49 protein-coding genes and 1 tRNA gene (2 of these 50 running past the window's edge) are annotated in these 57,671 nt (G+C 68.1%); 14 read left to right on the forward strand and 36 right to left on the reverse strand.

The features are described 5' to 3' along the window. The 7 genes in view from RIA68_00725 to ccoN are tightly spaced (at most 21 nt apart) and all read right to left on the reverse strand, a layout consistent with a single transcriptional unit that may run on beyond the window. Nucleotides 1-402: the start of a heavy metal translocating P-type ATPase metal-binding domain-containing protein gene (locus RIA68_00725; GenBank protein ID MEQ8315954.1), read on the reverse strand. It extends 2,046 nt beyond the left edge of the window; only the first 402 of its 2,448 coding nucleotides appear in the window; the start codon lies at nucleotides 400-402; its stop codon lies off the left edge, out of view. A 3-nt stretch (nucleotides 403-405) separates the two neighbouring features. Further along, on the reverse strand, nucleotides 406-1,179 hold the full coding sequence (locus RIA68_00730; GenBank protein ID MEQ8315955.1) for a sulfite exporter TauE/SafE family protein: 774 nt from the start codon (nucleotides 1,177-1,179) through the stop codon (nucleotides 406-408). Further along, nucleotides 1,176-1,706, reverse strand: a complete 531-nt coding sequence (locus tag RIA68_00735; GenBank protein ID MEQ8315956.1) for a FixH family protein — start codon at nucleotides 1,704-1,706, stop codon at nucleotides 1,176-1,178. Before RIA68_00735 ends, RIA68_00730 begins: the two co-directional genes overlap by 4 nt. Nucleotides 1,707-1,708: 2 nt before the next feature. Continuing rightward, entirely contained in the window at nucleotides 1,709-3,145 is a 1,437-nt protein-coding gene (gene ccoG / locus RIA68_00740; protein ID MEQ8315957.1) for a cytochrome c oxidase accessory protein CcoG, read from the reverse strand. A 21-nt stretch (nucleotides 3,146-3,166) separates the two neighbouring features. After that, the gene (locus RIA68_00745; protein MEQ8315958.1) at nucleotides 3,167-3,760 is read right to left on the reverse strand and encodes a cbb3-type cytochrome c oxidase N-terminal domain-containing protein; all 594 of its coding nucleotides are present in this window, start codon (nucleotides 3,758-3,760) and stop codon (nucleotides 3,167-3,169) included. Further along, nucleotides 3,753-3,971 carry a hypothetical protein gene (locus tag RIA68_00750; GenBank protein MEQ8315959.1) on the reverse strand — a complete coding sequence of 73 codons (219 nt, stop codon included), beginning with the start codon at nucleotides 3,969-3,971 and terminating at the stop codon, nucleotides 3,753-3,755. The genes RIA68_00745 and RIA68_00750 overlap by 8 nt, the downstream gene beginning before the upstream one ends. Continuing rightward, complete coding sequence (gene ccoN, locus RIA68_00755; protein ID MEQ8315960.1) at nucleotides 3,971-6,376, reverse strand: cytochrome-c oxidase, cbb3-type subunit I; 2,406 nt, start codon at nucleotides 6,374-6,376, stop codon at nucleotides 3,971-3,973. The genes RIA68_00750 and ccoN overlap by 1 nt, the downstream gene beginning before the upstream one ends. Nucleotides 6,377-6,588: 212 nt before the next feature. Between ccoN and RIA68_00760 the strand changes: the two genes are divergently transcribed. Continuing rightward, nucleotides 6,589-7,026, forward strand: coding sequence for an Rrf2 family transcriptional regulator (locus RIA68_00760; protein MEQ8315961.1), 438 nt, complete (start codon nucleotides 6,589-6,591; stop codon nucleotides 7,024-7,026). A gap of 103 nt (nucleotides 7,027-7,129) precedes the next feature. Here the strand turns inward: RIA68_00760 and RIA68_00765 are convergent. Further along, nucleotides 7,130-7,216, reverse strand: a tRNA-Ser gene (locus RIA68_00765). Nucleotides 7,217-7,323: 107 nt separating this feature from the next. Between RIA68_00765 and truB the strand changes: the two genes are divergently transcribed. Next, complete coding sequence (gene truB / locus RIA68_00770; protein MEQ8315962.1) at nucleotides 7,324-8,082, forward strand: tRNA pseudouridine(55) synthase TruB; 759 nt, start codon at nucleotides 7,324-7,326, stop codon at nucleotides 8,080-8,082. A 9-nt stretch (nucleotides 8,083-8,091) separates the two neighbouring features. Here the strand turns inward: truB and RIA68_00775 are convergent, their stop codons facing one another. The 5 genes from RIA68_00775 to RIA68_00795 form a co-directional block, all read right to left on the reverse strand. Further along, entirely contained in the window at nucleotides 8,092-10,167 is a 2,076-nt protein-coding gene (locus RIA68_00775; protein ID MEQ8315963.1) for a hypothetical protein, read from the reverse strand. A gap of 75 nt (nucleotides 10,168-10,242) precedes the next feature. Then, entirely contained in the window at nucleotides 10,243-10,848 is a 606-nt protein-coding gene (rpsD, locus tag RIA68_00780) for a 30S ribosomal protein S4 (protein MEQ8315964.1), read from the reverse strand. A 178-nt stretch (nucleotides 10,849-11,026) separates the two neighbouring features. After that, a complete protein-coding gene (gene ilvE, locus RIA68_00785) occupies nucleotides 11,027-12,040 on the reverse strand; it encodes a branched-chain-amino-acid transaminase (GenBank protein MEQ8315965.1) in 1,014 nt (337 codons plus the stop codon). A gap of 155 nt (nucleotides 12,041-12,195) precedes the next feature. Then, nucleotides 12,196-12,948 (reverse strand): SDR family oxidoreductase, encoded by a 753-nt coding sequence (locus RIA68_00790; protein ID MEQ8315966.1) that lies wholly within the window; start codon nucleotides 12,946-12,948, stop codon nucleotides 12,196-12,198. Between the two features lie 14 nt (nucleotides 12,949-12,962). Then, nucleotides 12,963-14,429, reverse strand: a complete 1,467-nt coding sequence (locus RIA68_00795; protein ID MEQ8315967.1) for a TIGR01777 family oxidoreductase — start codon at nucleotides 14,427-14,429, stop codon at nucleotides 12,963-12,965. Between the two features lie 73 nt (nucleotides 14,430-14,502). Here RIA68_00795 and RIA68_00800 point away from each other — a divergent pair, with 73 nt between their 5' ends. Beyond that, entirely contained in the window at nucleotides 14,503-15,159 is a 657-nt protein-coding gene (locus tag RIA68_00800) for a cyclodeaminase/cyclohydrolase family protein (GenBank protein ID MEQ8315968.1), read from the forward strand. Between the two features lie 10 nt (nucleotides 15,160-15,169). On the opposite strand, the gene RIA68_00805 is transcribed toward RIA68_00800, so the two are convergent. Next, nucleotides 15,170-17,314, reverse strand: a complete 2,145-nt coding sequence (locus RIA68_00805; GenBank protein MEQ8315969.1) for a hypothetical protein — start codon at nucleotides 17,312-17,314, stop codon at nucleotides 15,170-15,172. 98 nt (nucleotides 17,315-17,412) lie between these two features. Here RIA68_00805 and RIA68_00810 point away from each other — a divergent pair, with 98 nt between their 5' ends. After that, nucleotides 17,413-17,676, forward strand: coding sequence for a hypothetical protein (locus RIA68_00810; GenBank protein MEQ8315970.1), 264 nt, complete (start codon nucleotides 17,413-17,415; stop codon nucleotides 17,674-17,676). Nucleotide 17,677: 1 nt separating this feature from the next. Here the strand turns inward: RIA68_00810 and RIA68_00815 are convergent, their stop codons facing one another. The 7 genes from RIA68_00815 to RIA68_00845 form a co-directional block, all read right to left on the reverse strand. Next, the gene (locus tag RIA68_00815; protein MEQ8315971.1) at nucleotides 17,678-19,288 is read right to left on the reverse strand and encodes an ATP-dependent DNA ligase; all 1,611 of its coding nucleotides are present in this window, start codon (nucleotides 19,286-19,288) and stop codon (nucleotides 17,678-17,680) included. Continuing rightward, entirely contained in the window at nucleotides 19,289-20,410 is a 1,122-nt protein-coding gene (locus RIA68_00820) for a ligase-associated DNA damage response exonuclease (protein ID MEQ8315972.1), read from the reverse strand. A gap of 35 nt (nucleotides 20,411-20,445) precedes the next feature. Next, complete coding sequence (locus RIA68_00825; GenBank protein ID MEQ8315973.1) at nucleotides 20,446-21,156, reverse strand: hypothetical protein; 711 nt, start codon at nucleotides 21,154-21,156, stop codon at nucleotides 20,446-20,448. Nucleotides 21,157-21,698: 542 nt separating this feature from the next. After that, on the reverse strand, nucleotides 21,699-24,119 hold the full coding sequence (locus tag RIA68_00830) for a GC-type dockerin domain-anchored protein (protein MEQ8315974.1): 2,421 nt from the start codon (nucleotides 24,117-24,119) through the stop codon (nucleotides 21,699-21,701). 135 nt (nucleotides 24,120-24,254) lie between these two features. After that, nucleotides 24,255-26,708, reverse strand: coding sequence for a GC-type dockerin domain-anchored protein (locus RIA68_00835; protein ID MEQ8315975.1), 2,454 nt, complete (start codon nucleotides 26,706-26,708; stop codon nucleotides 24,255-24,257). Nucleotides 26,709-26,736: 28 nt separating this feature from the next. Continuing rightward, on the reverse strand, nucleotides 26,737-29,274 hold the full coding sequence (locus RIA68_00840; protein MEQ8315976.1) for a GC-type dockerin domain-anchored protein: 2,538 nt from the start codon (nucleotides 29,272-29,274) through the stop codon (nucleotides 26,737-26,739). A 190-nt stretch (nucleotides 29,275-29,464) separates the two neighbouring features. Then, complete coding sequence (locus tag RIA68_00845; protein ID MEQ8315977.1) at nucleotides 29,465-31,102, reverse strand: MiaB/RimO family radical SAM methylthiotransferase; 1,638 nt, start codon at nucleotides 31,100-31,102, stop codon at nucleotides 29,465-29,467. A gap of 52 nt (nucleotides 31,103-31,154) precedes the next feature. Between RIA68_00845 and RIA68_00850 the strand changes: the two genes are divergently transcribed. Beyond that, nucleotides 31,155-32,879 carry an ATP-binding protein gene (locus RIA68_00850; GenBank protein MEQ8315978.1) on the forward strand — a complete coding sequence of 575 codons (1,725 nt, stop codon included), beginning with the start codon at nucleotides 31,155-31,157 and terminating at the stop codon, nucleotides 32,877-32,879. On the opposite strand, the gene RIA68_00855 is transcribed toward RIA68_00850, so the two are convergent. Together RIA68_00855 and RIA68_00860 are read right to left on the reverse strand one after the other, a co-directional pair. Continuing rightward, nucleotides 32,876-33,277 (reverse strand): YraN family protein, encoded by a 402-nt coding sequence (locus tag RIA68_00855; protein MEQ8315979.1) that lies wholly within the window; start codon nucleotides 33,275-33,277, stop codon nucleotides 32,876-32,878. The two genes, RIA68_00850 and RIA68_00855, sit on opposite strands and share 4 nt — an antisense overlap. A 12-nt stretch (nucleotides 33,278-33,289) precedes the next feature. Next, entirely contained in the window at nucleotides 33,290-34,363 is a 1,074-nt protein-coding gene (locus tag RIA68_00860) for a hypothetical protein (GenBank protein MEQ8315980.1), read from the reverse strand. A 343-nt stretch (nucleotides 34,364-34,706) separates the two neighbouring features. Here RIA68_00860 and RIA68_00865 point away from each other — a divergent pair, with 343 nt between their 5' ends. From RIA68_00865 to RIA68_00890, 6 genes are all read left to right on the forward strand, one after another. Next, nucleotides 34,707-35,177, forward strand: coding sequence for a DUF1844 domain-containing protein (locus tag RIA68_00865; protein MEQ8315981.1), 471 nt, complete (start codon nucleotides 34,707-34,709; stop codon nucleotides 35,175-35,177). Nucleotides 35,178-35,273: 96 nt separating this feature from the next. After that, complete coding sequence (locus RIA68_00870; protein ID MEQ8315982.1) at nucleotides 35,274-36,209, forward strand: hypothetical protein; 936 nt, start codon at nucleotides 35,274-35,276, stop codon at nucleotides 36,207-36,209. A gap of 115 nt (nucleotides 36,210-36,324) precedes the next feature. Further along, nucleotides 36,325-38,406 (forward strand): succinate dehydrogenase flavoprotein subunit, encoded by a 2,082-nt coding sequence (gene sdhA / locus RIA68_00875; GenBank protein ID MEQ8315983.1) that lies wholly within the window; start codon nucleotides 36,325-36,327, stop codon nucleotides 38,404-38,406. A gap of 30 nt (nucleotides 38,407-38,436) precedes the next feature. Continuing rightward, the gene (gene sdhB, locus RIA68_00880; GenBank protein ID MEQ8315984.1) at nucleotides 38,437-39,240 is read left to right on the forward strand and encodes a succinate dehydrogenase iron-sulfur subunit; all 804 of its coding nucleotides are present in this window, start codon (nucleotides 38,437-38,439) and stop codon (nucleotides 39,238-39,240) included. A 61-nt stretch (nucleotides 39,241-39,301) separates the two neighbouring features. Continuing rightward, nucleotides 39,302-40,135 (forward strand): peroxiredoxin-like family protein, encoded by an 834-nt coding sequence (locus RIA68_00885; protein ID MEQ8315985.1) that lies wholly within the window; start codon nucleotides 39,302-39,304, stop codon nucleotides 40,133-40,135. Nucleotides 40,136-40,243: 108 nt separating this feature from the next. Continuing rightward, entirely contained in the window at nucleotides 40,244-41,755 is a 1,512-nt protein-coding gene (locus tag RIA68_00890) for a hypothetical protein (GenBank protein ID MEQ8315986.1), read from the forward strand. 20 nt (nucleotides 41,756-41,775) lie between these two features. Here the strand turns inward: RIA68_00890 and RIA68_00895 are convergent, their stop codons facing one another. Together RIA68_00895 and RIA68_00900 are read right to left on the reverse strand one after the other, a co-directional pair. Continuing rightward, nucleotides 41,776-42,048 (reverse strand): hypothetical protein, encoded by a 273-nt coding sequence (locus tag RIA68_00895; GenBank protein ID MEQ8315987.1) that lies wholly within the window; start codon nucleotides 42,046-42,048, stop codon nucleotides 41,776-41,778. Between the two features lie 77 nt (nucleotides 42,049-42,125). Beyond that, nucleotides 42,126-42,917 carry an enoyl-ACP reductase gene (locus tag RIA68_00900; protein MEQ8315988.1) on the reverse strand — a complete coding sequence of 264 codons (792 nt, stop codon included), beginning with the start codon at nucleotides 42,915-42,917 and terminating at the stop codon, nucleotides 42,126-42,128. An 89-nt stretch (nucleotides 42,918-43,006) separates the two neighbouring features. On the opposite strand from RIA68_00900, the gene nadC reads away from it, so the two are divergent. The 3 genes from nadC to RIA68_00915 are packed head-to-tail and all read left to right on the forward strand — an operon-like array spanning nucleotide 43,007 to nucleotide 46,950. Then, nucleotides 43,007-43,936, forward strand: a complete 930-nt coding sequence (gene nadC, locus RIA68_00905) for a carboxylating nicotinate-nucleotide diphosphorylase (protein ID MEQ8315989.1) — start codon at nucleotides 43,007-43,009, stop codon at nucleotides 43,934-43,936. Next, nucleotides 43,933-44,703 carry a biotin--[acetyl-CoA-carboxylase] ligase gene (locus tag RIA68_00910; protein MEQ8315990.1) on the forward strand — a complete coding sequence of 257 codons (771 nt, stop codon included), beginning with the start codon at nucleotides 43,933-43,935 and terminating at the stop codon, nucleotides 44,701-44,703. Before nadC ends, RIA68_00910 begins: the two co-directional genes overlap by 4 nt. 9 nt (nucleotides 44,704-44,712) lie before the next feature. Continuing rightward, a complete protein-coding gene (locus RIA68_00915; GenBank protein ID MEQ8315991.1) occupies nucleotides 44,713-46,950 on the forward strand; it encodes a cation-translocating P-type ATPase in 2,238 nt (745 codons plus the stop codon). On the opposite strand, the gene rpoN is transcribed toward RIA68_00915, so the two are convergent. From rpoN to mqnB, 11 genes are all read right to left on the reverse strand, one after another. After that, complete coding sequence (rpoN, locus tag RIA68_00920) at nucleotides 46,947-48,500, reverse strand: RNA polymerase factor sigma-54 (GenBank protein ID MEQ8315992.1); 1,554 nt, start codon at nucleotides 48,498-48,500, stop codon at nucleotides 46,947-46,949. The genes RIA68_00915 and rpoN overlap by 4 nt on opposite strands. Before the next feature lie 50 nt (nucleotides 48,501-48,550). Beyond that, complete coding sequence (gene arsM, locus RIA68_00925; protein ID MEQ8315993.1) at nucleotides 48,551-49,423, reverse strand: arsenite methyltransferase; 873 nt, start codon at nucleotides 49,421-49,423, stop codon at nucleotides 48,551-48,553. After that, a complete protein-coding gene (arsB, locus tag RIA68_00930; GenBank protein MEQ8315994.1) occupies nucleotides 49,420-50,517 on the reverse strand; it encodes an ACR3 family arsenite efflux transporter in 1,098 nt (365 codons plus the stop codon). The genes arsM and arsB overlap by 4 nt, the downstream gene beginning before the upstream one ends. Continuing rightward, nucleotides 50,517-50,969, reverse strand: a complete 453-nt coding sequence (locus RIA68_00935) for an arsenate reductase ArsC (GenBank protein MEQ8315995.1) — start codon at nucleotides 50,967-50,969, stop codon at nucleotides 50,517-50,519. Before RIA68_00935 ends, arsB begins: the two co-directional genes overlap by 1 nt. 1 nt (nucleotide 50,970) lies before the next feature. Continuing rightward, a complete protein-coding gene (locus RIA68_00940; protein ID MEQ8315996.1) occupies nucleotides 50,971-51,366 on the reverse strand; it encodes a metalloregulator ArsR/SmtB family transcription factor in 396 nt (131 codons plus the stop codon). 62 nt (nucleotides 51,367-51,428) lie between these two features. Next, nucleotides 51,429-53,438: an ATPase, T2SS/T4P/T4SS family gene (locus RIA68_00945; GenBank protein MEQ8315997.1), complete on the reverse strand. Its 2,010-nt coding sequence runs from the start codon at nucleotides 53,436-53,438 to the stop codon at nucleotides 51,429-51,431. A gap of 25 nt (nucleotides 53,439-53,463) precedes the next feature. Next, on the reverse strand, nucleotides 53,464-54,069 hold the full coding sequence (locus tag RIA68_00950; GenBank protein ID MEQ8315998.1) for a hypothetical protein: 606 nt from the start codon (nucleotides 54,067-54,069) through the stop codon (nucleotides 53,464-53,466). Further along, a complete protein-coding gene (gene pilO, locus RIA68_00955) occupies nucleotides 54,069-54,605 on the reverse strand; it encodes a type 4a pilus biogenesis protein PilO (GenBank protein ID MEQ8315999.1) in 537 nt (178 codons plus the stop codon). Before pilO ends, RIA68_00950 begins: the two co-directional genes overlap by 1 nt. 1 nt (nucleotide 54,606) lies before the next feature. Continuing rightward, on the reverse strand, nucleotides 54,607-55,482 hold the full coding sequence (locus RIA68_00960; protein ID MEQ8316000.1) for a PilN domain-containing protein: 876 nt from the start codon (nucleotides 55,480-55,482) through the stop codon (nucleotides 54,607-54,609). Nucleotides 55,483-55,509: 27 nt separating this feature from the next. Beyond that, nucleotides 55,510-56,805: a hypothetical protein gene (locus RIA68_00965; protein ID MEQ8316001.1), complete on the reverse strand. Its 1,296-nt coding sequence runs from the start codon at nucleotides 56,803-56,805 to the stop codon at nucleotides 55,510-55,512. 182 nt (nucleotides 56,806-56,987) lie between these two features. After that, nucleotides 56,988-57,671 carry the 3' portion of a futalosine hydrolase gene (gene mqnB, locus RIA68_00970; GenBank protein MEQ8316002.1) on the reverse strand. Its footprint extends 36 nt past the window's final position, so the window shows 684 of its 720 coding nt (coding positions 37-720); its start codon lies off the right edge, out of view; the stop codon is at nucleotides 56,988-56,990.

Consider the following 57,671-nt stretch of genomic DNA (forward strand, 5'->3'; position numbering starts at 1 on the left):
AGCGGTGCGTCGTGCCAGGTCGAGCTCGACACTGCGCAGGCCGTCAACGACGGTAGGCAGCCGCTCGAGAAGCCACAGGCACGCGGCGCAGTGCACGCCCTGCACGTAGAGCTCGACGCGCATCAGACCTTCGGGCATGGCGGTCGCGTGGCGGGCGATGAACGTTGGGTCGTCGAGTTCCGCGAATGTACCCGCCTCGACGACCGCTGGAGCACGATCGTCATCGAGGCGGGCCTTCAGGGCGTAGAACTGGTCGAGCCCGCAGGCGCGGATGGCGTCGTACGCGGTGTGGCACCCGTTGCAGCAGAACCGCTCACCCCTGGGCGAGGGCAGGCCGCAGTGTGCGCATGGCTGCCGCGTGGTCGCGGCGGGCACGGTACTGGAAGCGGCGATGGCGGTCATAGATCACTCGTCCGTCGTACACAGCGGGCAGTGCGCCGACGTTGGCATCGTGGTCAGCGATGTGGGCTCGACCGACGGTCGGGCGGTCAGGCCCGTGAGGTCGGCGCCGTAGACGCGGACCACGGTGATGGTCGCGATGGCGATCATTGCCAACGCTGCAACGGTGCGTACTCGCGGGCCAAAGCGCGTGCGGATCGCCCCCGCGCCAAGGCCGACCGCGGCGAGGATGGGCACGGTACCGATCCAGAACGTCGCCATCACGGCAGCGCCCCAGAAAGGCGAGGCGGTACCGGCTGCGATCAGTGCAAAAGCCCAGAGCCAGCCACACGGCAGCAGCGTGGTGAGCAGGCCCATCGCCAGGGCACGGCCCGCCGGTCCGAAGCGGTCGGCACGGGCGACGCCTCCGCGAAAGGCCTTGCGAACGAGCGGCGGGGTACGCATGTGCGGCAGTCGCACGCCGGCCTCGCGGAGCAGCCAGATGCCACCGACGACCAACATGGTGGTAGCGGCGAGGATAGCCGCCGCGTGCTGCAGGCCGGCCGCGCTGGCACCAAGATCGATCGCGCTGCCGACTGCGCCGGCTACGACGCCCAGGGTTGTATAGCCCACGAGCCGGCCGCCGTGATACGCGAACTGCAGCCGGGCATGGGCCTTGGCACGGCCTTTCTCCATGCCGCAGGCCATGGCAACGAACACGCCGCACATTCCGGCGCAGTGCGGGCTGCCTGCCAAGCTGGCGATCAGTACCGCGGCTAGGGTGGCCAGCGAGGGCGTCACGCGGCGTCGCTCCGAGGGGTGCTCGAGGGAGTCGCAAATACGTCGCGTGTGTGAAGGAAGGTGTCTCCCGACCGCGTGGCGCGCAGCCTGATCTGCCATTGCCCCTCGCGCGGCCGGTCGAGGACGGCGACGTAGCGTCCCGGGCCATCGGCCGAGAAGGTGACATCCTGGGCCTCGCTGCGGCGGGCGTGGTGGAAGGTCATGGCCCGGACGATGGCGCCCTCGAGGGGAACGCCCTCGTCGTTCACCAGCGTGACGGCGATGGTCGATGCGTTCAGATCGAAGTCGACGATGGCTTCCCAGCCCAGCGCATCGCTCGCGGCTTCCAGCGCGCGCTGCCGGTCCCAGTCGACCGCCTTCTGGTAGTAATCGTCTTCGATGGCGTAGCTGGGATCACTCACGGCTGCCATGACGGTGATACCGCAAACGGTGAGAGACATAGCGAGCGCACCCACGACCCCGAGCGGCCAGAGCCAGGCACGGCCGGTCCGCGGGCGGGCTTCGATCGGATCGTTGATCGGGTCCACGTTCAGTTTCCTCCGCCGGTGGCGACCGGGCCTCGCATGATGTACTCCACGCTCTTGTCGAAGTCTTCGGACCGGATGCGGACGCGAACCGGAATCCGGCTCGTGGTGAAGGCCTCGGACGGGACGACGAGCGCGACCGACTCGGTGAGCATCTCGCCCGCCTGCAGTTCGACCGAACCGGCGCCGTCGATCTGGCCGCCGTCGACACCCTCGACGCTGAGGAAGTACGTTGCTCCGGTCTCGGAGCGGTCGTGGATCTTGACCTTGATTGGGTTGGCCACCATGCCGCTTTCGAGCACGGTGAACGGGCTCCCCGGGCCGCGCATGACGTTGATCAGTGCTGACTCGCGGGTGACCAGCAGGACGGTCATGATCGTGACCAGGACTGCGATGATGACCGGATACGCGACCAGGCGGGGGCGGAACCAGTGTCGACCTTCGCCCTCGAGCGAGCGTTGCGACGCGTAGCGGATGAGCCCGCGTGGCCGTCCGATCTTGTCCATGATGCTATCGCAGGCGTCGATGCACTGCGTGCAGTTCACGCACTCCATCTGGAGACCGTCGCGGATATCGATACCCGTGGGGCAGGTCTGTACGCACATCGTGCAGTCGATGCAGTCACCAGGTTCCGGTGCGATCTCTGCGTGCGTGGCATCGTGCACCACCTTGAGCGAGACATCGCCTGGCTGCTTGGCGTCCCGGCGCTTCTTGCCACGCGGCTCTCCGCGCCTCCGGTCGTAGCCGACGACCAGTGAGTCGCGATCAAGCATCACGCTTTGGAACCTGCCGTAAGGACACGCGACGATGCACGTCTGCTCGCGGAAGAAGCCAAAGTCGAACAGCATGGCCCCCGTGACGGCGATGATGACCACGAACGCGATGGGATGATCGAGCGGCGACCCGAGGATCCACTGCCGCAGGTTGTCGGTACCCACGAAGTAGCTGAGGAAGGTGTGTGCGAGCCCGAAGGCCAGCAAGACGAATACGACGAACTTCAGGAACCCGCCGGCGGCGCCGAAACGCTTCTTCCTGGCGCCCGGAGCGCCCTCAAAAAACCTTTCGATCGGACGGAACACCAGCTCGAGGTAGACCGTTTGCGGGCAACCCCAGCCACACCAGATGCGCCCGAAGAGCGCTGTGAAGAAGAACACCGAGAGCGCAATGGTGATGAGCAGGAGCGCAAGCAGCAGCGTGTCGGTCGGGTAGAGCGTCGTCCCGAAGAACGTGAACTCGCGCGTGAGGATATTGATGAGCAGTGGCGGACGGCCGTCGATGCGGAGGTGGGGAAGCGTCACGAACAGCGCAATGAGACCATATCCGACGGCACGGCGGCGGTTCAGCCAGCGTCCCGGCGACGGGCGTGGATTCAGCCAGCGACGCGTTCCGTCCACGTTGAGCGTCGATAGCACGCGTTCGGACTGTGGAGCAGTTGTGCTCATGGTCGTCGAAGCTCTCCAGGATCAGCCGTCGCCCTCGGCAGGCCACGGCGGAATGACCTCGCCCTCGGCTGCCTTGCGGTTCGAGTTGTTGCCGCGAAGTGAGGCCACGTACGAGCTCAGCAGCACCGCTTCCTTCGGATGCAGGCGGTTGCCCCATGCCGGCATCGCCCCGTTGTTGGCTCCATCGACGATAACGGCGTGGATGTCCTCGATGGTGCTGACGTTGAGGTAGTTGTCGTCGGTCAGGTTTGGGCCGATGCCGCCGCCCCCGTCCGCGGCGTGGCACGAAGCGCAGTGCATCTTGAAGACGGAGTCACCGTATTTCATCCATTGCGCATCGCCCATGAGCGAGACGAGCGTGGCCTCATCGGCTTGCAGGTCGCCGAGCTCACCAAACAGGCGCTCGGTCTCCGCGAGCTGCGCGGCCTCGAGACGATCGACCTGATGCACGAACCACGGACTTTCCAGCGATACGAAGAAGTACACCACGCTGAACACCATCGTGGACAGCCAGATCAGGTGCCACCACAGCGGCGTGGGGTTGTCGAACTCCTGGATGCCGTCGTACTCGTGGCCCTGGATCAGGAGCTTCTCGCTTTGGTTCTGCTTATCCATGAGCCTGCTCCCTCCCGCCGACGGCGAGCGTCTGCGAATCCATCAAGACGGGTGTGCCCTCGTCGAGCACGGCTGCGGCCATCTGCTTCTCCAGGCCCCGACCGTTTCGAAGCGTGCGGAGCGTGACGAGCACGAACACGCCAACAAAGATGACCAGGGCGGCCTCGGGCCAGACGGAGAGATCAATGTGTCGAACGGTGTCGGAGAGCATTACTGGCTGCCTCCTTCTGCGTCTTCGGATCCGGACGCGACTTCGCCCTCTGCTGCATCGGCATCGCTTCCTGCGGATGCTTCAGGAGCCGGTTGCTTGCTGATGTCCACGCCCAGGCGCTGCATGTATGCGATGAGCGCGACGATCTTCTTGTCGCTCACGTCTTCCGTTGTGCCGCTCGATTGTGAATAGATCTCATCAGAGACCGCGCGGGCCTGCTCCCGCGCCAACTCGGGCGCGTTGTTGACGGCTTCGCCATAGGGCACGCCAAGCATGGCCATCGAGCCGACACGAGCCTTGATGCCCTCGAAATCCAGCTCTTGCCTGAACAGGTGCTTGTAGCTGGGCATGATCGAGCCGGCGTTGTACTCCTGCGCGTTGTAGAAGTGCTCGTAGTGCCACCATGAACTCTGGCGGCCACCCTCGCGTGCGAGGTCGGGCCCGATGCGGCGGCTGCCCCACTGGAACGGGCGATCGTAGATGAATTCGCCGGCCTTGCTGTATTCGCCATACCGCTTCACTTCGGCGAAGATGGGCCGGATCATCTGAGAGTGGCAGTTGTAGCAACCCTCGGCGATGTAGATGTCGCGCCCAGCCAGCTCAAGCGGCGTGTATGGCTCGACCGTGGAAATAGTCGGCACGTTGCTCTTGATCAGGAAAGTGGGGATGATCTCGAAGAGCGACGCGACGGCGACCGCGATGAGGACCCAGATCGTGAACTTGATCGGTCGTGCCTCAAGGCGCCGGTGCCACAATCCCTGGAGCCAGCGGTCGGCGGCGTGGCCGGCCTCGACGTTGGCGCTGAGGCGGCTGACAGCCCGCTGATAGTCTTCGTTCAAGGGGGCGAGCGGCGCAGCCTCGTGCACGACGACCTCGTACTGGGGCGGACGCATACGCCAGGTCTGGAAGAGGTTGAGCACGCCGATGACCATGCCGGCGAAGTAGAGGACGCCGCCACCGGCGCGGATCCAGTACAGCCACTCGAGGCGAGTAACCGTCTCGAGGAAGTCGGGGAACATGAGCGTGCCCTGGCTGTCGAATGCCCGCCACATCAGTCCTTGGGTGACGCCGGCCGCGTACATCGAGAGGATGTAGAGCGCGATGCCGATCGTGCTGATCCAGAAGTGGGCGTTGGCCAGCTTGACGCTGAACAGGCCCTTGGTCTGGAAGATCCTGGGGGCAAGCCAATAGGCCATGCCAAAGATCATGAATCCGTTCCAGCCGAGCGTTCCGCTGTGCACGTGGGCGATGGTCCAGTCCGTGTAATGGCTCAGGCTGTTGACCGTCTTGACGCTCAGCATCGGACCTTCGAACGTGGCCATCATGTAGAAGGTGATGCCGACGACGAAGAACTTGAGCACCGGATCGGTGGTGACCTTGTGCCATGCGCCGCGCAGGGTGAGAAGACCGTTGATGCCGCCACCCCAGCTGGGCATCCACAGCATCACGCTGAAGAGCATGCCCAGGCTGCTGGCCCACTCGGGTAGCGAGGTGTAGTGCAGGTGGTGCGGACCCGCCCAGATGTAGATGAACACCAGCGACCAGAAGTGCACGATGCTCAGCTTGTAGCTGAAGACCGGCCTATTCGCGGCCTTGGGCATGAAGTAGTACATCAGCCCAAGGAAGGGCGTGGTTAAGAAGAAGGCTACTGCGTTGTGGCCGTACCACCACTGCATGAAGGCATCTTGCACGCCGGCATACAGCGGATAGCTCTTCAGGGCGACGTCGACGCTCGTGACCTTGCCGGTCGTGAAGAACTGGTAGACGCCCACTGGGATCCAGAGGTTGTTGAAGACGTGGAGCACGGCCACGGTGATGATCGTGGCGATGTAGAACCAGAGCGCCACGTAAAGGTGCCGCTGGCGTCGGTGGACCAGCGTCATGAAGAAGTTGACGCCAAAGAAGCCGACCCACACGACCGCGATGGCCAGATCGATGGGCCACTCGAGCTCGGCGTACTCCTTGCCCTGGGTGATGCCGAAGGGCAAAGTAAGGGCGGCCGAGACGATGATCGCCTGCCATCCCCAGAAGTGCAGCTTGCTGAGCTTGTCGCTCCACATGCGCGCCTTGCACAGACGTTGCGTGGAGTAGTAAACAGCAGCGAAGATGGCATTGCCGGCAAACGCGAAGATCGCCGCATTCGTGTGCAGCGGTCGCAGCCGGCCGAACGCAACCTGCGGCAGCACGTTCAGCTCGGGCATGGCCAATTGGAATGCGATGACCACACCCACGAGCAGGCCGACGAGCCCCCAGGCCAGCGTGGCCCAGAAGAACATGCGGACGATGGCATCGTCGTAGCTGAAGCGATCGAGGGCGCCTCCGTGGGCCGCACCCTTGGACGCGGTGGAAGCCGCCCCCGCGTCGTTGGGCAGGTCGGCTCCTGAGGCATGGCTTGCATCGGCCATCGGTGGATCCCCTGATTTCCCCGGCCGTGATCCGGGAACTCTCTTGTCAGATCAGAATTTTCACTGACCCACAGCATTTCACGACGTATCGGAGGAATCAAGCGATATGTCTATATTTTTATAGATTACTACTTTTAAGCTCGCCATCGGGATAGACTGCACCCAACTCCAAGGCCCGTGACGCCCGGGGAGTCCGGCAGGAGGCCCGCTCCATGTTCAGCATGACAACGGAGTACGCGCTGCGAGCCGCGGTCTACCTCAGCGAGCGCCACGGCGATGTCCAGACGGCCGGCCGAGTGGCCGAAGCGACCCAGACGCCGGTCCGCTACGCATCTCGAGTGCTGCAGTTGCTCGTCGAGGGTGGCCTCGCCATCAGCCAGCGGGGGCCCACCGGAGGCTTCGTTCTGGCACGCGAGCCATCGGAGATCACGCTCCTCGACGTGGTCCAGTGCATCGAGCCCATCCAGCGGATTCGAGAGTGCCCCCTCGGCCTGCGTGAGCACGAACGGGAACTCTGCCCCCTCCACAAGGCGATGGATGACGTCGCTGCAGATGCCGAGGCAACCCTCGGTCGACTGACACTCGCGAACGTCATGGCGCAGCCAATCGTGCCCTTGGGAATCTCGATCGGGGGACGTGAGCGCCCTTGATGAGGCTTGCTCGAAACTGCGGCAGAGCCAAGCAGACCGAGCAGCCCAATTGCACGCACCATGCCTTCGAAGTGTGCTGCTCCGGCGAACTCGGCTTCGTAAACGGAGAGGGGGGGATTCGAACCCCCGAGGGGCGTAAACCCCCACACGAATTCCAATCGTGCGCCTTAAACCGCTCAGCCACCTCTCCAGGGTCGCTGCCAGGCTCTCAGCCGGCCGCGAGCGGGCAACAGGATAGGGCCGATGTGGCCGCCGGGCGCTCCTCCTCGAAAGCTCGGGCCGGCCAATCATCACGGCATGCCAGAGGGTCCGGCCCGACAATCCGACGCACCGACGCCACCGCTGATCCGTGGTCTCCTGATCATCGACAAGCCGGTTGGTCCGAGCTCGATGGCAGCTTGTGCGCGCGTCCGTGCGGCGCTCCGACGCGGCGGTGCTCCCAAGCGAGTGAAGGTCGGTCACGGCGGCACCCTCGACCCGCTGGCAAGCGGGGTCCTGGTCATCCTCTGTGGCAAGGCGACGCCGATGTGCAACCGAGTCATGGCCGGCGCCAAGCGATACGAAGCCAGGGTCGACCTTTCGGCATTCTCCACGACCGATGATCGAGAGGGCGAGCGGACCGAGGTGGCCGTCCCGACGCCCCCGAGCCTGGACGCCGTCTGTACCGCGGCAGCGGGCTTCGTCGGAGAGACGCTCCAGCGTCCGCCCGCCTTCAGCGCCATGAAGGTCGGCGGCCAGCGCGCCTACGCACTGGCGCGCAAGGGCAAGGCCGTCGAGCTCGAGCCACGGCGTGTCGTCATCGAGTCGATCGATGTGCTGGCATACGAGTGGCCATACGTCCAGCTCGACGTATGCTGTGGGAAGGGCGTCTACATCCGCAGCCTGGCGCGCGATCTGGGAACGGCGCTCGGGACGGGAGGGACGCTCGACGCGCTGCGGCGAACGGCCGTCGGGAGCTTCTCGATTGATCGGGCCACCGAGCTCGACGCGCTGCCCGAGTCGCTCACGCAGGCCGACCTGCTTCCGGTCGATGTGTGGATCGACGAAGCCGGCTAGCCCGCGGGCTCAGCCCTGTTCGCCGGGCTCATCGCCGATGTCTTCGACCGCCTGGGCCGGTGTCTCGCTCTCGCGGCCGACGACCCGAAGGTTCAACCGCTGGGCCATCGCATCGAACGAGAAGGGATTGACCGTGCGGACCGTATCGACGAGTTCGTCGCGGCGGATCATGAAGTCGAGGAAGTCGGCCTGCATGCGATACATTTCCGTCGTCAGCGGCGTGATGCTCTCGACCGTGCCGACGCCCAGCGTGAGCGTCGCCGCGATCGGCACGCTCACGGTTCTGGCTGCGCGGGGCGTTTGCTCGATGTCAACGAGCGGATCGAGCGAGTCGTACACGCCCATCACCGCGTCGCGGAACACCTCGGCGTTCAGCGACGGCACCGCCGGCGCCTGCCGGAAGCCCATGGGCGTGGTCACGTCCATGGGCGTGACGCGGACCGTCTGCAGGTCGGGCGCTTCGACGTCGCCCGCCAGCGTGCCCGCCAGCTCGATTGCCGCAGCAGTCAGTCCGCCCTCGGCGGCCGTCTGACCGATCGCTTCGGCCTGCGCCTGCAATCGTTCGAACAGCCGGAGCGCCTTCCAGTCCTCGATCACGCGGCCGCGGATCTCGTCGATGCTGTCCGGACGCGATTCGCTCCGGACGTCGAGCACGGTGTAGAAGTAGACATTGCCCGCGAAGTCGGTCGCCGGAATATCGGTGACCGGGAGTCCCTTCTGGATCGCCAGCCGTGCGCCGAGCTCGGGTCGGAGCTCGCGCACCGCGAACAAGACCTGGGCCACCGGAGCCCGCGTCGAGCCGATGTTGATCTGAGCCCGGCCGAAGCCCTCGAGCGCCATCATCTCCGCAGGCCACAGCCACGAGTCGGGCCGCACGACCTCGGGCATCGGCAGGACCACCGAGCCGTCCTCGGCCTCGGGGAAGCGCGACAGCCCGACCGAATCGACCATCTGCTGCGCGACGGCCTCGAAGCTCGGTCGCTGGCTATCGAAGTCGTCGGGCAACCGCTTGTACGGTCCGTCGGACTCGAGCGAACGCGTCGACTCGCCCATCGCGCCCACGAAGGCCTGCTGGGCGGCTCTGATGACCTCGTCGGCGATCTCGCGACGCACGGCATCCTCGATGTCGGTTCGCGCGTCGGCAAAGGCGTCGGGCTCCTGGCCGTCGGCTTCCATCTCGCGCACCATCGCCTGGTAACGCTTGCGAACCTCGAGCGGATCGGGCGTGATGTTTGCTTCGATGGCCTCACGGTCGAGTCGGAGGTACTCGATCTTCAGTCGTTCGGGGAGCGTGTAGCCGATGCCGAACTCACCACCCTGCTCGCCTCCTCCGAGCGGGGTCGAGGCAAAACGCTCGAAGTGCTCTTGGAGTTGGGCCTCGGTCGGCTCGCCGACGATGCCGGGGTAGTCGATCACGAGTTTCCGGCTGTCGAACCAGAACGCCTCGACGGAGGCCTGCCGTTGGCGGTTGGCCGCGTCGCGCAGGGCCCGGGCATCGCTTAAGGGAGCGCTCTCGAAATAGCCGGCCGTCAGGCGGTGGATGCCGCGGGCGACGCTGAGCGCCTCGTGGTACTCGCGCTCCGAGACGTTCGGCGGCGGACGGGTCAGGAACGCGGACGCAAGGTCGATGCGTTGTTGCCGCTCGTCGGCCGGCATGGAACCCCACACCTGGCTCAAGATCGACTGCGCGGACGGGCCGAAGGACTGAGAAAGCTCGCGCAAGAGCTGCTGCTGCGCAGCCTGGGCGGCAAAGTCCTCGACCCACAGCGCGCCGTCGCCCGCCACGCCGATGAGCCCGGCCTGCTCGGCTTCTCGCCGGAGCATGTACCAGTGAAGACCAACCTCGTCGCGTTCGATGGCGGGCATGTACTGGGGCGGCAGTCGATCTTGCACGAGCGCATGCTGCCGCTCGGCCTGCTGCACGTCGGTGACCTTCAGCGACGACCCGTCGAGGGTGGCGACTTCGCGGTTCACCATGCGGTTGCCGAGCTGTTGGATGGCCTGGGGCGCAGTGAACGCCACCAGCAACAACGCGCCGAAGACGATCATCATCCACTTGCTGTACTTGCGCAGGAACTTGAGCATGCCGCCCGTCCGAGGCCCGTGGACCCTGCCGCTACCGGGCGCCGGCGGACCGACCCGCCCCGGCTCGCACCGGCCTTAGAAGCGATAGAACTCGATAACCAGGTTCGTGTTCACGCGGAACGGAACCTCGTCGGCCTTCGGAGCCGCCACGACCTTTGCCTTGAGCTCGCTGGGGTTGAAGCTGATCCACCCCGGAACCTCGTGGCCCGGCATGCTCTCCATGTTCTCGCGGCAGAGCTTGTGGGTCTTCTCCTTGATGGAGATCTCCATGCCCGGCTTCACGTGGAAGCTGGGGCGGTCAGTCTTGCGTCCGTTCACCATCACGTGGCCGTGCGCGACGATCTGACGCGCCGCCCAGATGGTGCGGGCGATGCCCATGCGGCGGATCACGTTGTCCAGCCGCGTCTCGAGCAGCACCAGGAGCATGTCGCCCGAGTTACCGGGGAGGCGCTTGGCCTCCTTCACGAAGCGGCGGAACTGCTTCTCGCCCACGTTGTAGTGGAACCGAAGCTTCTGCTTCTCGGTCAGGCGGATGCCGTAGTCGCGCGGGCGGCGGCCACGGAAGCCGTGGATGCCGGGCGGCTGGCGGACGCGCTCGTTGCTGGTGTGCTTCTCGACCGCCTCGATCGGAACACCGACGCGGCGGCTCAGGCGGACCTTCGGTCCGGTGTAGTTGGCCATCTGCTGTTCTCCGTCCCGCTGGGAATCCCAACGGGTGCCGGGCCAAACGCCCGGCGATCAGGCCGGCGACCGCGACTGCGGGCCGGCTATTGAACTGATCCGGCCCACGCTGGGCCCGGTTTTCGAGGCCTATTCAAGGCCGAACGATGATCGGAATCAACAGGCCGAGCAGCCGGCGTCAGTCCTCGGGCACGTCGTCGCTAATCACGATCTGGCGGAAGGTCGTGCGGAGGGTGTTCGTGATCGGCCCCTCGCCATCGCTGATGGCGTGGGTGGCCTTGATGCCGCCCTGGCCATCGTGCTCGAGCACCTCGCGAACGGCGATGATCTCGGCGGCCGACCCGGTCATGAAGACCTCGTCGGCGTCGAAGATGTCCTGCAGCGTGATGTGCTTGGTCTGGACCTTGAGATCGCACTGCGGGGCCAAGCGGTCGATCACGAACCGGCGGGTGATGCCGCTCAGGCACCCGTCCTCGACCGGCGGCGTGGTGATGGCACCGTCCTTGATCACGAAGATGTTGTCGCCCGAGCCCTCGGCCACCTTGCCCTCGGGGTTGAGCATGATGACCTCGAGCAGCTTGTCCTGCTCGTTGGTGATTTTCAGGTCCCTGGTGAGGTGGATGGCCTCGCACTTGGCCAGGATGTTGTTGAGGTAGTTGAGGCTCTTGATGCGTGGGTCGAGGCTCTTGACGCCGATGCGCGGCCGATGCGCGACGACCACCCGCATGCCAGACTCGTACATCGACTCGGGATAGAGCCGGATCTGATCGGCGATGCAGATGACGCCGGCTTGCGGGCACAGGTAGGGGTTCAGCCCCAGCGTGCCCTCGCCGCGCGTAACGAGCAGGCGGATGTAGCCGTTGACGATGCCGTTGGCCTCGATGCAACGACGCTGGACGTCGATCATCTCCTCGCGCGAGATGCCGATGTCGAGATAGATCATCTCCGCGCTGGCCCACAGGCGGTCCATGTGCTGGCCAAGCATGAAGATCTTGCCGTTGTAGACGCGGATGCCCTCGAACACGCCGTCGCCGTACAGCAGCCCATGGTCGAACACGCTGACCTTGGCCTGGCTCTTGGGGACCAGGTCCCCGTTGACGTAGACCATCGGCCGGTCCTGGTCGGACGGGCTTCCGTGAACGGCGCCGGGAGCCGTCGGATTCGGCTTCGGCGGGGTTCGCATCTGGGTCATGGTCTTATCTCCGTGATCGGCCAAGTGGGTCCGTCCTTGCGTTAGGCCCTCAGCGGGGCGATTGTGCCGGCGCAGTCTAGCGAGGGTCATCGACCCTGGGGTCACGACCCGGGCATAACCCTATCAACGTCGAGGGAGCGTGTGGTTGAACGACGCTAGACCTTGACTCGTCCACGCAGGTTCGCCAGCCCGCCGTCGATCTCGAGCACCGTGCCGCTCACCCATTCCTGCTCCGCGTCGAGCAGCCAAGCAATGCCGCTCGCAGCGTCCCCGGGCTGGCCCAGCCTGCCCAGCGGGTGCATCGCCGTCGACGCCTTCTCGGCCATCTCGTTCTCGAGGATCGGCTCGCTCAGCGGCGAGCGGACCATGCCCGGAGCGACCGCGTTGACGCGCACGCCGTTGGACGCGTACGTCGCCGCCGCCGACCGCGCAAGCCCGATGACCGCCGCCTTGGCTGAGGCGATTGCCTCGTGATTCGGAAGGCCGCTCGTGGCCGCCGCCGACGACATCAGCACGATGGAGCCTCCGCCCCTGCGCATCACCTGGCTCGCGCTGCGGACGAGGTTGAAGGCTGTGTAGAGGTTCACTTCGATCGCCTCGCGCAGCTCGTCGGGCGAGGTCAGGTGCGCGGGCTTGAGCATGATGGTGCCCGGCAGGTTCACGGCGCCGTCGAGCCGCCCGTGGTGCTCGGCCGCCGCCTTCACGGCCGTATCCACCGCGCCGGTGTCGCGCGCGTCGAGCGAGTCGAGAGCCTGTGCGCCGAGTTCATCGGCAAGTGCCTTGGCCTTGTCGGCGTCGCGACCGGCGATCGTCAGCTTCGCTCCAGCTTCGATCAGCCGCTTCGCTAGCGCGCTGCCGACACCGCCAGCTCCGCCGATCAACAGGTATGCTCGATCTTGGTGTCCCATGCGTGCCTCCTTGGTTAGGCAGGTTCCTGTAGCGCCCCGATGGGGCCATCTTCGCTCGGCGAGCGTTCCATGAGGCGGCGGACGCCGAGCTCCCAGCCCACCGCATCGAGAAGCGTCGGATGCATCCACCGGAAGCCGGCTTCTCCGAGCCTGGTCGGCTCGGCCCGCGTCGAGGCGAGCAGCATGTCGCCGGCCATCTCCTCGCCGAGGGCCATTCGAGCGGCTCCCGCCGGTAGGCCGAGTATGGCTGGACGGCGAGCCGCCTCGGCGATGGCACTGCTGACGTCGTTCGCCGTCGCTGCGTCGGGTGCGCAGACGTTGACGGCGCCCGCGAGTCCGTCGTTCTCGATGGCGTGGAGCACGGCGCCGATCGCGTCGTCGAGACCGATCCAAGGCCACCACTGGCGGCCGGTGCCGATGGGTCCGCCCAGGCCGAACTTCGTCGGCGTCATCAGGGCCTTCAGAGCGCCCCCGCCCGAGCCCAGCACCATGCCGAAGCGGGCGAAGACCACGCGGACGCCCGCGGACTCGGCCGGCCGGGCGGCGGCTTCCCAGGCTCGCACGAGATCGGCGAGGAAGCCGTCGCCCCATCCCGCGTCTTCGGTCAGCGGCTCGTCGCCTCGGTCTCCGTATGCGTGCACCCCCGAGGCATTGATCAACACCTTCGGTCGCTCCGACGCCGGCAGCGAGGCCATCGTCTTGGCGAGCAGCGACGTGGGCTGCACGCGGCTGCGGCAGAGCTGTTCCTTGCGCTTGTCCGTCCAGCGCCCGTCGGCGATGTTCTCGCCACAAAGGTTGATGACGACGTCGACGCCGGACAGCGTGAAGGGGGAAATCTCCGAGGCTGCCGGATCCCAGTGGCGTTGCGCGATGCCGTCGATCGGGTCGGGTTCGGCCCGTCCACGCACGAGGCGGATCACCTTGTGGCCGCCAGTCGACAGGAACGCGGCAAGCGCCGAGCCGATCATGCCGCTTGAGCCAGCGATCGCGATGGTCAGTCGTTCGGCCGATCGTACGTGCCGGGCAAGGTCCGCACGCGTTCGTTCGTGCCGGAACCAGAACAGCCGACCCAGATCGGCCGCCAGCTTGCCACCGAGTAGCACCGAGCCGAGAAACCCAGCCGGAGCCTCGTACTCGATCCGGTCATCGAGCCGGCTGCGGCCATTGCCTTCGTCGCTGAATTCGTGTCGGTGTGTCCAGCTCCCGAACGGACCGCTAAGCTGTCGGTCGCTGAAGCCGTGCGGCGGATCGTGGTCGAAGTGCTCGGCCACCCAGGGCATGCTCACGGGCCCGAGGCCGATCATCAGCCGGGCGATCGCATCGTTGCCGATGCGTGGGTGATCCTTCCCACGCTTCCGTTCGGCAATCGTCACGCGTTGCCAGGGCGGCGTCAGTCGCTCCAGCGCCCCGGCGTTGGCGTGCCACTCGTAGAGCGTCCGGGCGTCGCAGGGCATGGTCGAACTGGCATGGAAGGACTTCATCCGTCAGCATGATCCCCGCCCCGCTCGCCCAAGGCCAGCGAGTGGGTCCGTGTCAGGGTGAGTAGAGTGCTGCATGGCCAACTCACCTAGTACCGCTACGGAAACCGGCAACGCCCGAATCGGTTCGCAATCGGTCGGCGACCTGCTCTCGGCGATCGCTGAGAAGACGCCAGCCCCCGGCGGTGGGGCGGTCGTCGGGGCCGTGGGTGCCCTAAGCGCCGCTCTGGCTGGCATGGTCATTGCCTATAGCCGGGACAAGAAGAGCCTGACGCGCCACGCGCCGGCCCACGCCGTCGTCGGCGACCGCTGTGCCGCCGCGAGCTGCAAGCTGCTCGAGCTGGCCGATGCCGACGCGGCTGCCTACGCCGAACTCAACGCGCTGCAGCGACTCGACCCCGACGATCCAGAACGCATCGAGAAGCTCGGCGCCGCCGCCAAGCGGTGCATCGATATCCCCTTGGACGTGCAGCGCATCTGCCTGAGTCTGCTCGAAGGATTCGAGGAGCTCGCGCCCATCGCCAACGAGTACCTGCTGAGCGATCTCAAGATTGCTGCGATCTTGGCCGAAGCCGCCGTCCGCGCCAGCGACTGCAACATCGAGGTCAACGCGCCGACGCTCGGCAGCGCCGTCTCACCCGAGGCCGAGCGCGACGCACAGGCCACGAGCCTCCAGGCCATCGAACGAGCGAAGAACCTGCTGCGATCGGTCGAGGCCCTGATCGACGACTAGCGCAGGACGACTAGCGGCCGGCCTTCTTCCTCGCAGGAGCCTTCTTGGTAGCGGGCTTCTTGGTGGTTGCCTTCTTGGTGGTCGCCTTCTTCGAGGCCGGCTTCTTCGGCGCCGCCTTCTTGGTCACCGTCGCGGTTGCCGGGCTTGCCGTCGCCTTCTTGGAGACCTTCTTCGTCGACTTCTTCGTGATCGATGCTGCTGCGACTGCGTTCGTCGGCGCCGATGCCGCTTCCGGGGCGGCTGGCGTCGCCTTGGCGACCGCCGGCTTCTTGCCCGACGTCCGCTCGGCCAGGTCCTGCATCAAGTTGGCGAGCTTGTTCAGTTGATCGACGCTGCTGGGTGCCGCCGGCTTGCTGATGGCCGCCCGCGTCTCCTTCTCGACCTGCCGCGCAGCCTCGATGTCTTCCCGCAGCCCGAGACGCGCTCGCTCGGCACGCTTGGCCTCGGCGCTCAGCGCCGTCAGGCTCTCCTTCAGCTCGCCCTTGAGCCTTGTCTCGAGCGTCTTCCAAGCCTGGTCGAGGGCCTGGCGCGCCTGCGTCGCCTTGGCGTCGAGCTTCTCGCTCTCGATCTTGGCCTTGTGGATCGCCTTGTCGGCCGCCTTGTCAGCCGCGGCGTTGGCCCTCTTCTCGGCCCGCTTCTCCGACTCTTCGATCAGATCGGCCAACGCCGCACGCTTGGCTTCGGCCTCCTCGGAAGCGGTCTTGAGCGTGTCCAGATGCCGCTTGACCTCGGTCGCCGGCGCGCGCATCGCCTCGTCGAGTTCTGCACGCCGCTGGCTGAGCTGCCCCTCGGCCTGCTCGCAGAGCTTGGTTGCCAGAGAGATCGACTGCTGCAGGCCGTCGCGCTGCTCGACGAGCCGATCAAGCCACAGCCCCGCGCTCTCGATCGACTCGCTCAGTGCCTTGCGGCTCTCCTCGGCCTGCCGACGCGCCCGCTCGCCGGCGGTCGCCACGTCGTCCATCTGCTCCATCGCCGCCATGGCCTGGGCCGCGACGGCCGCCAGCGTTCCATCCGCTGGCTTGGACGATCCGGCGCCGGTCGACTCGATCAGTGCTTCCGCGCGCTCGCATAGCGACTCGATGCCGTCCAGGTCGAGCTCGAACACGCCGCGGGCCTTGGTGTCGATCTGGTCGACGCGGTCCAGCACGGCGTCGGCGTTCGCCTCGGCCTCGGCCAGCTTGGGCGCGATCTCACGCTCGATCCGCTCGCCCACTTCGTCAACACGCTCGCCGGCCTGGGCATCGCTCGTGGCAATAACCTGGGCCAGCCGGCCCTCGGCGTCCTCGATGAGCGACGCCAGCCGCTGGCTCAGCCCCTCGATCCGCTCGGCCATCGCGGCCTCGGCCGCCTTGCGCTCGCTGCCAATCGCCTCGACCGAGTCGTTGCGGGCCTGCCCGATCTCATGGGCCGCGGTCGAGTGCTCTTGGGCGATCGCCCGCTGGGCCTCGTCGGCTCGATCCTGCACGGCCCGAAGCCCGGCGTCTGCCTCGCTCTTGGCGTTCTCGGCGACCCGCTGCAAGGCCTCGACCGCCTTGGCCCGCGCCTCGGCCAGGTCGGCCCGTCCGCGATCGACGAACGTCGTGAGCGTCTCGCCACGATCGTCCAGTTCGTTGGCCCGCTTCTCGGCGACCTCCTCGACCCGTGCGATCGCCTCGTCCACGGCCGCCGTCCCGGCCTCGAAGATCCGCTGGCGGGCCCGGTCGTCCATCTCCTTGATGCGGCGCTCGGCCGTCACGGCCCGCTCGGCCGCCGCCTCGGCCCGCTTGGCCGTCGACTCGGCGCTCTCCAGCCGCTGCGTGAGCGTGCTGAGCATCTCGCCGGCCTTGGCCAGCTTCTTGTCGACGGCGGGAAGCACCTCGCCGATGGCCCGCAGGCTCCGGCTGGCGTCCACGGCGGTCCGCCGCAGGTGCTCGCCCTCGGTCGTCGCGGCGGCAAGCAGCTTTCGGAGCGCCTGGGCGTAGTCCTCGAAGGCCACCCGATCGACCACGCGCGGCGAGACGAACACCTCCTCGGGCGTCCGGACACGCGGGTAGCGGGCGTGGCCGGGGGCTCCCGGCTCTCCCTCGGCCCCGCTGGCCTCGGTCTGCTGGCTACCGGCGGGCGAATCAGTCGGCGAATAGGGGGCCATGAGCGTCTCCTGGTGCCGCAGGGCCATCGGCAAGCCAACTGGGTGGCCTGCAAAGACGGGTCGCCATGCTATCCGGCTAGGAGGTCCCCGAAACGACCCGCAACCGACAGCCGTAACCTTCTGCGATGTTCCGGCCAATCCGCAGAGACACGCCGCGTGGCGAAGCGGTCTACCGCCTCGAGTTCGGCATCGAGCTCGTGCTCCTCTATACGCCGTTGTTCCTGGTGATGTACTACGGCGAGCACGTCCTGACGTTGCTGAACGAGAGCGGTGTCAGCGCGGCCGACCTCTTCATTCCGCCGCTGTGGTTGGTCGCGGCCGCAACCTTGCTCGGCGGCATCGGCATGGCCTACGACGGCTGGTGGCACTTGCGGAAGATCGACGGCTGACTTACTCCTGGCTCTCCGCGAGCCGTCGCAATGCCTGGAGTTGATCCGCTTCCTCCGCCTTCTTGTCCTCCCGCCACTTCAAGATCCTCGGAAACCGCACCGCCAGCCCGCTCTTGTGCCTGGTCGAGACCTGCACGCCCTCGAACCCGAGCTCGAAGACCTGCACCGGCTTCACCTCGCGCACGGGTCCGGCCCGACGGACCGTGTTGCGGCGGATCCAGTTGTCGACGCGTTCGATCTCCTCGTTCGTCAGACCGCTGTACGCCTTGGCGAAGTTCACCAGCTCGCCCTCGTGCCACAGCGCGAAGGTGTAGTCGGTGTACAGCCCCGCCCTTCGTCCGCTGCCGTGCTGGGCCATCACGAGCACGGCGTCGAGGGTCATGGGCCCGATCTTCCACTTCCACCAGCCGGTGCCGCCCTCGGGCTTGGTGCGGCCGATGCCGTACACGCCATCGAGGTGCTTGAGCATCAGCCCCTCGACCCGCCGCTCGCGGCTCTGCTCGCGGAGCGATGCCAGATCCTCCCACGTCGGCTCGTCCACCGACACGGTCGAGTCGATGGTGGGGGCGGGCAGGTCGAGATAGGCCAGGATGTTGCGCCGCTCGCGCAGCGTCGAGCCGCGCACGTCGTGCCCATCGAACCGCAGCACGTCGAAGGCCCGCAGCACGATGCGGCGCTCGTCGAACATCGGGAGCTGGCCCGCTGTCTTCGCCTTGCGATTCAGCCGCGTCTGCAGGAACGCGAACGGCGCGGGCCGGTCGCCCTCCCAGCCCAGCACCTCGCCGTCGAGCACCGTCCCTCCCGGCAGATGACGAGCCGCGACCAGGATCTCGGGAAACTGCTCGCCCACGTCCTCCTCGCCGCGCGACCAGAGCATGGGCGGGCCGTCGTGGGGCACGATGAGCTGGGCCCGGATGCCGTCGTACTTCCACTCGGCCAGCCACGCGCTGCGATCGCCCAGGGTGTCTTTTGGCTTGTCATCCAACTGGTGAGCCAAGTAAAACGGCAGCGGCCGGGCGATGTCCTCGCCCGCGTCCTCGCTCGTGACCGACTCGTACCACTGGGCCGTCGGGTCCATGCGCCCGCTCATGCGCGCCGCGACGATGGCCGGCTCAAGGTCGTGCGCCATGGCGATGGCGCGCACGACCATCTTCTTCTGCACGCCCACGCGCAGCCCGCCTCGGATCAGCTTCTGGTACACGTACCGCTGCCGGGCGTCCATCTCGCGCCACGCGTCGAGGATGATCGCCCTGCGTGCAGCATCGTCGCTGGTCGCCAGCGGCACGATGGAAGACTCGTAGATCTCCGTAAGCGACGCATCGCTGCCCCGTCCAGGATCGGGCAGGAGCAGCGCGATGGTCTCGCTGAAGTCGCCGACCGACGCGTAGCTCGCATCGACCAGCCAGCCCGGCAGCCCGGTGATCTCCAGCGTCATCTCGTACAGCAGCTTCGTCGGCACCGTCCGCAGCACCCGCTGGCCGCTCAGGAAATACGCCGCGATCGCCGCGTCGCTGGGGCTTGCGCTCTTGAAGTACGCCGCCATCGCCGCCAGCTTCTCGCTGGTCGCGGTCGTCGCGTCGATCGCGTCGTAAAACTCGGTGAAGGCGCGCATTCAGTCGCCCTCGCCTTCACTGTTGCTCGCGACCTCTTCCTCCGCCTCGCCCCGGTACCGCGTCGGCACGACGAACGTGTCCAGCCCCCGCGTCTCGGCGAGGTACCGCGCCAGCGGCTCGCTCGCCCCGTGCGTCACGCCGACCGACTTCGCACCGCTTGCCTCGACGATGCCCAAGAGCCCCGGCCAGTCCGCGTGGTCGCTGATCACGCAGCCATGATCGAACGACCGCCACCGCCGCCGCCCGCGCACCACCATGAAGCCGCTGGCCATGCTCGTGCGCGTCGAGCCAAAGCTCCGCAGCCATGGCGAACCGAGGATCCCCGGCGGCGCGATGATCATCGCCACGCCACGCAGGCCCTTGCGCGCCTTCTGCGTCGTATGCACCACCTCGGGCAGCTCGATCCCCTCGGCCTCGTAGTCCGGGATCAGCTTCTCGATCGCCCCATGCACGCCGATCGGCCCGATGCTCGGGTCCAGCCCGGCGAGCACCCGCTGGGCCTTCCCGAGCCCGTACGCCATCACGATGCTCGTGCGCCCGTTGGCGGCGTTGGACTTCCACCAGTCGTTGAGCTTCGCGAATTCCTCGCGCGGATCCGGCCACCGATAGATCGGCAGCCCGAACGTGCTCTCGATCAGCAGCACGTCGCTCGCGACCGGCTCGAATCGCGCGCACGTCGGGTTGGGATCTTCTGGCCGAGCCGTGAAGTTGCAATCGCCCGTCACGCCCCACGTGCGCTCGTCGGCCGGCTGATCGCTCTCGATCACCCGCAGCCGCACCTGCGCCGACCCCAGCACGTGCCCGGCCGGGAAGAACGTCACCTCGACCGCGCCACCCTCGCCCTCGACCCCGCCCTCGACCCGGAACGGCTCGCCGTACGCGTGCCCCTCGATCACCGCGTCCTTGCCCATGCGCGTCTGCAAGACGCCCACGCCCGGCTTCGAGCACAGGTACTTCTCGCTCCCTCGAAACGCGTGGTCCGCGTGCGCATGCGTGATGATCGCCAGCGGCGCGGGCCGCCAGGGGTCGATCATGGCCAGGGGTTCACGCCCGCCGACGTCGACCGCCAGCCCACCGGGGGCGGCGGTGACGAGCGGCGGCGGGGTGTTCCGATCGGCCATGCCTCAGGCTATCGCCCGAGCCGACCGCAGCGCGCTCATGCCGACTTGGCGACGACGCCCAACGGCCTGGCCTCGACGCTCGAACCGGTCTTGCCCATCGCATTCGTCCCGAACGGGAACGTCCGCTCGTCCGACCACTCGCCCGTCTTCCCGTTGGTCCGCAGCGCCCGCACCTGGTAGCTAATGCTGCGCAGACCGCTGGGCACGTTGTCGTCGACGATCTTGCGCTTGGGCGTGACCGCCACCGGCTCCCACGGCGATGCCTCGCCCTCGATCGGCTGGCAGCGGCGGCGGACTTCGTACACCAGGTTTCCGCGGCCGTCGTCATCGATGGCGAAGGTCAGCTCCAGCTCGCCGTAGGTCTTGGGCCTGATCTTGAGCCTCGTCGGGGCCGCGGGCCTGGGCAGGGGTCCCTTGCGGTCGGGCTTCTCGATGCCCGCCCGGAGGTACACCTCCGGATCGCGCGAGGCCCGCGCCAGCCCGTCGATCATCGAGCTCAGCCCGCCGAAGGTCCGCCGCAAGCCGCCGATGGCAGCCCGGTTGGCCCGAACGGCGCCGGCGAGCTCGAAGCGCAGCTGCTGCACGCGGGCGTGGGCCGCCATCGCCTCCTCGTACTCGCGGCCGAACCGCTGGACCTGGGCGTCGCTCAGGCCGAAGGAAGAGGGGTCGGCCTTGGCCCAGTGGTCGCGCACGCGTTGCATCTGGTTCAGGAACGACTTCTGGGCCTTGTCGGCTCGGCGCGGCATGTCGTGGCTCCCGGTCTGGCTTCTCGATTGGGGTTCTCGGTCGATGACCAGGAGCACCATCGGCCGGTTCTCGGCCTCACTCCAGCCCGGCTCGATTCGCCCACCGGGCACCGCGCCCCCGCCAGGGGCCACCGTGGGCCCACCGGCGGCCACCGGGCCCCGCGATCGGGCGACCGGGCCCCGAAATTAGGCCGCCGGGCCTCGGGCCGAAGCGACAGCGCCCCACCCCGAAAAGAACGTGCCCCACGCGATGGGGCGGCTTCTCCGGCCGCCGAGGCACGGTCGCCGCGCAGCGGGACGGCCAGGTCCGGGGCTCTTGCGGCCTTCGGAACGGCTCCGCAGGCCTCCAAAGCCCCGCCGCGTGCCGCCAAAGCGGCCCCGAAGGCCACGCGCGTCGCTCCTTGAGGCGTCGGAGGGATTCTGGAGGCCGTGCACACGGCTCAGCACGCGAGATGGACCGCTCCGGCGGGCTTCGGAGGGGTTCCGGGAGGCTGAGGAGCCGCTTCGCGAGCGAAGGAAACGCCTGTCCAAGCCTTCGACGCTTACGGGCACCCCGCGTCGAAGGCGTTCTGGAAGGCCAGGAAGTCGAACAGCGTCAGGCTTCCATCGCCATCGAAGTCGGCGGCCGGGTCGCCGGCGGCGAAGAGGTTTTGGTAGGCCAGGAAGTCGAAGAGCGTGAGTTCGCCGTCGGCGTCGAGGTCGGCGGGGCAGGGGGTGGTCGGGCAGCCCCAGCGTGCGAGGTAGCCAGAGCCCACGCCGCCGGCGGTGACGAACGCCCCGCCCGCGATCAGCGCAGGGCCCGCGCCATCATCGAAGACTACCAGGGCGTTGACGGTGTCGCTCGTCCCCGTCGCCAGTGGGGTCCAAGCGCCCCCGTCCCACCGCGCGATGTGGTTTGCTTCCACGCCGCCAGCGGTGGTAAAGTTTCCCGCGGCATACAGGGCCGGGCCCGAGCCATCGTCGAAGACCGAGAGGGCGAAGATCCTGTTGTCGACGCCCGGCCCCAGTGGCGTCCACTCCAGACCGTCCCACCGCGCGATGCGGTTGGCTTCCACGCCCCCGGCCGTCGTGAAGTTGCCCGCGGCGTAGAGCGCTGGCCCCGTACCATCGTCGAACACGGCGAGGTCGTAGACCGCGCCGTTCACCCCGGCGCCCAGGGGCGTCCAGTCCTGCCCATCCCACCGGGCCACGCGGCTGGCGCCCACGCCCCCAGCGGTGGTGAAACCTCCACCGGCGTACAGCGCAGGGCCCGTGCCGTCGTCGAAGATCGCCAGGCTGCCAACGCCGTCGTTCATCCCCGTGCCCAGCGGCGTCCACGCCGAACCATCCCATCGGGCGATGTAGTTGACACGCGTGTCGCCGGCGAACGTAAAGGACCCTGCCGCGTAGAGCGCCGACCCGGCGCCGTCGTCGTAGGCCAGCAGTTCACCCACCCCTGCGTTGGTCCCCGACCCAACCGGCGACCAGGCCGAGCCGTCCCACCGCGCAATATGGAAGACGCGCGGGCCGCCGGGGGCGGCGGTGAACGAGCCTCCGGCGTAGATAGCCGGGCCCGTGCCGTCGTCGAAGCCTGCCAGCGCCGAAACCGTGCTGCTCAATCCGCCCGCAAGCGGTTCCCACGCCGAGCCATCCCAGCGGGCGACCCGGCTCGCTTCCACGGCGCCGGCGGTGGTGAACCAGCCGCCCGCGTACAGGGCCCGGCCCGCGCCGTCGTCGAACGACGCCAGGGCGTACACCCGCAGGTCCATTCCCGAACCGACGGGCGACAATGCCGAGCCGTCCCAGCGGGTGATCCAGTTGGTCCGCACGCCGGCGGCGGTGGTAAAGGCGCCGCCGGCGTACAGTTGCAGACCGTCGCCATCGTCGTAGGCTTGCAAGGCCGCGATGCCCGGGTCGACGCCGCCGGCGACACCCCCGGGGATGCCGATCCACGTCGCTCCATTCCAACGGGCCAGCCCGTTGGCCTGACGGCCGCCCGCGGTGGTAAACACGCCACCGGCGTACAGGGCCGGCCCTTCGCCGTCGTCGAAGACCGACAGTGCGGCGACCGCGCCATCCATCTCGGTGTCCACCGACGACCACGCCGAGCCGTCCCATCGGGCGATCCGGGTGGCGTCGACGCCGCCGGCCCTCGTAAAAGTACCGCCGGCGTACAGGTCCGGGCCACCGCCATCGTCGAAGATCGCCAGCGCGGGGACCACGTGGTTCATGCCGCTGCCAAGCGTCGACCAGGTCGAGCCATCCCAGCGTGCGATGTGGTTGGCGTCGAGCCCGCCCGCGAAGTTGAAGTTGCCGCCCACGTAAAGTGCTGGATCGCTGCCATTGTCGAAGGCGAGCAGGCTCTGCACGTGCGCGTTTCCGAATCGTGCGCCGAGCCCCTCTCCGAGCGGCGACCACGCCGAGCCGTCCCAGCGAGCGATGCCGTTGGCCGACACGCCGCCGGCGGTGGTGAAGTTCCCGCCGGCATAGAGCGCCGGTCCGGTCCCATCGTCGAAGACGATCAGCGTCGAAACCGAACCATCCACGCCGGTGCCGACAGGTGCCCATGCCGAGCCATCCCATCGGGCGATGAAACTAACGCGGACCTCGCCGGCGTGGATGAAGCTGCCGCCCGCGTAAAGGGCCTCCCCCGTGCCGTCGTCGAAGACCGCAAGGGACCGGACCGTGCTGCTCATCCCCGTGCCCACAGGCGACCAACTCGAGCCGTCCCAGCGAGCGATCCGCCTTGCGTCTGGCTGGCCACCGGCGGTGGTAAACTGGCCCCCGACGTACAGAGCCTCACCACTCCCGTCGTTCCAGGTGGTCATGGCAAGGATGGGGTCGTTCACGCCGCGAACCCCGAACACCCCCTCGGCCCACTCCGGCTCGCACGGCTGCCCAACCGCCCGCTGCCCACCCAACACCACCGCCAGCAGCCCCAAGACCACCGGCACCACACCCCCACGCATCGATCCTGCTCGCATCACCAATCCTCCCGGCCGCGAACAACCGTGCCGGGACCAATCCCCAGCCGGCACGCCGTGCAACGAGTCAATGTACCCGATCGCGGGCAGATCCGGAAACGAATCCTCAGAATGTCCCGCCATAGGCACGCGGCTTCACGGACACCCCGCCGCGAACGCGTTCTGGAACGCCAGGAAGTCGAAGATCGTCAGCGAGCCGTCGCCATCAAAGTCGGCGGCGAGGTCACCATCCTGGAAGAGGTTCTGGAATGCGAGGAAGTCGAAGATGGTGAGCACGCCGTCGCCATCGAGGTCGGCACGGCAGTCCGCCGGGCAGAGCCGCTGGTAGGCCATGTTCGAGATCTGCAGCGAGGCGACCGAGTCGAGGGTGCCCCCGAAGTACAGGCCCGCGTGGGGCCCGGTCTGGATGCCCGCCATCGCGCCGACCGAGATGCGCGGGGCCTCGCCCGCGATCTCCCATGCGATACCGTCCCAGGCCAGTAGCCTGCCGTCGTTCGCGCTGGCGTAGAGCCGTCGGCCGTCGCCCCGGTCCAATTCTGCGAAGTCATACGGCACCACCGAACCATCGGGCACGCCCATATCGCTCCAGCCCGCGCCATCCCAGCTCGCGACGTACCGCGTCGCGACGCCGCCGGCTTCCTGGAAGAATCCGCTGGCGACGACGACCGGCTGGCCGCCGATATCGGTGGCAGCGAGCGCGAACAAGCGCTCGTCGACGCCCGTCTGCATCGTGTCCCAGCTCGTTCCGTCCCATCGTGCGATCCGCCGCGCGACGCGGCCGTCGACGCGGTCGAAGTCTCCGCCCACGAACAGTGCCGGGCCCCGGCCGTCTTCGGCGGCCAGGAGATCGAACACCCTTCGATTGATCGAGCCCTCGGTGCGTCGCCAGGCGGCTCCGTCCCAACGGGCCAACGGGCCGAGGAACTCGGCGCCCGAGCGATCGAACTCGCCCCCGGCAAACAGCGTCGGCCCGCTCCCGTCGTCGAACACTTCCAGGGCGTAGACGGTGTCATCGAATCCCTCGCCGACGGGGTGCCATTGATCACCGTCCCATCGTGCGACGCGAAGGGTCTCCCGGCCGCTTGCCGAGCCAAACTCGCCGGCGACGTGCAGTTGCGGCCCGTCGCCGGCATCGAACATGGTCATGTCGTACACCCGGGAGATGCGGACCGTGCCACCCGCATGCACGCCGCCGTCGAGCGAAACGAACCGCTGGCCATCCCACATGGCAACGCTCATCGAGGCGATCCCGCCAGCGGATTCGAAGCTGCCGCCGATGTAGACCACCGCGTCGGCACCCTCGCCGTGGACGACCATCGACACCACGGAGTCGTTGGGTCCACCCCCGAGCGCCGACCACTGCCCCTCTTTCCAACGGGCGATCGAGTATGCACCCACGGGTCGGTCCCCGGGCAGGTCGCCGTCCCATCGCCGACCCGCCTCGCGAAAGGAGCCGTAGGCGTACAGGGCTGGCCCTTGGCCATCGTCGTGGACGACGCCACCGACGACGGTGTGGGGGTAGGGCGTGGTTGATTGCACGCCGTGTTCGACGCCCAGCCACTGGGTGCCGTCCCAGCGAGCGATCTTGAAACTCCGGATGCCGTCGACAGAGGTGAAGTCACCGGTGACGTACATGTGCGGGCCGTTCCCGTCGTCGAAGGGCACGAAGCCGCGAACCAGGCTGTTTGGTCCAGCCGTGCCGCTGGGCGTCGACCATGCCGCACCGTCCCAGATGGCCACGTGGGAAGCCTGCTCGCCGCCCGCCTCGTAGATGAACCCGCCGGCCCAGAGCTTCGGCCCGCTGCCGTCATCGAAAATGGCGATGTCCAGGACGTTCGTTGTGTCCAGCCCGTCGCCCACCTGCGACCACGCCGCGCCGTCCCAGCTTGCGATGCCGGGGATGGGTCGCCCGTCGACCGTCCGGAACCAGCCGGCCGCGTAGAGCACAGGCCCTTCGCCGTGGTCGTAGACCTCGAAGTCGTATACGGCTCGGTCGAACTCGGCACCAACGTCCTGCCAGTTGCTGCCGTTCCAGGCGGCCGCGTTTCGGATCGGCTTGCCGCCGGCCGAGGTGAAGCTCCCGCCCGCGTACAGCACCGGGCCCTCGGGCCCATCGAGGCTCTTGAGCGTGTTCACCCAGCCGCGAACGCCCTCGCCAACGGCGGACCAGGTCTGGCCATCCCACCGCGCGATGTTCCCCGTGTCGATGCCCCCGGCCGTCGTGAAGGAGCCGCCAACGTAGAGCGCAGGCCCGGAGCCATCATCATGCACGACCGCACAGAACGGTCGGTTGTTCATCTCGTTGTCGACCGATTGCAGCGTGGCGCCGTCCCAGCGGGCGAAGTAACGACCGTCGCTGCACCCCACGGAAAGAAAGTCTCCCACGAGGTACAAGGCCGGCCCGGACCCGTCATCGAACGTGACCGCCTCGTAGACGAGTCCGCTCGCTCCCGGCGGACAGAACAAGCCATCGACGTAGCCCGGCTCGCAGTCCTGGGCCACCAGCGGCATAGCCACAAGCATGGCTACGAACGCCGCGATCCACCGGGCCGGCGTACGCCAACGATCTGCTTGAAGTGCGTGCTTCATGCCTGTCCTCCGTACATTGGTCCGTGCTTCAGTCGCACCCGGCGTCGAACGCGTCCTGGAACGCCAGGAAATCCATGACGGTCAGCTCGCCGTCGCCATCGAAGTCGGCTTGCGGATCGCCAACGCGGTAGAGGTTGATGAAGGCCAGGAAGTCGAAGACCGTCAGCCGGCCGTCGGCGTCCAGGTCGGTCCGGCACGGCTCGACGCAGCCCCAGCGGGCGATGTTGGACGACGCCAGGCCGCCCGCGGTGGTGAACTCGCCGCCGGCGAACAGGGCCGGGCCATGGCCGTCGTCGAAGGCCGCCAGCGCGCCGACCGCGGGCACCGGCCGGCCGCCCACGCCCGCGTCGCCCGCGGGGCCGACGAGCCCGGTCCAGCGCAGGCCGTCCCAGCGGGCGATGCCGCTGGCCGGCACCCCGCCCGCGGTGGCAAAGCCGCCACCGGCGAACAGGGCCTGGCCGCGGCCGTCGTCGGCGACCGCCAGCACGCGGGCCACCGAGAAGCTCAGCCCATCGCCCAGCGGCTCCCAGGTGCTCCCATCCCAGCGTGCCACGGAGCGGGCTGGCACGCCCGAGCCGGAGCCCCCACCTGGGCCCCGTTGGCCGCCGGCGGTGTCGAAGCTGCCGATGGCGTACAACGCCTCGCCCCGGCCGTCGTCGTAGACCGCCAGGCCGCGCACGCGGTTTTCCATGCCGCCGCCGACCTGCGTCCACGAAGTGCCGTCCCAGCGTGCCAGGTAGAACGCCTGCACACCGCCGGCGGCCGTGAAGCCGCCGCCCGCGTACAGCGCCGGGCCGGTCCCGTCGTCGTAGACCGCCAGGGCGAGCACTCCGCCGTTCAGCCCCGAGCCGAGTGGCGCCCAGGCGTCGCCATCCCACCGCGCGATGTTGTTGGCGGGGACGCCGCCTGCGTTGATGAACTCGCCGCCCACGTACAGGGCCGGTCCCGAGCCATCATCGAACACGGACAGCGCCTGGCCCGTGCCGCGCTGGCCGCGATCGCGCGTCAGGCCCTCGCCGAGCGGTGACCACGAGGCCCCGTCCCACCGCGCGATGGCGTTGGCGCGCTGCCCGCCGGCCTCGTCGAAGCGGCCCGTGGCGAACAGGGCCGGGCCGGCGCCGTCGTCGAAGCCGGCGATGGCGAAGACGCTGGAGTTCATGCCCATCCCCAGCGGCGACCATGCCGTTCCGTCCCATCGCGCGATGTGGTTGGCCGCCACGCCGCCGGCGTACTCGAACTCGCCGCCGGCGAACAGGGCGGCGCCGTCCGCGAGTTCGACGGCCGCCAGGGCCCAGACCTCGCGTTGCAGGCCCGCGCCGCGGTCGAGGCCCGGGGCCGGGCCCCACCCAACGCCGTCCCACTGCGCGACGCTCGCGGCCCGCACGCCGCCGGCCTCCTCGAAGAAGCCGCCCACCAGCAGCACGCGGCGCCCACCAAGGTCGAAGCTCGCCAGCGCATCGGCCCGCGTATACGAGCCGAAACCGGTCAGGCCCGTGCCCAGGGCCTCCCAGCTATCGCCTTCCCACCGGGCCACGCCGCGGGCGAGTTCGCCGCCGGCGGACGTGAGCTCACCGACGACGTAGAGCGCCGGGCCGCGGCCGTCGTCGTGGGCGTGCATGGCCACGACCGGCTCTTCGCGCCCGCCGCCCACGCCCTGGCCGCCCGGACCGGCCAGGGGCGACCACCGCCGTCCGTCCCACTTGGCCACGTTCGCGGCCTCGATGACCCCCGCCCGCCAGAACGAGCCACCCGCGTACAGCGCCGGACCGCGGCCGTCGTCGAAGACCGCCAGGGCGGCGCCGTCGCCATTGAGCCCGTTGCCGGGCCCCTGGAAGTCGACGCCGTCCCAGCGCACGATGCGGTTGGCCGCGCGGCCGCCCGCGCGCAGGAAGCGGCCGGTGGCGAAGAGCGCCGGCCCATCGCCATCGTCGAAGACCACGAGGTCGCGCACTTCGCCGTCGATACCCTGGCCGTCGGGGCCCGCGAGCGCTTCCCACGCCGAGCCGTCCCACCGCGCGATGTTGCTCGCGGCGTCGCCGCCCGCGGTGGTGAAGCGCCCGCCCACGTAGAGCGCCGGGCCCCGGCCGTCGTCGTAGACCGCCATGGCGTAGGCCAGGCCGCCCAGGCCGGCGCCCAGCGCTTCCCAGCGCTCGCCGTCCCAGCGCGCGATGAAGTTGACGCGCTCGCCGCCGATGCTCGAGAAGCCGCCGCAGGCATAGAGCGCTTCGCCTCGCCCGTCGTCGTAGACCGCCAGGTCGTACACCGCGGCGAAGTCGTCGTCGACCCCCGAGCCAAGCGACGACCATTGGCGGCCGTCGTATCGCGCGATGTTCCGCGCAGCGGCCCCGCCCAGCGCGGTGAACTGCCCGCCCACGTACACCGCGGGCCCGGTGCCATCATCGAAAGCCAGCATCGCACGCACGGGCCGGTCGGCCCCGGGCAGAAAGAACGCTTCGGACCATTTGGGCTCGCACGCCTGCGCGGCCGACCGATCGGTGGCCAGCAGCAGGGCTAACAGGCCCACCAGCGCCAGCGACGCACCCCCACGCATCGATCCTGCTCGCATCACCAGCCCTCCCGGCCGCAGATCGCCGTGCCGGGACCAATCCCCAGCCGGCACACCGCGCAAGTGGTCAATATACCCGATCGCGGTCGGATCGAGAATTGACTTCTTCGAACATGCGGCGTCGCAGACGAACGGCCATGGGCACCAGGCGTCGAACGTGTTCTGGAACGTCCGGGAGCGGAGTGTTCGGTCACCCGCCGACCATCCGCCCTCCCAGGCTCAACCCACTCGCCGACACCACCTCCACCGGCACGATCCGGCCGATCAGGCCCCTGGCTTCCGCCGCGTCGCGCGCGTCGAAGTGGATGATCAGGTCGCCGTCGCTGCGGCCGGTGACCTGCACGGGGCCCTCGCCATACTCGATCTCGTCGACGACCGGCGCCGTCGCGACGGCCGAGCCGCCGATGGTCACCTCGATTGTCCGCGGCTTGCGCGCCGCGTTGGTCAGGCCCGAACTCTTGAGCTGCTTCTGGCTCAGGCCCTCGACCAGCACGTCGAACGTCTGGCCGATCTGCTCGCGGCCGATGGCCTCGCCGATGCGCGCCTGCACCGCCAAGAGGTGGTTGTTCCGCTCGCGCTTCACCGCATCGGGCACGTCGTCGGGGATGCGGTCGTACGCGACCGTGCCCGGCCGGGGCGAGTACTTGAAGATGAAGCAGTTCTTGTAGCGCGATTGCTCCAAGAGCCGCACCGTGCCCTCGTAGTCCTCGTCGGTCTCGCCCGGGAAGCCCACGATGATGTCGCCGCTGAGCATGAGCGGGCGGCCGATCTCCGGCTGGTGCAGGAACTGCCGGGCCCGATCGAGGAACTCGAGGTACTCGCCCACGGTGTAGCCACGGTTCATGCGCTTGAGCACCGTGTCGCTGCCGCTCTGGGCGGGCACGTGCAGGTAGCGGCAGAGGCGCTCGCTGTCGCGCATGACCTCGAGCACGTCGTTGCCGAAGTCGCGCGGGTAGCTGGTCACGAACCGCAATCGCTGGATGCCCGGCACCTGCTCGTGGATCTGGTGCAAGAGGTCGGCGAAGGTCGTCACGCGCTCGCCCGCGAAGGCATCTCGATGGTGGCTGCCCTTGTACGTCCGGCCCTTCTGGGGCTGGGTCACCCCGCCAACGCTCACCGATGCCCCGTGCTCGAAGCGGTAGTGGTTCACCGTCTGGCCCAGCAGCGTGACCTCGACGACACCCGCGTCGGCCAGCCGCTTGCACTCGTCGATGATGTGCTCTGGCGGGCGGTGGATCTCGGCCCCGCGCGTGAACGGCACCACGCAGTACGTGCAGAACTTGTTGCAGCCGCGGGTGATGCGGACGTACGCGCTGCGGTGACTGCCGTCGGCATCCACCGGCGAGATCGCCCGAGACAGGTCGAGCAACTCGAGCTGGTCTTCCGCCGCCGCCAGCGTCGCGCTCCGGCGGCTCGTGTTGCCCTGCAGCGCTGCCTGGCAGGCCGATTGGTCGCCGTTCAGCGATGCCCGCGTCCGCACGGCGTTGTCCAGCAGCTCCGGCAGCTTGTCGAGCTCGCCCGGCCCGCACATCACGTCGACCACCGGCATCCGCTTCATCAGGTCGGCGCCGTCGCGCTCGGCCATGCAGCCCAGGACGCCCACGACGAGGCCGGGCCGCGTCTTCTTCGTCCGCTTGAGCTCGCCCAGCCGGCTCCACACCTTTTGCTCGGCCTGCTCGCGCACCGAGCACGTGTTGTAGAGCAACACGTCGGCCTGGTCGGCCTCGCGCGTCATGGCATAGCCGAGCTGGGCCAGTCGGCCGGCCACCAGCTCGCTGTCCAGTTCGTTCATCTGGCAGCCGAAGGTCTCGAGGTACACGCGGGGCATAGGCCGGCATCGTACGCGCCCCGCCCGCCGTCCGAACTACCATGGCACGCCCATGTTCAAGCTGGCCGGCGCCATCTTCGATCGCATCCGCCGCCTCGCGCTGGCCGATAAGGCGCTGGTCCTCTTCGGGGCCGCGCTGGTGCTCATCATTGTGATCGCCCTGGGCGTGGCGTGGCTGCGCATGAGCGCGCTCGTCACCAGCGGCGAGCTCCAGCTCAGCCGCCAGAAGGTCGACAGCTGGCGCGCCGCCGGCGGCGGAGACCTGCCCCCGCCCGGCGAGGCCACCGACCGCCTGGGCATCGTCGCCACGTGGCACACCGTCGAGTCCGCACGTCAGCATGCTGAGGACGATCCCTTCCTCCGCCGCGCCCTCGAACGCTTCCTCCGCGAGGGCCAGCCCAACCCCGAGCTGCGCGATCATCGCTGGCGGTACGAGTCGGGCATCCTCACCCGTACCGAGCGCACCGAGCGCTACGCCCGCGCCATCCGCGGCCCGTCCATTCCCTCGACCGACCCCGAGCAGCCCGCCACCCCCGGCCAGCTCGAGGGCATCATCACGCTCGAGCGCCCCGCCGAGGGCGCCGCCTGGCTGATGGCCGTCAACGCCATCTACCTGCTCAACGCCGGTGCCGCCGTGCTCGCCGTCGCCGTCACGCTGTTCTACCTGCTGCTGCACCGCATCATCCTGAAACCCGTCGAGGTGCTCCGCCGCGCCGCCGACCGCGTGCGCGAGGGCGACCTGGCCCACCGCGTGGACGTCGGCACACGCGACGAGTTCGAGGAGCTCGCCAATGCCTTCAACGCCATGCTCATCGCGCTCCAGGCCAACGAGCAGCGCCTCCGCGCCGCCGGCAGCGCCCTGGAAAGCCGCGTAAGCGAGCTGGCCGAGGCCAACAAGATCCTCTTCGACGCCAACCGCCTGAAGAGCGACTTCCTGGCCAACGTGAGCCACGAACTGCGCACGCCGCTGAATTCGATCAACGGCTTCGCCGAGTTGCTCCTCGAGATCGCCCAGTCGAGCGAGCAGGGCGTCGCCGAGACGCCCGAGCAGCGCGCCAAGCGCCTGCGTTACTTGCAGTACATCCACACCGCCGGGCGAGACCTCCTCGAGATGATCAACGGCCTTCTCGAGATGGCCAAGCTCGAGGCCGGCCGGTTCGAGCTGCACGTCCAGCCCGTCAGCGTGCCCGCGCTCTGCGAAACGCTCGTCGGTTTGGTGGACCCGCTGGCCCAACGCCGGCAGATCGAGCTCGTCCAGCACGTCGAGCGCGACCTGCCGCTCATCGAGACCGATCCCAAGAAGCTCCAGCAGGTGGTCTTCAACTTCCTGTCCAACGCCGTGAAGTTCACCGGGGCCCCGGGCTCCACCGGCCCGATGCGTGTCGAGCTGCGGGCCGAGCGGTTGTCCGACGTGAGCGGCGTCGACCGCGTCCGCATCAGCGTGATCGACAACGGCCCGGGCATCTCGCCGGAAGACCAGGAACGCGTCTTCGAAAAGTTCACGCAGGTCGACGCGAGCCGGACACGCGAGCACGCGGGAACCGGGCTGGGCCTGGCCATCGCGCGCGAGCTCGCCGGCGTGCTGCAGTGCGAGATCCAACTCGTCTCGGACGTCGGCCGGGGCTCGATGTTCAGCGTGATCGTGCCGCTGAGGCTCGACCTCCAGCTCGTCGAGGAACGCCGCGCCGAGGCGCAATTCCGCGATCGATTGGCCGGCCGGCGGGACTGGGCAAGCCCCGTCCCCGCATCGCAGGAAGACGCGAGCCGCGAGGCCTAGCGGGCCGCGCCGCCGCGGAGCACCGCGTTCTCGATGTGCCGCACTTCCGCGCGCGGACCCAGCAACCGCCGCGGCACGAACTCCACCGCGACGACGTCGATCCGCCGCGGCCGGCCCTCCCAGCCGTTGGCACGCACGAGGTGCTCCAGGATGCGAGCGAGCCGCTGCCGCTTGACCAAGGTGACCGACGCCTCGGGCGGTGGCGCGTTCACGCGGAAACGGCGGGCCTTCACCTCGACCACGACAACGCAGCCGTCGGGCGCTTCGCACAGCAGGTCGGCTTCGCCGTATCGAGTCTCTAGGTTCCGGCCCAAGACGCGAAAGCCCCGCCGGCGCAGGTGACGCGCGGCCGCTCGCTCGCCCTTCGGCCCCAGCTTATCGCGTCGCCCCACACGCACGCGGCTTGCTCGCTATCCGGGATAAAACCAGTCGGTCGCGACCGCCAGCAGCTCTCGCTGCATGCCCTCAAGGTCCTGCAGGCCGGCCTGCTCATACAGCCGTGCCATCTCCCGGGCGTACGCCTGCTGGAGCCTGCGGTCGTAGAGCTCGGCCCGCAGCTCGCTCTGCGCCTCGGCCCAGGTCTTGTAGCCGATCTCGATGCCCTCGAGATAGATCCAGCTCGTATACCGGTCGCCTTCGATGGGCCCGGCCCACTCTCCGGGCGTCAGGCTTCGTAGCGCCTCGTCCAGGTCCGCATCGCTCGGGAAGAACGTCGCCTCGCGGAACTCGCCCTTGAAGCTGATCGCCGGCCAGAGCCCGCCCTCGCTGCGGCGCGACGTGTTCGATTCGTCCGTCGCGACGTCGGCGAAGAACTCTCCCCTCGACAGGCGGCGCGCGATGCGCGCCTGGGCCTGCTCGTCGTCCGTGCGAACGCGGATCTCGCGGAACGTCATGTTCGAGTCGCGGCGGTCGCCGCCGTACTTCTGCAGGTAGGCGCGCTCGACGTCGCTCCGCGTGAGGACGACGCTGCGCCGCAGGTCATCGCCAAACTTGCTGATGAGCTGCCGGTTGCGGACTTCTTGCAGGTACTCGCTCAGCGTCTGCCCGGTGCCCAGGCTGCGCACGGCTCGGGTGATGCTGCCGCCCGAGCGGCGTTCGAGGTCGCCCCGCGCCAGCCCGAGAAAGTTCCGCAGGCTCGATCGCTGCGCGGGGGTAAAGCTCGCCAGACCCTCGGCGATGACCAGTTCGTTGGTAATGAAGATCTCGAGCTGCTCGGAGATGATCGCCGACGCCTGGGCCTGCCATGCCTGGAGCGGCACGATCTCTTGCCTCGTGCTGCCGTCGGGCAGGTCGATATCGCGGTATGCGAGGGCTTGCAGACGCTGGGCCAGCGGATCCAGGAACTCTGCGGCGAAGATCGCCTTGTTGTTGACCTCGCCGACCTTGACGTCCAGGAGCACCATCGCCGGCCGCTCGACCGGCGCGGGCAACTCGGGCGCGGGCCCGACATGCGACAGCTCGTCGGCCTCGACCGGTGGGGGCACAAGCACCACGTCCCTGGACGCGAATCGACTCGCATCGATCGGGGACGAACGAGGCTGGCTCTGACCCGGATCGAACGCGGCCTGGGGCGGTGCCTGTCGCGCTGCTTCGGGTTGGGCCGCGAAGTCGGCCGGCCCCAGGTCGGCAGGCCGAGGACCGGAGCCCGCACACCCCGCGATCAGGGCCACGAGGAACACCGCAGGAGTGCGCAAAGTCCCGCACATCGTGCGAATAACACCGGCATTCTCGGCTGTTCCGCCTACGCTCACGGTGGAGGGTACCCTCGCCCCGGCCACCAAGGCCGGAGCCCAAGCCGCGTCGAGCGGACAGAAAGAAGGAGGCATCGTGGCCGACCAGGAAAACGAGCCCAAGCTGATCATCGACTCCGATTGGAAGAGCCAGGCCGAAGCCGAGCGCCAGAAGCTCTCCGAGCAGGAGCAGCAACATGCCCAGCAATCGGCCGAGCGCGAGCTTCCGCCGGCCGACGTCCTCGGCATCGTCCAGATCCTCGCGACGCAGGCGCTGCTCTACATGGGGGCGTTCCCCGATCCGCAGACCGGGCGCGCTATGGTCGCGATGGACCTGGCCAAGTTCCACGTCGACCTGCTGAGCACCCTCGAGGAAAAGACCAAGGGCAACCTCACCGAGGAAGAAGCCGAGACCGTCAAGCAGACGGCCCACGAGCTCCGGCTCCAGTTCGTCGAGGTCAACAAGGCCGTCGACAAGGCCATCGCCGAGGGTCGGGCCAAGCAGGTCGACATCGGCCAGGGAGGCCAGGCCGGACAGCCTGGCGGGCCGGGCATGCCGGCGCCCTGACCCCGGCCTGAGGCTGTTCGGCTCATGAGGCCCGATCGCCGAGCCGATAACAGCACCGGGCCCACCCGAACCCAGATATCGACCAGGAGCCATCGCGTGGCAAGCGGATCCCAGACTCCCTCAAAGCCGACCCAGACCCAGACGCAGATCCACTTCCTGATGCGCCGGCTGCACTCGCTGACCGGTGTCGTGCCCATCGGCGTATTCCTCGTCGCCCACCTCGTGACGAACTCATCGCTCGCCTGGGGCCGCTTCGCGCTGCGTGGGAAGGGCGAGGGCCTGTCGGTCTCCGAGGGTGGCGTCCGCTACTTCCAGCACGAGGTCACCTGGATCAACGAGCAGGTGCCGCACCTGCTGCTCATCGAGATCACCCTCTGGGTCTCGATCGCCTTTCACAGCATCTTGGGCGTGTATTACGCTACGACGGGCAAGTCGAACCTGAAGCGGTACAGCTACCAGGACAACTGGCGGTACACGCTGCAACGCATCTCGGGGTACGTGGGCATCCTGTTCATCGTCTACCACGTCGCCACGCTTCGATGGGGATGGAACTGGCTCGTGCCCGAAGGCACCAAGTGGAGCCACAGCTTCTCGGCGTCGACGCTCGCCGCAGCGTTGCAGGGATCGACCGAAGGCTTCACGCTCGCAGGCGTCGCCGTCTCGGTGCTCTACATGGTGGGCGTGACCCTGCTCATCTTCCACTTCGCCAATGGCCTATGGACCGCCGCCATCACCTGGGGGCTGACGATCTCGGCCAAGGCCCAGCGCCGGTGGGGCGTGGCGTGCGCCGGGTTGGGTGCCATGCTGATGCTGGCCGGCTGGTCCTCGCTGTTCGCCACCTTGACCCTCGACTACGACGAGGCCCACGCCGTCGAGCGCGACATGTACATCGAGAAGAAGAGCACGGCCGAGTACGAGGCCTACATCGAGCAGAAGGGCATCGAGAAGCCCGAGGACACGGCCGAAGGCACGGAACGGGTGCCATCGGCCCGGGCCGATCAGCCCGGCCTTCGGGAACCCCGGACGGGCTGAGGGTTTCATGGATTTCAAGCGAAGTTGAAAATAAGCCGATGCTCGCGATACTTCAGTAAGTAGGACACGCAGGCCGGCAACGGATCGAGATACTCCCCGCATCGGAGGCCCCACAGTGCAGCAGCAGCAACGCGTTATCGTCGTCGGTGGGGGACTGGCCGGCTTGGCCGCGACCGTGCGGATCGCCGAGGCTGGCATCCCGGTCGACTTGTTCAGCATGGTGCCCGTGAAGCGCAGCCACAGCGTGTGCGCCCAGGGCGGCATCAACGCCTGCAACGAGATCGCTCGCCAGCAGGGCTACAGCGAGTACCAGCACTTCGACGAGACCATCTACGGCGGCGATTATCTGGCCGACCAGGGCCCCGTGCTCGAGATGGCCAACTTCGCGCCCAAGGTCATCGACCTGCTCGACCGCATGGGCGTTCCCTTCAACCGCACCAACGAGGGCCAGCGCGACCTGCGCCTGTTCGGCGGCTCGCTCTTCAAGCGCACGCACTTTGCCGGCGCGACGACGGGCCAGCAACTGCTCTACGCCCTCGACGAACAAACGCGGCGCCACGAGGCCGCGGGCCTGGTCAAGAAGTATGAGTTCTGGGAGTTCCTCTGGCCCGTGATCGAGGGCGAGGTCGACGGCCTCGACGGCGACGGTCGCTGCGTGGGCATCGTGGCCCAGGACATGCGCACCATGCAGATCCGCTCGTTCCGCGGCGCGGCCACCATCATGGCCACCGGCGGCTGCGGACTGGTGTTCGGCAAGAGCACCAACAGCATCATCTGCACCGGTGGCGCCGCCAGCCGCTGCTATCAGGCGGGTGCGTGGTACGGCAACGGCGAGATGATCCAGGTCCACCCGACCGCGATCCCCGGGGCCGACAAGTGCCGCTTGATGAGCGAGAGCGCCCGCGGCGAGGGCGGCCGCGTGTGGGTACCGAAGAAGAAGGGCGACGATCGCAAGCCCACCGACATCCCCGAGAGCGAGCGGTGGTACTTCCTCGAAGAGCGGTACCCCAAGTACGGCAACCTCGTCCCGCGCGACATCGCCACGCGCGAGATCTTCGACGTGTGCGTCAACGACGGCATGGGCATCGGCGGCCAGAACCAGGTCTATCTCGACCTGACCCACAAGGACCCCGACTACCTGACCAACAAGCTCGGCGGCATCATGGAGATCTACGAGAAGTTCGCCGGCGACGACCCGCGCTTCACGCCCATGCGCATCTTCCCGGCCGTCCACTACTCCATGGGCGGCATGTGGACCCAGTTCACCCCCGGTACGTACGAGCCGCAAGCGCCCCACGGCGAGCACAAGCCGGGCATGGTCGCGCCCATCGACACCAAGCCCGGCCGGGGCATGATGCTGGGCGCGCCCAACAACATGATGACCAACGTCGAGGGCCTCTACGCCTTCGGCGAAGTCAACTTCGCGTACCACGGCGCGACGCGCCTTGGTGCCAACGCGCTGCTGAGCTGCATCTTCGACGGGCTTTACTGCGGCCAGGGCGTGGCGAACTTCGTGAAGGAAGGCACGCCGAACGAGCGTCCCATCGACGCCGTCGACCAGGGCATCTTCGATCGCGCGGTCGATCAGGAACAGGCAAAGGTCGATCGGCTGCTCGACACCGTCGAGGGGGCCGAGGGCGACGATGACACGAACCCCTACCTCATCGGCAAGGAGATGGGCGAAGTGATGGAGGCCTCGTGCACGGTCGTGAAGACCGCCGAGCGATTGGGCAAGACGCTCGACACGCTCGCATCGCTGCGCGAGCGGTTCAGCCGGGCTCGCCTGCCCGACGCCGCCGCGTGGACGAACCAGTCCCTGAGCTACAGCCGTGCGGTGGGCGACATGCTCGTGATGGCCGAGATGATCGCCAAGTGCAGCCTGCTCCGCGAGGAGAGCCGCGGCTCGCACTACCGGACCGACTTCCCCGATCGCGATGACGAGCGATTCCTCAAGACTACCGTCGCCCAGTTCGACACGAGCGTGCGCGGGGCCGACCAGCACCGCGTGACCTATCGCGACGTGCACACGCTGCTCGTCCAGCCCCGGGCCCGCACCTACGGAAAGGTCGACAACGACTCTCCTGCGAAGAACGGCCCGTCGACCGCCGATGATCCCAAGGCCAACCCGCGCGTTGCGAATCCCGACGCCGAACCGGACATCAACGGCAAGAAGCCGGCGGCAACCAGTGGCGCCTGATCCCATCGAATCGAAGGAAGCGAGCACGCAATGATCGCCACAGCGCAGAGCACCAAGAACACCACCGTGCGGATCCGCATCAAGCGGAGCGACGGACCCGGCAAGCCGTCCTATTGGCAGGCCTTCGATGTGCCCCGTGAGCCGGGCGCCAACATCATCTCGTGCCTGCAGTGGATCGCCGCCCACCCGACGACCATCGAGGGCAAGAAGACCACGCCGGTCGTATGGGACTCGGGCTGCCTCGAGGAAGTGTGCGGCTCGTGCACGATGCTCATCAACGGCAGCGTCCGCCAGAGCTGCACGGCCCTGATCGAGAACATCGCGCCGAACGAGGGCGATGAGGTCACGCTCGAGCCGATGAGCAAGTTCCCGGTGATTCGTGATCTCTGGGTCGATCGCGAGCGAATGTTCAAGGCGCTCCAGCGTGTCAAGGCGTGGGTCCCCATCGATGGCACGTACGATCTTGGCTCGGGTCCCAAGGAGAGCCCGGACAAGCAGAACACGCGCTACAAGCTCTCGACGTGCATGTCCTGCGGCTGTTGCCTGGAGGCCTGCCCGCAGTACAACCTCGAAGAAGATCCCGAGGAGTGGCCCACGAGCTTCATTGGGGCCGCCGCGATCAGCCAGGCACGCCTGTTCAACGAGCACGAGACCGGCAAGCAGCTCAAGGCCGATCGGCTCGAGGCCCTCATGGGACCGGGCGGCGTGTCGGACTGCGGCAACGCCCAGAACTGCGTGAAGGTGTGCCCGAAGGAGATTCCGCTGACCGAGTCGATCGGCGCGATGGGCCGTGCTGTGACGATGCACGCCATTACCTCGTGGTTCCGCAAGTAGGCGGAGGGATTCGTCGTCGGGCGGGAATATTCGCCCGCGGGGCGGGCTCGTACCCTGCCCCATGAAGACACCCAAGACACCGTCTGTCGTGCTGGCCGCGCTCGCCCTGAGCGGGGCCGCTGTTCTTCTGAGTGCATGCGAGCCCACGGGCGATGCCGCCGAGGTGACAGACTCCACGGCTGCCGGTGGAACGGAGGAAGCCATGCCGTCCGACTTGAGCGCCCAGCAGGCCGGTTCGCTCAAGACCGAGCTCGACGCCCGCGCCGCCGGATTCGCCGAGCGTGCACCCGAGGCCACCCAGACGCTCTACGCCGACGGCATCCAGGCCGTCGTCGATGCGGGCGTCGTTGAGAATGCCAAGAACGTGGGCGACGAAGCTCCCGGATTCACGCTGCAGAACCAGAGCGGCGAATCGGTCTCGCTCTCGGCATTGCTCGAGCAAGGACCGGTGGTGCTCATCTGGTACCGCGGCGGGTGGTGCCCGTATTGCAACCTGACGCTGGCGGCCTACCAGCAGCGGCTCGGCGAGATCCGGGACCTCGGCGCGACGCTGGTGGCGCTCACGCCCGAGCTGCCCGATAAGTCGCTGTCGACGGCGCAGAAGGGCGAGCTCGAATTCCAGGTGCTGAGCGACGTCGGCAACGACGTAGCGCGCGAGTACGGCGTCGTGTTCGAGCTGACCGAGGGCGTGAAGGCCAACTACGAGCAAGCTTTCGGCATGAGCGACTACAACGGCGACGACTCGGGCGAGCTGCCGCTCGCGGCGACCTACGTCATCGATCGGGATGGACAGATCCGCTGGGCGTTCCTCGACGCCGATTACCGGAACCGGGCCGAGCCGGCCGATGTGATCGCCGCGCTCGAGTCGCTCCCAGATGCGGCCGACGGCGGATAACTACTCGGTCCGGTCTTCCAACAAGCGCGACCGGCACCACCCACCGCGTCCGATCGAGCCCTGCCGCCCGCGAACGCAGCAGGGCCGGCATGGCGCCGATGTGGGGGCATGATCACTCCCCTCCGGATGCAGCGGGGCTCGACCGCCACGGTCGGCCAGGACGTCGAAGCGGTCTCTGGCCTTGCGTGGGTGGTCGGCGTGTGCGCCGTCGTGCTCACGGCGTGGCTGCTGGGGGCGGCGTGGCTGACGCGCTCGCTGCTGGGCATTCCGGCGGGCCTGTGGATCATCGGGATGGTGCTCGGCGGGCGTTGGCTCGCCGGTCGTCTTCTTGCGATGCCGAGCATGAAGATGCCGCCGATACCCGCCCCGCCAGTGCGCGGCGAGTCGGACGCATCCGCAGCGCACGACACCACCGAAGAGCCGCTGGTCGAGCCCACGCAGGCCGCCGCGAGCCTCGCGCTCCCGAGCATGGTCTCGCTGCCGCGGCAGGTGCTCGCCGACACGACCGAGAATGCGTTGACCATCGCCCGTGCCTGCTCGGGCGGGCAGCTCCCTGGTTGGCTCGAGCGGCTGCGCGAGGCGGGCGGCACCCCCGGCGCGTCTCTCTCGACGCCGCTGCGTGTGGGCGTGAAGCTCGCCGAAGAGCACTTCCGCGATCTCGAGCTCGCACCCAGCGCTCTTGCCGTCTCGCTCGTGCCCTACGCAGGCGAGGGTGATGCCGCCGCGTGGCGGAAGCTCGGATTCGACGCGGTGATCGAGCAGCGCGACCCCGGTGGCCCGCTCACGATCCGAGTCGCCGAAGCGCCCGATGATCCCGCCGCCTGGCACGACTGGGCCCTCACGCTGCCGCTGAGCTACTCGTCGCTGTTCCCGCTTCGGATCGATCCGGCCCAGGTCACGCTGCGAGACTTCGACTGGTCCGACGCCGGCGCCGTGGCCGTCGTCCGCTCGCTGCTGGAGCTCGCGGCGCTGCTGGGCCGTTATCCCAGCCGCCTCGACTTTGCTGATCGCCTGCGCGGCCGGCCCGCGCTGGGCCTTATGCTGGGTTCGCCGGTCGTATCCGACCCGGCCCTGGACCGGGCCTTCGTCCATCTTTCGGGCGTCCTGGGTGAGCGACGTCCTGATCGCGTGGGCGAGGCGGAGCATGCTGCGATGCGCGTGCTCGCGTCGTACTTGTCGTGGAACGGCTGCGGCATGATGCCCGAGGAACGCGTGGCGGCGGCGCGCACGATTGGACGGCTCGGTCCGGCGGAGGGCGAGACCTGCCTGCGTGCGTGCGTTGCCGCTTTCGCGGGCGGCCAAGAGGTGCTGGGCTTCGATCTGATGCTGACCGGCCACGAGCGACTGTCGATCGAGCGTCCCGAGCCGCTCGTCGATCCGATGGACTACCTCATCTCCGACATCTCGTACAACCGTGGCGGGGCCGAGACGATGGGTAAGCTTGCCGCAGGGCTTGCCTATGCCACGGCGCTCATCGAGCGTCACCGCGTGGCCTACGTGCTCGACGACGTGCGCGACGAGGTGATGGGAGCCGAGTGGCTCGAGGTCATGCCCGAGACGCGTGAGCAGGTACTCGCCATGATCGAGGCGCTCTCGACCGTGCGCTCACTGGCGGCCTGACCTCGGTTCGCCCCGGCGGGCTAGCCCTCGACGTCGAGGTGCTTCACGGCCTCGCCTGCTCCCTCGTCTTCAGGGGCGTGCTCGCGTGGCTCTTCCTCGGAGCGATCGGTGGCGCTCTGCTTGGGCTGCACGGCCTCGGTGCTAAGCACGACTCGATCGCCGGTCTGCTCCCCGTGCTTCACTCGACGGTGCTTGTCGGCTTCCTTGGCGTTGGTCTGGACCTTGCTCGCCCGTTCGGTGGCGGCGGCTTGCGAGGCCAAGGCCGCGGTCGCGCTGGTTGGGGCCACGCTCATGCCAGAATCATCGACCGATTCGGTCCTGGCTCTCCACGGAAAACCTCACGAGACCCAAACAGAGTGACGATCTGCCGCTACACGCCGACGATGTTGGCCCCACAATCGACGTAAATGTTCTCACCGGTCACGCCCGCGCTGAGGTTGCTAGCCAGGTAGACGGCCGTGTTGCCAACGTCGCCGCCTTCGACGTTCCGACGGAGCGGCGCTCGCTCGAGGTTCTGCTCGCTGATCTTGTCAACGCCGCCCACGGCGCTCGACGCCAGCGTGCGCAGGTAGCCGCCAGAGATCGTGTTGACGCGGATGCCATCGACGCCCAGATCGCCGGCGAGATAGCGGGCCGTGGCTTCGAGCGTCGCCTTGGCAACGCCCATGACGTTGTAGCCCGGCACGACCTTCTCGGCCCCGTAGTAGCTCATCGCCATCACCGAGCCACCCTCCTTGGCCAGCAGCGAGCGACAGCGTCGGCTCAGGCCAAGGAGCGTGTACGCGGAGATGTCCACGGCGCTCAAGAACGCCTCACGGGGCGTCTCGGCGAACTTGCCGTGGGCCAGGTACTCGCGGTCGGCGAACGCGATCGAGTGTACGAGCACGTGCATGGCGTTGAAGCGTGCTTCGAAGGCCTTGATTGCGTTGTCGATGTCATCGTCGCTGCCTGCGTCCATGGGCACGATCAGCGGGTCGGCGCCGCCCTCGCCCGGCAGGGCCTTCACGGCACGCTCGGTACGGCGCTGGTTCTTCTCTCCGGGCAGACAGGTGAAGGCGCACGTCGCACCGTGGTCGATCAGGGCCTTGGCGATGTGCCAGGCGTACGAGCGCTCGTTCGCGATGCCCACGACCAGGGCCACCTTGCCGTCCAACAAACCCATGCTGCCTCCCGGGCGATGGCCCATACGTGTTTCTCTGAGGAGCCAGTGTAAGCCGGTGCCGACCCCATCGGTTCGTCATACGATCGGGCGTGACCGAGAATGCCACAACCCCTTCCGCAGCCGATCGATACAAGCAAATGGTCTCCCCGGGCCTGGTCCGCCGCCTGCTGGAGATCAGCCGCGACGAAGACCTGGGCCCCGACCACCAGGACCCGACCGCCGTGGTCATGGTCGAGCCTTCCGAGCGGTCCGAGGCCTGGGTCGTCGCTCGCGAGCCCGGGATCATCTGTGGCCTCGAAGCCGTCGGCGACGTTCTGGACGTATTGGCGCCAACGACGCTCTTTCGCGAGCTGGTGAGAGACGGAGACTCCATCGAGCCGGGCCAGCGGCTGGGCGCGCTGCTCGGTCCTCGGCGAGAGATCCTGGCCGCCGAACGCACGCTCCTGAATCTCCTGAGTCGTCTCAGCGGCGTTGCGACGCACACGTCCAGGTACGTCGCGGCGAAGGGCGACTCAGGGGCACACATCGTCGATACCCGCAAGACGACGCCCGGCCTGCGACAGCTCGAGAAGTACGCCGTCCGGTGTGGCGGCGGCCACAGCCACCGCATGGGGCTGTACGACGCCGTGCTCATCAAGGACAACCACTTGGTTGGCCTGACGCCAGAACAGGCAGCCAAGAAGGTCGCGAGCGCAGCGGCCGATGCACGCCAGAAATTCGAGATCGCATTCGTCGAGGTCGAGGTCGACACGCTGGAACAGCTCGCCGCGATGCTGCAGCTCGACGAAGGCGTTCTCGACATCATCTTGCTCGACAACATGGATCCCGGCCAGATCTCCAAGGCCGTCGAGATGCGCAACGAGTTCGGGGCGCAGCCGCTGCTCGAGGCCTCGGGCGGCGTCGAGCTGGCAAGCCTGGCGGAGATCGCGCAAACGGGCGTCGACCGCATCGCGGTCGGCGCGCTGACCCATCACGCCGTTTGGCTCGACATCGGGCTCGACGCCGGAGCACCAGCATGAAGCAGGAGTCCTGGGATTCGCTCTCGATGCCCATCGGCCGCTTCGACCGCGTCGTCGTGCTGGACGAGACGCCCTCGACCCAGGGCGACGCGCGGGTGCTGTCCGATGGCCGGCCAGGCCTCGTGGTGATCGGCAAGAAGCAGGTCGCCGGCCGGGGCCGGCAGGGGCGCACGTGGGACGATGGCGGCGGCGCCTCGCTCTCGACGAGCCTATGCGTCGACGCGACGCTGCCCGCCGCGGGCATGTCCCTGGCGGTTGGCCTTGGGGTGCTCGAGGCGTGCGAGGGCTTGGGTGCGACCGGGCTCGGATTGAAGTGGCCCAACGACGTGGTCGAGCGCAGCGATGGAATTCACGGCCGGAAGGTCGCCGGCGTGCTCATCGAGTCATCACGGCCGATCTCGGTCGTCGGCGTCGGCGTCAACGTCTATGAGCGCGAGCAGGGCTGGAGTGATGGTCTCGAGAATTCCGCCGTCAGCCTGGAAGAGCTCGGCGTGAAGGCCGGGCGTCCGGAGGTTGCTGCGGCGATGCTGGAGTCGGTGTCGAAGTGGCTCGACGCGCCGCCGGCTGCGATCGGCGACCGATGGCTCGGCGTGGGCACGCTGCGGCACAAGCGCTGCGTATTCCGCGTCGATGGCCGGCTCGTCGCGGGCACGGTGGTCGACCTCGACCGCCAGTGGCGGCTCGTGCTGCAAACCGACGGGGGCGAGCGCGTCCGCATCGACGCGGCCCACGCGCACCTCGAAGAACCGAGGGCGGTGGGGAGTTAGGCCAATGCGATGACCACGGCCGGCGATACCCTTGAAAACGAGAACGCAGTCGTTCGCCTGCGCGTCGACGGCATGAGCTGCGCCGGCTGCGTCGCCAGCGTCGAGCGGTCGCTCAAGAAGGCGCCCGGCGTGCGCAACGCGATGGTCAGCCTGGCCGGCGGTTCGGCTCTCGTCGAGGGTGAGTCGCTCGACGCCGAGGCGCTCGCCGGCAGCGTGCGCGACGCCGGGTTCGACGCGGCGTTGGCGAACTCGGGCGATGCTGCGGCCGACCTGGCCCAGCGGCTGGGGAGCGACGACGCCAGGCAAGCCGACGCATGGCGGTGGCGCGTGGTGCTCGGCGTCGTGCTCTGGCTGCCCCTGGAGCTCGCGCACTGGTTCGGCCACGGCCTGGGCCTGCACATGACGACCGGCACGGGGCTGGTCGTCGCGCTGGTGGTCGGCACGATCGCGCAGGTGTTCATCGGGTCGGCCTTCTACCGCTCGGCGATCGCCGCGGCCCGGCGCAAGACGACCAACATGGACACGCTCGTGTCGCTCGGCAGCGCGTCGGCGTACACCCTCTCGCTCTTCCACGCGATCCTGATCTTCACCGGCGGCGGCGAGCACCCGACCTACTTCATCGAGGCGACCGGCCTGCTCACGCTCATCTCGCTGGGTCATTGGCTCGAGCGGCGGGCCCGCCGCGGAACCACCAAGGCCCTCCGCGAGCTGGCGGCCATGCAACCGACGCAGGCCGTCGTGCTCGCGAGCGAGGACGACGCGACGGGCGCGGTGGTACCCACGCGCGACGTGCTGCCGGGCGACCTGGTGCTCGTGCGCGCGGGCGACCGCTGCCCGGTCGACGGCGAGCTGCTCGGACCGGCCTCGCTCGACGAGTCGGCCGTCACGGGCGAGTCGGTGCCGGTGGACAAGCAGGCCGGAGAGCTGGTCATGGCCGGCTCGGTTGCCGTCGGGACGCCCGCGATCGTGCGCGCGACGACGGATGGCGCGAGCGGGACGCTGGGTCGGATGGTCGCGCTCGTGGCCGATGCGCTGGCGAGCAAGGCCGACGTGCAGCGGCTGGCCGACCGCGTCTCGGCGGTGTTCGTGCCGCTCGCCATCGCCATCGCCTCCGTGAGCTTCGTCGCGTGGCTGCTCGTGCCGGGCGGGGGACTCAGCAAGGCCGTAGTGACTGCGGCGACGGTGCTCGTGATCTCGTGCCCGTGTGCCCTGGGCCTGGCGACGCCGCTAGCCGTCATGGTCGGCACGGGGGCTGCGGGGCGGCGCGGCATCCTCGTGCGATCGGCCAGTGCGCTCGAGCGGGCGGCTGTCGCGAAGATCGCGTTGCTCGACAAGACAGGGACGATCACCAGTGGGGAGCCCGTGGTGCGCGAAGAGACCGGCAACGAGTTGATTCGCGTCGCGGCGGCGCTGGCCTGTCGCTCGAGTCATCCGCTGTCCCGAGCCATCGTGCGGGCGGCGGATGCCCGTGATCTTGGATACGAGCCGGCCGACGACGCGACGGAGCGCGCGGGCGAGGGCATGGCCGGCAGCATCGATGGCACGAAAGCCAAGCTCGTGTCCGTCGACGTGGCGCGTCGTGAGGGGCACGCGCTCGATGATCCGACGCTCGACGAAGGACCGGCGTCCGTCGTGCTCCTCGACGGCCGCGTGCTGGGCGTCGTTCGCTTCCGCGAAGAACTGCGCACGGGGGCCGAGCGGTTCGTCCGAGAGCTGAACGCGCTGGGCATCGAGCCGCGCGTGCTCACCGGCGATCGGCCCGCGCCTGCACGCAGGCTGGCCGACCGCATCGGGCTCGATCAGGGTCGCGTGCAGGCGGGGCTGTCGCCCAGCGACAAGGTCGATCGCGTGCGAACCGCCGCGAGCGGCGCGACGGTGATGATGGTTGGCGACGGCATCAACGACGCTCCGGCAATGGCGGCCGCGACCTCGGCCGGCGGCATCGGCGTGGCGATCGATGCCGGCAGCAACGTCGCGCTCGAGGCGGCCGACGCGATCATTCCCGGCGATCGCCCGCTGGCGGTGGTCGACCTCGTGCGCATCGGCCGCGCGACGCGACGCGGCATCCGCCAGAACCTCTTCCTCGCGTTCGTCTACAACGCGGCGGCCATTCCCGCCGCCGCGTTCGGCCTGCTGGGAGAGCACGGCCCGGTCGTGGCCGCGGGCGCGATGGCTGTGAGCGACCTATTGGTCATCGGAAACGCCATCCGCATCAGGATCGTGATCGACAAGCAGACGGCGGGCTAGAACGTCTTGCGGATCCTCGCGGCGGGGATGCCGAGCTGGTCGCGGTACTTGGCGACGGTCCTGCGCGCGATCTCGACGCCGCGCTTCTTGAGCTCCCGCACGATCGCCTCGTCGCTGAGCGGCTTCGCCTTGTTTTCCTTGTCAACGACGTCTTGGAGCGCCGCCTTGATGGCCGCCCAGCTCACGTCGTCGCCCGCGTCGTTCTGCGTGCCGCCGGTGAAGAATCGGCGCAGCGGCACGACCCCGCGAGGCGTCTGCAGGTACTTGTCTGCCACGGCGCGCGAGACCGTCGCGACGTGGATGCCAAGCTGCTCGGCAACCTGCGTCATGGGCAGGGGGCGGAGGCTCTCGGGGCCGTAGTCGAAGAAGTCGCGCTGGGCGTCGATGACGGCGTGGATGACGCGGAGCAGCGTGTCGCGCCGCTGGCCGATGGCGTCGACGAGCCACTGGGCGTTGCTCAGGTTCTTGCGGACGAAGTCGCGGCCCTGCTTGTCGAGCTCGCGCGTGCGCACCATCTCGGAGTACTCGCGGTTGATCCGCAGGTTCATTAGGCTGCGATCATTCAGGTACGCGACGTAGCGGTCGTTGTCCTCGTCGTACTCGACGATGGCGTCGGGGATGATCGGCTCGCTGCGATCGGGCGCCAGCCGCTTGCCCGGCGCGAGGCTCAGGCGTCGCAGGAGCTGCACGCCCGTCTTGATCTCGTCCATCGTCAGGGTCGTGGCCTCGGCGATCTTGGGCAGACGGTTGTTCATCAGGTCGTCGAGGTGGTCCGACACGAGCCAGCGGGCGGCCTCGATGGCGTCGTCGGTCGCATCATCTTCGTTGAAGTCTGGGTCCTGCTGGACCGCGTCGAGCTGCAGCAGCAGGCACTCGCGTGCATCTCGGGCACCCACGCCCGTTGGCTCGAGCACCAGCTGGGTCTCCTCGAGCACCCATGGCAGTTGCTCCAGCAGCGCGTCGCGGCCGCCGGCGAGCTCGGCCAGCGGCTCGGGAGCCTGCGTCGCGATGTCCGCCAGCGGCGTGCGCAGGTACCCGTCCTCGTCGATGAACGAGATGACGTAGGCGCCCATGGCGCGCAGCTCGGCGTCCATCTCGGCCAGCGCCCACTGGTCGCGGAGTTGCTCGCTCACAGAGGCTTGCCGGGCCGGGGCGGCGGCCATGGCGTCCATCTTGCCATCGCGTTCGCCCGCCGAGACACGGCTGGACGAACCGGGCTCGAGGTTCTGGCGGCTCGGCCCATCGAACGCGTTGTCGGCCGCGTCGGGCTGGTCGGCCTGGAAGCTGTCGAGCCTTGCAAAGTCGTCCTGGGCATTGCCTTTGTCTTCGATCGTGAGTTCACGATCGGGGCGATCGGTCTCGTCCTTGCCCTTGGGCTTGTCGGCATGCGGCTCGATGATCTCGAGGGCCATGTTGCTCTCGAGCTCTTCCTCGATGCGCTGCTCGAGGTCGGCCAGCGGCATCTGCAGGATCTCCATCGACTGGATGACCCTGGGCGACAGCTTCATCTGCTGCCCGAGACGCATGTGCTGGCTGGTGTCGAACCTCACGCGGCGAGTCTAGCGCAGCAGCGGGCCAGCGGTGACGGCCCGGCCGGGGTTCACGGCTTGCGAGCGGCGATGTCCAGGCTCGTCACGTATTCGCTGACCCTCGTTCCCTGGGGAAGCGCGGCGATGATCTTCTTGTACAGTGGGTCTTGCCAGGTCGTCATCGCGTCGACGTACTCGGGCTTGCTAGTCAGTTCGATGTCGCCCAGGCCAGCGGCTTCCATGTCGGCGCGGATGGTGTCGATCAGGTCCGCACCGGCGATGCAGCCGACCAACGCCTCCAGATCGGCGACGACCGCTTCGGGTAGCGGCTTGATGAGCGCCAGGTCGCTGACGGCCACCCGACCGCCCGGCCTGAGCACGCGGGCGACCTCGCGCCAGACCTGCGCCTTGTCGACCGAGAGGTTGATCACGCAGTTGCTCAGCACGACGTCGACGCTCGAGTCGGCGATCGGCAGGTGCTCGATCTCGCCCAGGCGAAACTCGACGTTGCGTAGGCCACTCTGACGCTCGTAGCTCTCGACGTTCCGGCGGGCCTTGGCGAGCATGTCGGGCGTCATGTCGACGCCGATGACAAGGCCGGTCTCGCCGACGCGCGGGCCCGCGAGGATGCAGTCCATGCCGCCGCCGCTGCCGAGGTCTAGTACCGTCTCGCCCGGCTGGAGTGCGGCGATGGCGGTGGGGTTGCCGCAGGAGAGGCCCATGTTGGCGCCCTCGGGCAGTGAGGAGAGGTCGGCCTGCGCATACCCCACGGCGCCGGCGACCTGATCGACCGTCAGTGTCGTTGGACCGCAGCAGCCGCCGCCCCCGCAGCACGAGCCCTGGGCTTCGTTCGGCTGCACGCCCGACCACTGGCCGTCTTGGGCGATCTTGGTGTACCCCTCCAGCACGCGCTCGCGGGCGGCGTTGGGATCGGTCGTGGTCATGGCGTGTCTCCTTGCGGTTCGGTGTCGGAGTTTGAGTTGGGATACAGGCGTCGCCCGAGCCAGAGCGAGACCGAGACGAGGCCGATGAGGACCGGCACCTCGACCAGCGGGCCCACGACGGTGGCGAACGCCACGCCCGAACCCAGGCCGAAGACGGCGATCGCGACGGCGATGGCCAGCTCGAAGTTGTTGCCGCTGGCGGTGAACGCGAGCGTCGCGGCCCGCGGGTAGTCGGCCCCGACCTTCCGGGCCATCAGGAAGCTCACGAGGAACATCACTACGAAGTAGATCGCCAGCGGCACGGCGATGCGGACGATGTCCAGCGGCAGCTCGACCAGGCGCTGGCCCTGGAGCGAGAACATCAGCACGATGGTGGCCAGCAGCGCGACGAGCGTGACCGGCGCGATGCGGGGGATGAACACGCCGCTATACCACGCCTCGCCCTTGATCGGCCGCAGCACGAACCGCGTGAGCATGCCCGCGAAGAACGGGATGCCCAGGTAGATCAGCACGCTCTGGAACACCTCGGCCATCGAGACGTCGACGACGTTGCCCTCGAGCCCCAGCAATGGGGGCAGGAACGTGATGAACACCCACGCATAGACGCCGAAGAACAGCACCTGGAAGATGCTGTTGAAGGCCACCAGGCCCGCCGCGTAGTCGCTGCTGCCGCGGGCCAGGTCGTTCCACACGAGCACCATGGCGATGCAGCGCGCCAGCCCGACGAGGATCAGCCCGGTCATGTACTCAGGCTGGTCTCGCAGGAAGACGACCGCCAGCACGAACATCAGCAGCGGACCGACGACCCAGTTCTGGACGAGCGAGAGCGCGAGGATCTTCCAGTCCTTGAAGACCTCGGGCAGCTTCTCGTAGCGGACCTTGGCCAGCGGCGGGTACATCATCAGGATGAGCCCGATGGCGATGGGGATGTTGGTCGTGCCCACCGTCATGGCGTCGAGCGCCTCGGGCACGCCGCCGGCATAGCGACCGATGAGCACGCCCGCCGCCATGGCTAGGAAGATCCACAGCGTCAGGAAGCGGTCGAGCACGCCCAGACGCGTGCGGGGCGCGGCGGTACATGGGGCCTCGGCCACTACGGCTTGTCCTTCCGCGGGAAGAGGCCGGGGATGGTCTTGACGTACGCGCCGATCTCGTCGCGCACGCGGCGGTAGTGCCGCATGGCGTCTTCTTCGTCGGTCGCGTTGGCGGCCAGGCGTGGGGGATCGTCGAAGCCGTGGTGGACCACCCGCGTCTCGCCCGTAAAGGCAGGGCACTGCTCGTACGCAGCGCCGCACACGGTGATGATCAGGTCGAGCGTGTCGGGCTCGCACTGCGCGATCGACTTGCTCTGGTGGCCCGAGATGTCGACACCGACCTCCGACATTGCCTTCACCGCCAGCGGATTCAGGCCCTGCGGATCGGTGCCGGCGCTGCACGGCTCGATCGAGTCTCCCAGCAGGTGCTTGGCCCAGCCTTCGGCCATCTGGCTGCGGCAGGAGTTGCCCGTGCACAGGAACATCACGCGTGGGGGAACGTAGCGGGCCACGTCAGACCTCCTCGCAGCAATCGCTGCCGCAGCACGCGGCGGGGGTGGGGGCGCACTCATCGATGGCATCGGCCAGGGCCCGGAACGTCTCGCCCAGGTAGGCACACCGGGGCGTGTACCACACCGTGCGGCCCTCCTTGCGAGCCTCCAGCACGCCCGCGCGCGCGAGCAACGACAGGTGCCGGGCGACGACCGAGAAGTCCACGTCGCAGCACTCGGCCACCTCGCTTACCGAGCAGCCGCGGCGGCACTTGAGCAGGCAACGCAGCAGCAGGACACGCGTCGGGTCGGCCAGCGCCTTGAACAGTTCGGGATCGAGCAGGCCATCGACGGCCGCCCGGCGGCGGGCGGCCTGCCGCGGCGAGGCCGGACTTGGTTTGTGGGATAGTGACGCCATGATGCAAATATAGCGCCCTGGCGACGAGCGTCAAGCAGACGCAAGAACCCACGTGGATTGACCTAGTGGTTGCCGTCGGTCACGCGCAGCACTTCCTGGACGGTCGACAGGCCCTGGCGGACCTTGTTCATGCCGTCCATGCGGAGCGAGACCATGCCCCGCTCCAGGCACATGCGCCGGAACTCGCTGACGTTTGGATTGCCCGCGACGACGTCGCGAAGCCGGTCGTCGACGGACAACAGCTCGTAGATGCCGACGCGGCCCGAATAGCCCGTGCCTCGGCACTTGTCGCAGCCCTTGGCCGTCCAGATCTTGTCGGTGGCCATGCCCTGCATCTCGAGGTACTCGGCCATCTCTTCGCTCGGGCGTTCCTCGGCCTTGCAGTGCTTGCACAGGCGGCGAAGCAGTCGCTGGGCCAGCACGCCGTTGACGGCGGCGCCAACCAGGAACGGCTCGAGCCCGATGTTGACCAGTCGCGTGATGCTCGACGGCGCGTCGTTGGTGTGGAGCGTGCTCAGCACGAGGTGGCCCGTGAGAGCCGCCTGCACCGCCGTCATGGCGGTCTCCATGTCGCGGATCTCGCCCAGCATGATGACGTCGGGGTCCTGACGCAGCAAGGACTTGAGGGCCTTGGCGAACGTCATCCCGATCTTCTCGTGCGTCTGCGTCTGCGTGACGCCGTCGAGGTGGTACTCCACCGGGTCCTCGACGGTCGAGATGTTCATCTTGTTCTTGTCGAGCGTGCGGAGCGAGGCGTACAGCGTCGTCGTCTTACCCGACCCGGTGGGGCCGGTCACGAGCGTGATGCCGTGCGGCGCCGTGACCAGCCCACGCCAGACTTGGAGCGCATCCTCGCTGAAGCCCAGGTCCTCGAGCTGCACGTTGATGCTCTTGGTATCCAGGATACGCATGACGGTCTTCTCGCCATACGTGTTGGGCAGCGTCGACATACGCAGGTCGAGCTTGCGGCCCGCGACGACGCAGCGGATGCGGCCGTCTTGGGGGATGCGCCGCTCGGAGATGTCCAGGTTGGCCATGATCTTCAGGCGGCTCGTGATGGCCGCCGACATCGACGCCGGCGGGTTCATCGCCTCGAAGAGCACGCCGTCGATGCGGAAGCGCACCTTGAGCTTCTTGTCGGCCGGCTCGATGTGGATGTCGCTCGCGCCGTCCTTGATGGCCTGCTGGATGATGTAGTTCACGTAGCGGATGACCGGGCTTTCGCCGGCCTTCTGCTCGAGGTCGACCTCCTGGCTGTCGCTCTTCTCGACCTGAACATCTTGCTCGTCGACCTGATCGAGGATCTCGTTGAGGTCGACGTCTTCGGGCTCTTCCTGGTGCTCGCCCATGCCGGCGACCTCGAGGGCCCCGCGGATGTCGAAGCTCGTCACCACGATGATCTTGACGCCCACGACGCCCAGCATCTCGCGGAGCTCGTCGAAGAGGAAGACGTCGTCGGGCCGCACAACGCCGATGACGGCGCGCTGGCCCTCGCTCCGCAGCGGCAGCACCAGGTGGTCGCGGCAGTAGTCGCCGCTCAGCCGCTGGAGCATCGTGCCGTCGAAGCCACCGTCGAGCCCGGCGTCGAGGTCGATCCGCTCGAAGGGCAGGCCGGCATTCTCGGCGACGCATCGCTGCACGGCGATCTCATCGGCCCCGCGTTCCAGGAGCACCTCGACCAGCCGACGTCCGGGCGTCTGCTTGACGATCGCTTGGGCCTGGGACATGTCCTCGGCGGAGACGGCGCCCTTGTCGATGAGCCGCTGGGCGAGTTCGGTGGTGTCGTATTCGTCGCCCAGCGTCTCGTGCTCGGGCGCGTAGACGTCGCTGATGGCCTTCCCGACGCGAGCATCGGGCGCTCCGCGCGGCTTCTGCTTCACCGCCGGATCGTGCTCGACGGATGAACGGCCCTTCTCGCCCTGGTGCGCCGGCATCGACGGCAGCGGACTGAACGCCTGCTCCGAATCGTCGATGCGGTGCCGAGCGGCCTTGCCCTTCTTGCCGGCCTTTCCGTCGCTCCCGCCCGCGTCGGTCAGCTCGCTGAGGATGTCGTCGATGTTGTACTTGCTCATCGCAGTGGCATCCCCCGCACGCGGATCAGTTGTTGCCCTTCATCTCGACCGTGCGCATCAGCGTCTTGGCGCGGAAGGTCACCGAGCGGCCAGAGATCGACACGATCTCAAGCACGCCATCGATCTTCTCGCCGACCTGGTACACGCGGCCGTTGATCTTCGTCAGCGGCCTGGTGTCGCTGTTGAGCACCATCTCGATCTTCATCGAGCCCAGGATCTGCTCGGCCTGCACGAGCACTTGGTCGCGCTGTGGCGTTCGCTCGACGGGAAGGATCGGATCGTCAGCCTCGGGCGCTCGCTCGAGCCGGAAAGGGTTGTCGTCGATCTCTGCCAGCGGGATCTGCGGCGGCGGGCCGGACTGCGCCAGCGACTTGAGGATGCGGTCCTCGCCCTCGTAGTGCCGTGCCTGGGTTTGCTCGATCGTGTAGCGCATCTCCACGGGCTTGAGCAGCTTGGCTGGCGCGATGCCGCGGTGGTGCATCCAATAGATGACCCCGCCGGCCACCAGCAGCACGCCCGCGACGATGGCGACCTGCACGGGCAGACGCTTCTTGGCGTCCGGCGAGTACGACTCGGTGACCTTAGCGTCATCGTCCGAGTGTTCGGGCGTCATCGAGGGATCGGTATTCATCACGCCTCCTCGTCTTGGAAGTAGATGCTCAGCGTGAACTCGGCGACCATGTGTCCGTCGACCTTGTCGGATCGACGCACCGTCATCTCGGGCAGACGCGTGATTCGATCGAGCCGCTCGAGCTCGAGCAGGAACTTGTAGAACCCGCGAAAGTCACCGGTCATCTCGATCTTCAGCGGCTGCTCCATGTAGAGAGACGCCTTGACCGGCTTCTCGGCCACGATCGCCGGCTGCTCGAGCCCCGCTTCGCCAGCGAGCTCGGAGATCTGTCGGACCACGCCCGAGAGTTCCTTGTTCGTCGGCAGCCGGGCCTCGATGGACTCGATGCGCTCGGCGATCTGGGTCGTGGCCGCCTCGAGCGTGCCGCGACGCGCGCTCTCCTGCTGCAGCTTCTCGAGCTTGTCCCGCCGGAGCGCGATCTCCTCGCGGGCACGCTCGATCTGCGTGTTCTGCGGCTTGAAGACGAACCAATAACTCGCCAGAGGCACCGCAAAGAGTACCAGCAAGAGCACGAATTCTCGTACGCCAAACTTCATGTTACTGCCCCTCTCCGCCGTCGGGCTCGATCGCCAGGGCTTCTTCGCCGCCCTCGGCCTGGGCATCGTCAGACTCGCTGTCAGGCGTGGCATCCCCGCCTGCCATGGCCTCGGGCGAGGTCAGCGGCTCGATGCCCCGCGCGTCGGCCCGCGGATCGATCTCGGCGGTGATCTCGAACTTGCGGAGCTCGCGATCCTTCATCTTCTGGCTCTCGGCGTAGTGCAGCTCGACGCGTCGCAGCAGCGGCGACAGCTTGAGGCCATCGAGGTAGTCGGCGATCTCGCTGTTGTCGGCCGTCACGCCCGTCAGCGTCAGCGTGTACTCGTACCGCGGCGGCAGGATGCTCTTGGTCTCGGCCTCGTCGGCGCTGGCGCCCGTCTTCGTGCCGCCGAGCGAACCGGCCTTGCGGCCCCGCACGCTCGTGCGCCGCTTCTTCTTGTCGTCGTCCTTAGTCGGCGCGGCATCGGCCACCCGGCGTCCCTTGAGCTCGACGGTCAGGAGCGTCATCTCGTCGGGCATGCGCGTGACGAGCTCGGCCATCAGGATGCTGCGCGGCACGGGCTCGATGAGGGCCGTCACGATCTCAGCCTTCTGGAGCATCTGCTCCTTCTGTTCCTCGAGCTTGATGAGCAACTCGATCTCGGGCTCGGCCGCCGTGTACTGCAACGCGATCGCCTCGCGCTCCTGGTGCACCGACTTCCAGTTCCGGTTGGTCACGAAGAACGCCGCGACCACGGTGCCCATCACGGCACAGAACAAGGTGAGACCAATAATGTTGGCTCGGCCCTCGGCCTTGCGCTGGACGTAGTCCTCGGGCAGGAATCCCCCGCCCAGGGCTCCGCCCTGCTGGTTCTGATCGCTGGATGGTCCGAGCATGACGATCCTCCGTAGCTCCGTGCCTGTTCAAAGATCGGTTGGGCGAAGGCACAAGCCCAGCGCTACCGCCCAGCCGGGCTGGCTTCCGCTGAGGTCCGTGCCGACGCAGGGCTCATTGCCGGTCCGCGTAACTCGTGCGAGCGGGTCGGCTACCTGTGCGGGCAGGTTGAGCCGTCGGGCAATGTGGGTGCACAGCGCCATCTGGCGAGACTCTCCTCCGAGGAAAACCACACGCTCGATCTTGCGCTGCGGGCACAGGCCGTTGTAATACCGGACGCACATCTGGACTTCATCGGTGAGGATCTCGAGCGGCTCGGTCAGGTCGGTGCCGGTGCGAGACATCGTCTCGTCGAGGGTCTCCATGCCCGCGGCGCTCTCGTCCAGCGCGGCCATGACGGCGCTGCCGCCATTGTCTTCGCTGCTGGGCGTTGCGCGGGACCGCTTCAGAGCCGCCTCGAGCATCGCCAGACCCGAGCCCGCACGATCGACGCTCTCGTCCTGCGAGGCGCTCGTCGCCGAGGCCGCCGCCTTTGAGGCCTCGGGAACGAGCGTCTGCAGGTTCAGCCTCGTCGACCGCGCCATCTCCATGTCGATGTTCTGCTCGCGGGCGATGGCCTCATCCAGGTGCTTGCCACCGATCTCGACGAACTTGGCGAACGCCAGTCGCTCCCCGTCGCCCACGAGCACGCGCGAGCCGCCGGCTCCGAGTTCGAGGTACAGCGTGGGCTTGTCTTCGTGCCCTTCGAGGTGCCGCGTGCACGCGTGCATCGCGGTCAAGATGGCCTGGAAGTCGCTGTGCATCGCGACCGGTTCGAGCTTCGCGGCCTTGAGCGCCCGCATGAGCCTCTGGATCACGTCGCGACCGGCGCCCATGCAGATGACCTCGCCGCGGCTCCCGGCATTGCCGGTCTCGACGGGCACCCAGCGATAAACAAGTGCGTTGGGATCGCAGCCCATGGCACCCTGGATCTTGGCGCGCACGAGCGTGTTCATTGCCACGCCGTCGGCCTTGACGATCTTCAGATGCTTGCAGAAGGACATGGCGCTGGGCATCGAGCACACCGCCCGCTTGCCCTTGAACCCGCCCGCCTTGACGAGCTTGGGGAGTGCTTCGATCTGGAACGCCAGCCGTGCCTGGGCGTCGCGCCGCAGCCGCGAGGGCATCTCGAGCGCTGCCGCGGCCACCAGGTGCGGGCTCGGTCCGGCCGCGATCTGCAGGACCTTCAACTCGGCCGTGCCGAATTCGAAGGCGATCGGCGATACCGAACCGCCCATGAGGCGTGTCGATCCGATGGCCGAGAGTGTTTTCAGCGAGATGCCCACCAAGGCCCCCTGACCTGCCCGATTGCCCGAGCCCGGCACGCGCAGCACGACCGCGCCAATCCAAAACCGCAGCCATTGAAATCGACGGTTCCGGAGCTCGAATCCAGCAGTCGGCTGGTCAAGGGGGAGGTGGTACCGCCCTTCCGATCGGCGCATCCGTCAGGATCGGGAGCAAGAGGCGGTTATCGGGCAGCGGAGGCGTCGCGGATGGCTCGGGCCAGGTCACCAACTCGACGCAGCGCCGGGCCGATCGACCACGCTTGTTGATCGCGGTCGCCCGTGGTGTTGCTCACCACGCGGATCTCGATGAACGGCACGCCCAAGCGGCTCGCCACCTGGCCCACGGCGGCGCCCTCCATGCCCTCGGCGACCGCCCAGGTCCGGGCGACCACCGTGCGGGCCAGGGCATCGGTCCCAGAACACGTCGAGACCGTCGCGACCGGGGCGGTCACCGATGCCAGGCCGGCAAACGCATCCAGCAAATCCGCATCGGCCCGGACGCCCCAGTCGTCGAAGGGGCCGAGGGGAAACCCCATATCGGAGCAGCCCACGAACGAGCCGTCTGGCAACTGGAGACCCTCGTCGGCGTAGATCGACCGCGTCGCGGCGATCGAATCGCCCAGGCCCAGCGGGCTCACGATCGGCAGCGAGCCGCAGATGCCCAGGTTGATGACCGCTCCATACCGATGGCCCGAGAGCGTGGTGGCGGTGGCGGCCGCGGCGTTGGCCTTTCCGACGCCGGTGACGACGAGATGCAGGTCGTCGCCGATATCGGTCGTTTGCCATGCTGGGGGCATCGAAGCGCTGGTGCCGGCGCAATCGAGCACCGCGGTCGCCTCCGCCGGGGCAGCGACCGTAAGGAGCCA

It is taken from the genome of Phycisphaerales bacterium, assembly GCA_040217175.1.
Lineage (GTDB): Bacteria > Planctomycetota > Phycisphaerae > Phycisphaerales > UBA1924 > JAHCJI01.

Excerpts from the sequence above, each read along its gene's own strand:
- ccoG (MEQ8315957.1), bottom strand. The coding sequence starts at position 3,145 with ATGAGCACAACTGCTCCACAGTCCGAACGCGTGCTATCGACGCTCAAC.
- RIA68_00745 (MEQ8315958.1), bottom strand. The coding sequence starts at position 3,760 with ATGGATAAGCAGAACCAAAGCGAGAAGCTCCTGATCCAGGGCCACGAG.
- RIA68_00750 (MEQ8315959.1), bottom strand. The coding sequence starts at position 3,971 with ATGCTCTCCGACACCGTTCGACACATTGATCTCTCCGTCTGGCCCGAG.
- ccoN (MEQ8315960.1), bottom strand. The coding sequence starts at position 6,376 with ATGGCCGATGCAAGCCATGCCTCAGGAGCCGACCTGCCCAACGACGCG.
- RIA68_00760 (MEQ8315961.1), top strand. The coding sequence starts at position 6,589 with ATGTTCAGCATGACAACGGAGTACGCGCTGCGAGCCGCGGTCTACCTC.
- truB (MEQ8315962.1), top strand. The coding sequence starts at position 7,324 with ATGCCAGAGGGTCCGGCCCGACAATCCGACGCACCGACGCCACCGCTG.
- RIA68_00775 (MEQ8315963.1), bottom strand. The coding sequence starts at position 10,167 with ATGCTCAAGTTCCTGCGCAAGTACAGCAAGTGGATGATGATCGTCTTC.
- rpsD (MEQ8315964.1), bottom strand. The coding sequence starts at position 10,848 with ATGGCCAACTACACCGGACCGAAGGTCCGCCTGAGCCGCCGCGTCGGT.
- ilvE (MEQ8315965.1), bottom strand. The coding sequence starts at position 12,040 with ATGACCCAGATGCGAACCCCGCCGAAGCCGAATCCGACGGCTCCCGGC.
- RIA68_00790 (MEQ8315966.1), bottom strand. The coding sequence starts at position 12,948 with ATGGGACACCAAGATCGAGCATACCTGTTGATCGGCGGAGCTGGCGGT.
- RIA68_00795 (MEQ8315967.1), bottom strand. The coding sequence starts at position 14,429 with ATGAAGTCCTTCCATGCCAGTTCGACCATGCCCTGCGACGCCCGGACG.
- RIA68_00800 (MEQ8315968.1), top strand. The coding sequence starts at position 14,503 with ATGGCCAACTCACCTAGTACCGCTACGGAAACCGGCAACGCCCGAATC.
- RIA68_00805 (MEQ8315969.1), bottom strand. The coding sequence starts at position 17,314 with ATGGCCCTGCGGCACCAGGAGACGCTCATGGCCCCCTATTCGCCGACT.
- RIA68_00810 (MEQ8315970.1), top strand. The coding sequence starts at position 17,413 with ATGTTCCGGCCAATCCGCAGAGACACGCCGCGTGGCGAAGCGGTCTAC.
- RIA68_00815 (MEQ8315971.1), bottom strand. The coding sequence starts at position 19,288 with ATGCGCGCCTTCACCGAGTTTTACGACGCGATCGACGCGACGACCGCG.
- RIA68_00820 (MEQ8315972.1), bottom strand. The coding sequence starts at position 20,410 with ATGGCCGATCGGAACACCCCGCCGCCGCTCGTCACCGCCGCCCCCGGT.
- RIA68_00825 (MEQ8315973.1), bottom strand. The coding sequence starts at position 21,156 with ATGCCGCGCCGAGCCGACAAGGCCCAGAAGTCGTTCCTGAACCAGATG.
- RIA68_00830 (MEQ8315974.1), bottom strand. The coding sequence starts at position 24,119 with ATGCGAGCAGGATCGATGCGTGGGGGTGTGGTGCCGGTGGTCTTGGGG.
- RIA68_00835 (MEQ8315975.1), bottom strand. The coding sequence starts at position 26,708 with ATGAAGCACGCACTTCAAGCAGATCGTTGGCGTACGCCGGCCCGGTGG.
- RIA68_00840 (MEQ8315976.1), bottom strand. The coding sequence starts at position 29,274 with ATGCGAGCAGGATCGATGCGTGGGGGTGCGTCGCTGGCGCTGGTGGGC.
- RIA68_00845 (MEQ8315977.1), bottom strand. The coding sequence starts at position 31,102 with ATGCCCCGCGTGTACCTCGAGACCTTCGGCTGCCAGATGAACGAACTG.
- RIA68_00850 (MEQ8315978.1), top strand. The coding sequence starts at position 31,155 with ATGTTCAAGCTGGCCGGCGCCATCTTCGATCGCATCCGCCGCCTCGCG.
- sdhB (MEQ8315984.1), top strand. The coding sequence starts at position 38,437 with ATGATCGCCACAGCGCAGAGCACCAAGAACACCACCGTGCGGATCCGC.
- RIA68_00885 (MEQ8315985.1), top strand. The coding sequence starts at position 39,302 with ATGAAGACACCCAAGACACCGTCTGTCGTGCTGGCCGCGCTCGCCCTG.
- RIA68_00890 (MEQ8315986.1), top strand. The coding sequence starts at position 40,244 with ATGATCACTCCCCTCCGGATGCAGCGGGGCTCGACCGCCACGGTCGGC.
- RIA68_00895 (MEQ8315987.1), bottom strand. The coding sequence starts at position 42,048 with ATGAGCGTGGCCCCAACCAGCGCGACCGCGGCCTTGGCCTCGCAAGCC.
- RIA68_00900 (MEQ8315988.1), bottom strand. The coding sequence starts at position 42,917 with ATGGGTTTGTTGGACGGCAAGGTGGCCCTGGTCGTGGGCATCGCGAAC.
- RIA68_00910 (MEQ8315990.1), top strand. The coding sequence starts at position 43,933 with ATGAAGCAGGAGTCCTGGGATTCGCTCTCGATGCCCATCGGCCGCTTC.
- RIA68_00915 (MEQ8315991.1), top strand. The coding sequence starts at position 44,713 with ATGACCACGGCCGGCGATACCCTTGAAAACGAGAACGCAGTCGTTCGC.
- arsM (MEQ8315993.1), bottom strand. The coding sequence starts at position 49,423 with ATGACCACGACCGATCCCAACGCCGCCCGCGAGCGCGTGCTGGAGGGG.
- RIA68_00940 (MEQ8315996.1), bottom strand. The coding sequence starts at position 51,366 with ATGGCGTCACTATCCCACAAACCAAGTCCGGCCTCGCCGCGGCAGGCC.
- RIA68_00945 (MEQ8315997.1), bottom strand. The coding sequence starts at position 53,438 with ATGAGCAAGTACAACATCGACGACATCCTCAGCGAGCTGACCGACGCG.
- RIA68_00950 (MEQ8315998.1), bottom strand. The coding sequence starts at position 54,069 with ATGAATACCGATCCCTCGATGACGCCCGAACACTCGGACGATGACGCT.
- pilO (MEQ8315999.1), bottom strand. The coding sequence starts at position 54,605 with ATGAAGTTTGGCGTACGAGAATTCGTGCTCTTGCTGGTACTCTTTGCG.
- RIA68_00960 (MEQ8316000.1), bottom strand. The coding sequence starts at position 55,482 with ATGCTCGGACCATCCAGCGATCAGAACCAGCAGGGCGGAGCCCTGGGC.